56 protein-coding genes and 2 tRNA genes are annotated in these 57,312 nt (G+C 42.2%); 47 read left to right on the top strand and 11 right to left on the bottom strand.

Annotation, left to right across the window (positions count from 1 at the left end; all coding sequences use genetic code 11):
• Position 1 precedes the first annotated feature (1 nt).
• From EKB01_RS07375 to EKB01_RS07430, 12 genes are all read left to right on the top strand, one after another.
• Positions 2 to 75 (top strand) — tRNA-Pro (locus tag EKB01_RS07375).
• A gap of 175 nt (positions 76 to 250) precedes the next feature.
• Positions 251 to 4,642, top strand: coding sequence for a PolC-type DNA polymerase III (locus EKB01_RS07380; protein WP_084850998.1), 4,392 nt, complete (start codon positions 251 to 253; stop codon positions 4,640 to 4,642).
• Between the two features lie 206 nt (positions 4,643 to 4,848).
• Positions 4,849 to 5,220 carry a DnaA/Hda family protein gene (locus tag EKB01_RS07385; RefSeq protein ID WP_230453984.1) on the top strand — a complete coding sequence of 124 codons (372 nt, stop codon included), beginning with the start codon at positions 4,849 to 4,851 and terminating at the stop codon, positions 5,218 to 5,220.
• A gap of 15 nt (positions 5,221 to 5,235) precedes the next feature.
• A complete protein-coding gene (locus EKB01_RS07390; protein WP_000999607.1) occupies positions 5,236 to 6,186 on the top strand; it encodes a WYL domain-containing protein in 951 nt (316 codons plus the stop codon).
• 7 nt (positions 6,187 to 6,193) lie between these two features.
• Complete coding sequence (locus tag EKB01_RS07395) at positions 6,194 to 7,507, top strand: DUF262 domain-containing protein (RefSeq protein WP_000027040.1); 1,314 nt, start codon at positions 6,194 to 6,196, stop codon at positions 7,505 to 7,507.
• Positions 7,501 to 9,351: a DUF262 domain-containing protein gene (locus EKB01_RS07400; RefSeq protein ID WP_084936780.1), complete on the top strand. Its 1,851-nt coding sequence runs from the start codon at positions 7,501 to 7,503 to the stop codon at positions 9,349 to 9,351. The genes EKB01_RS07395 and EKB01_RS07400 overlap by 7 nt, the downstream gene beginning before the upstream one ends.
• A gap of 74 nt (positions 9,352 to 9,425) precedes the next feature.
• The gene (locus EKB01_RS07405; protein WP_000776615.1) at positions 9,426 to 9,578 is read left to right on the top strand and encodes a hypothetical protein; all 153 of its coding nucleotides are present in this window, start codon (positions 9,426 to 9,428) and stop codon (positions 9,576 to 9,578) included.
• A gap of 21 nt (positions 9,579 to 9,599) precedes the next feature.
• On the top strand, positions 9,600 to 10,841 hold the full coding sequence (locus EKB01_RS07410) for an aminopeptidase (RefSeq protein ID WP_000243904.1): 1,242 nt from the start codon (positions 9,600 to 9,602) through the stop codon (positions 10,839 to 10,841).
• Positions 10,842 to 10,850: 9 nt separating this feature from the next.
• Complete coding sequence (locus tag EKB01_RS07415; RefSeq protein ID WP_000901578.1) at positions 10,851 to 11,081, top strand: GlsB/YeaQ/YmgE family stress response membrane protein; 231 nt, start codon at positions 10,851 to 10,853, stop codon at positions 11,079 to 11,081.
• Positions 11,082 to 11,313: 232 nt separating this feature from the next.
• Positions 11,314 to 12,036 carry a pseudouridine synthase gene (locus EKB01_RS07420; protein WP_070800482.1) on the top strand — a complete coding sequence of 241 codons (723 nt, stop codon included), beginning with the start codon at positions 11,314 to 11,316 and terminating at the stop codon, positions 12,034 to 12,036.
• A 109-nt stretch (positions 12,037 to 12,145) separates the two neighbouring features.
• Positions 12,146 to 13,480, top strand: a complete 1,335-nt coding sequence (gene pepC, locus EKB01_RS07425) for an aminopeptidase C (protein WP_167266355.1) — start codon at positions 12,146 to 12,148, stop codon at positions 13,478 to 13,480.
• Positions 13,481 to 13,645: 165 nt separating this feature from the next.
• Entirely contained in the window at positions 13,646 to 15,874 is a 2,229-nt protein-coding gene (locus tag EKB01_RS07430; RefSeq protein WP_167266358.1) for an HAD-IC family P-type ATPase, read from the top strand.
• Between the two features lie 57 nt (positions 15,875 to 15,931).
• Here EKB01_RS07430 and EKB01_RS07435 read toward each other — a convergent pair whose 3' ends face one another.
• The 4 genes from EKB01_RS07435 to EKB01_RS07450 all read right to left on the bottom strand — a co-directional run bounded on the left by EKB01_RS07435 (position 15,932) and on the right by EKB01_RS07450 (position 19,827).
• Complete coding sequence (locus EKB01_RS07435; RefSeq protein WP_167266360.1) at positions 15,932 to 16,843, bottom strand: PTS system mannose/fructose/sorbose family transporter subunit IID; 912 nt, start codon at positions 16,841 to 16,843, stop codon at positions 15,932 to 15,934.
• Between the two features lie 14 nt (positions 16,844 to 16,857).
• Positions 16,858 to 17,670 carry a PTS mannose/fructose/sorbose transporter subunit IIC gene (locus EKB01_RS07440; RefSeq protein WP_001280325.1) on the bottom strand — a complete coding sequence of 271 codons (813 nt, stop codon included), beginning with the start codon at positions 17,668 to 17,670 and terminating at the stop codon, positions 16,858 to 16,860.
• Positions 17,671 to 17,744: 74 nt separating this feature from the next.
• Positions 17,745 to 18,734 (bottom strand): PTS sugar transporter subunit IIB, encoded by a 990-nt coding sequence (locus EKB01_RS07445; RefSeq protein WP_007522453.1) that lies wholly within the window; start codon positions 18,732 to 18,734, stop codon positions 17,745 to 17,747.
• A gap of 280 nt (positions 18,735 to 19,014) precedes the next feature.
• Positions 19,015 to 19,827: a Cof-type HAD-IIB family hydrolase gene (locus EKB01_RS07450; RefSeq protein ID WP_007522452.1), complete on the bottom strand. Its 813-nt coding sequence runs from the start codon at positions 19,825 to 19,827 to the stop codon at positions 19,015 to 19,017.
• A gap of 186 nt (positions 19,828 to 20,013) precedes the next feature.
• On the opposite strand from EKB01_RS07450, the gene EKB01_RS07455 reads away from it, so the two are divergent.
• The 7 genes from EKB01_RS07455 to EKB01_RS07485 all read left to right on the top strand — a co-directional run bounded on the left by EKB01_RS07455 (position 20,014) and on the right by EKB01_RS07485 (position 27,245).
• The gene (locus EKB01_RS07455) at positions 20,014 to 21,432 is read left to right on the top strand and encodes an NCS2 family permease (RefSeq protein WP_007522449.1); all 1,419 of its coding nucleotides are present in this window, start codon (positions 20,014 to 20,016) and stop codon (positions 21,430 to 21,432) included.
• A 54-nt stretch (positions 21,433 to 21,486) separates the two neighbouring features.
• Positions 21,487 to 22,194, top strand: coding sequence for a type II CAAX endopeptidase family protein (locus tag EKB01_RS07460; protein ID WP_007522447.1), 708 nt, complete (start codon positions 21,487 to 21,489; stop codon positions 22,192 to 22,194).
• Between the two features lie 75 nt (positions 22,195 to 22,269).
• Complete coding sequence (folP, locus tag EKB01_RS07465; RefSeq protein ID WP_033585464.1) at positions 22,270 to 23,244, top strand: dihydropteroate synthase; 975 nt, start codon at positions 22,270 to 22,272, stop codon at positions 23,242 to 23,244.
• Between the two features lies 1 nt (position 23,245).
• Positions 23,246 to 24,547, top strand: a complete 1,302-nt coding sequence (locus tag EKB01_RS07470) for a folylpolyglutamate synthase/dihydrofolate synthase family protein (RefSeq protein WP_084938921.1) — start codon at positions 23,246 to 23,248, stop codon at positions 24,545 to 24,547.
• Positions 24,548 to 24,550: 3 nt separating this feature from the next.
• On the top strand, positions 24,551 to 25,105 hold the full coding sequence (folE, locus tag EKB01_RS07475) for a GTP cyclohydrolase I FolE (RefSeq protein WP_000380916.1): 555 nt from the start codon (positions 24,551 to 24,553) through the stop codon (positions 25,103 to 25,105).
• 42 nt (positions 25,106 to 25,147) lie between these two features.
• Positions 25,148 to 25,969: a 2-amino-4-hydroxy-6-hydroxymethyldihydropteridine diphosphokinase gene (gene folK / locus EKB01_RS07480; protein ID WP_084938920.1), complete on the top strand. Its 822-nt coding sequence runs from the start codon at positions 25,148 to 25,150 to the stop codon at positions 25,967 to 25,969.
• The gene (locus EKB01_RS07485) at positions 25,962 to 27,245 is read left to right on the top strand and encodes a hypothetical protein (protein ID WP_084938919.1); all 1,284 of its coding nucleotides are present in this window, start codon (positions 25,962 to 25,964) and stop codon (positions 27,243 to 27,245) included. The genes folK and EKB01_RS07485 overlap by 8 nt, the downstream gene beginning before the upstream one ends.
• Before the next feature lie 50 nt (positions 27,246 to 27,295).
• On the opposite strand, the gene EKB01_RS07490 is transcribed toward EKB01_RS07485, so the two are convergent.
• Positions 27,296 to 27,613, bottom strand: a complete 318-nt coding sequence (locus tag EKB01_RS07490) for a DUF960 domain-containing protein (protein ID WP_167266363.1) — start codon at positions 27,611 to 27,613, stop codon at positions 27,296 to 27,298.
• Between the two features lie 204 nt (positions 27,614 to 27,817).
• Between EKB01_RS07490 and ccpA the strand changes: the two genes are divergently transcribed.
• On the top strand, positions 27,818 to 28,828 hold the full coding sequence (ccpA, locus tag EKB01_RS07495; protein WP_001090635.1) for a catabolite control protein A: 1,011 nt from the start codon (positions 27,818 to 27,820) through the stop codon (positions 28,826 to 28,828).
• A gap of 52 nt (positions 28,829 to 28,880) precedes the next feature.
• Here ccpA and EKB01_RS07500 read toward each other — a convergent pair whose 3' ends face one another.
• Positions 28,881 to 29,843, bottom strand: coding sequence for an asparaginase (locus tag EKB01_RS07500; RefSeq protein ID WP_007519608.1), 963 nt, complete (start codon positions 29,841 to 29,843; stop codon positions 28,881 to 28,883).
• Between the two features lie 65 nt (positions 29,844 to 29,908).
• On the opposite strand from EKB01_RS07500, the gene EKB01_RS07505 reads away from it, so the two are divergent.
• Positions 29,909 to 31,303 (top strand): Cof-type HAD-IIB family hydrolase, encoded by a 1,395-nt coding sequence (locus EKB01_RS07505; RefSeq protein WP_167266365.1) that lies wholly within the window; start codon positions 29,909 to 29,911, stop codon positions 31,301 to 31,303.
• A gap of 32 nt (positions 31,304 to 31,335) precedes the next feature.
• Here EKB01_RS07505 and EKB01_RS07510 read toward each other — a convergent pair whose 3' ends face one another.
• Positions 31,336 to 31,788, bottom strand: coding sequence for a universal stress protein (locus tag EKB01_RS07510; RefSeq protein ID WP_167266368.1), 453 nt, complete (start codon positions 31,786 to 31,788; stop codon positions 31,336 to 31,338).
• Positions 31,789 to 32,034: 246 nt separating this feature from the next.
• Here EKB01_RS07510 and EKB01_RS07515 point away from each other — a divergent pair, with 246 nt between their 5' ends.
• Positions 32,035 to 33,249: a pyridoxal phosphate-dependent aminotransferase gene (locus EKB01_RS07515; RefSeq protein ID WP_000657746.1), complete on the top strand. Its 1,215-nt coding sequence runs from the start codon at positions 32,035 to 32,037 to the stop codon at positions 33,247 to 33,249.
• A gap of 144 nt (positions 33,250 to 33,393) precedes the next feature.
• Positions 33,394 to 33,528, top strand: a complete 135-nt coding sequence (rpmH, locus tag EKB01_RS07520) for a 50S ribosomal protein L34 (RefSeq protein ID WP_000831902.1) — start codon at positions 33,394 to 33,396, stop codon at positions 33,526 to 33,528.
• A 181-nt stretch (positions 33,529 to 33,709) separates the two neighbouring features.
• Here the strand turns inward: rpmH and EKB01_RS07525 are convergent, their stop codons facing one another.
• The gene (locus EKB01_RS07525) at positions 33,710 to 35,554 is read right to left on the bottom strand and encodes an APC family permease (protein ID WP_167266370.1); all 1,845 of its coding nucleotides are present in this window, start codon (positions 35,552 to 35,554) and stop codon (positions 33,710 to 33,712) included.
• A 149-nt stretch (positions 35,555 to 35,703) separates the two neighbouring features.
• Here EKB01_RS07525 and EKB01_RS07530 point away from each other — a divergent pair, with 149 nt between their 5' ends.
• From EKB01_RS07530 to pflA, 13 genes are all read left to right on the top strand, one after another.
• Entirely contained in the window at positions 35,704 to 36,477 is a 774-nt protein-coding gene (locus EKB01_RS07530) for a TatD family hydrolase (RefSeq protein WP_167266495.1), read from the top strand.
• Entirely contained in the window at positions 36,477 to 37,043 is a 567-nt protein-coding gene (gene rnmV, locus EKB01_RS07535) for a ribonuclease M5 (protein ID WP_167266373.1), read from the top strand. Before EKB01_RS07530 ends, rnmV begins: the two co-directional genes overlap by 1 nt.
• Before the next feature lie 93 nt (positions 37,044 to 37,136).
• Positions 37,137 to 37,472: a hypothetical protein gene (locus tag EKB01_RS07540; RefSeq protein WP_167266375.1), complete on the top strand. Its 336-nt coding sequence runs from the start codon at positions 37,137 to 37,139 to the stop codon at positions 37,470 to 37,472.
• A 191-nt stretch (positions 37,473 to 37,663) separates the two neighbouring features.
• On the top strand, positions 37,664 to 38,377 hold the full coding sequence (locus EKB01_RS07545; protein ID WP_167266378.1) for a dimethyladenosine transferase: 714 nt from the start codon (positions 37,664 to 37,666) through the stop codon (positions 38,375 to 38,377).
• A 19-nt stretch (positions 38,378 to 38,396) separates the two neighbouring features.
• Positions 38,397 to 39,269, top strand: coding sequence for a 16S rRNA (adenine(1518)-N(6)/adenine(1519)-N(6))-dimethyltransferase RsmA (gene rsmA / locus EKB01_RS07550; protein ID WP_084948418.1), 873 nt, complete (start codon positions 38,397 to 38,399; stop codon positions 39,267 to 39,269).
• A gap of 1 nt (position 39,270) precedes the next feature.
• Entirely contained in the window at positions 39,271 to 40,149 is an 879-nt protein-coding gene (rsgA, locus tag EKB01_RS07555) for a ribosome small subunit-dependent GTPase A (RefSeq protein ID WP_167266499.1), read from the top strand.
• 10 nt (positions 40,150 to 40,159) lie between these two features.
• Positions 40,160 to 40,816, top strand: a complete 657-nt coding sequence (rpe, locus tag EKB01_RS07560; protein WP_167266380.1) for a ribulose-phosphate 3-epimerase — start codon at positions 40,160 to 40,162, stop codon at positions 40,814 to 40,816.
• Positions 40,779 to 41,441 (top strand): thiamine diphosphokinase, encoded by a 663-nt coding sequence (locus tag EKB01_RS07565; RefSeq protein ID WP_167266382.1) that lies wholly within the window; start codon positions 40,779 to 40,781, stop codon positions 41,439 to 41,441. Before rpe ends, EKB01_RS07565 begins: the two co-directional genes overlap by 38 nt.
• 1 nt (position 41,442) lies before the next feature.
• Entirely contained in the window at positions 41,443 to 42,699 is a 1,257-nt protein-coding gene (locus EKB01_RS07570) for a DNA recombination protein RmuC (RefSeq protein ID WP_167266385.1), read from the top strand.
• Entirely contained in the window at positions 42,689 to 43,630 is a 942-nt protein-coding gene (locus EKB01_RS07575; protein ID WP_109289891.1) for a 3'-5' exoribonuclease YhaM family protein, read from the top strand. The genes EKB01_RS07570 and EKB01_RS07575 overlap by 11 nt, the downstream gene beginning before the upstream one ends.
• Before the next feature lie 104 nt (positions 43,631 to 43,734).
• Complete coding sequence (purR, locus tag EKB01_RS07580) at positions 43,735 to 44,562, top strand: pur operon repressor (RefSeq protein WP_002874197.1); 828 nt, start codon at positions 43,735 to 43,737, stop codon at positions 44,560 to 44,562.
• A 66-nt stretch (positions 44,563 to 44,628) separates the two neighbouring features.
• Positions 44,629 to 45,885, top strand: coding sequence for a diaminopimelate decarboxylase (locus EKB01_RS07585; RefSeq protein ID WP_167266388.1), 1,257 nt, complete (start codon positions 44,629 to 44,631; stop codon positions 45,883 to 45,885).
• Positions 45,886 to 46,005: 120 nt separating this feature from the next.
• On the top strand, positions 46,006 to 46,800 hold the full coding sequence (gene pflA, locus EKB01_RS07590) for a pyruvate formate-lyase-activating protein (RefSeq protein WP_007522398.1): 795 nt from the start codon (positions 46,006 to 46,008) through the stop codon (positions 46,798 to 46,800).
• Positions 46,801 to 46,871: 71 nt separating this feature from the next.
• Here the strand turns inward: pflA and yidC are convergent, their stop codons facing one another.
• Positions 46,872 to 47,801 carry a membrane protein insertase YidC gene (gene yidC / locus EKB01_RS07595; protein ID WP_167266501.1) on the bottom strand — a complete coding sequence of 310 codons (930 nt, stop codon included), beginning with the start codon at positions 47,799 to 47,801 and terminating at the stop codon, positions 46,872 to 46,874.
• Between the two features lie 77 nt (positions 47,802 to 47,878).
• Complete coding sequence (locus tag EKB01_RS07600) at positions 47,879 to 48,157, bottom strand: acylphosphatase (RefSeq protein WP_001174619.1); 279 nt, start codon at positions 48,155 to 48,157, stop codon at positions 47,879 to 47,881.
• A 33-nt stretch (positions 48,158 to 48,190) separates the two neighbouring features.
• Here EKB01_RS07600 and EKB01_RS07605 point away from each other — a divergent pair, with 33 nt between their 5' ends.
• The 11 genes from EKB01_RS07605 (at position 48,191) to EKB01_RS07655 (ending at position 56,980) form a co-directional block, all read left to right on the top strand.
• Positions 48,191 to 48,931, top strand: coding sequence for an RNA methyltransferase (locus EKB01_RS07605; protein WP_167266392.1), 741 nt, complete (start codon positions 48,191 to 48,193; stop codon positions 48,929 to 48,931).
• Between the two features lie 54 nt (positions 48,932 to 48,985).
• A complete protein-coding gene (locus EKB01_RS07610) occupies positions 48,986 to 49,669 on the top strand; it encodes a Bax inhibitor-1/YccA family protein (RefSeq protein WP_167266394.1) in 684 nt (227 codons plus the stop codon).
• 109 nt (positions 49,670 to 49,778) lie between these two features.
• On the top strand, positions 49,779 to 50,771 hold the full coding sequence (asnA, locus tag EKB01_RS07615; RefSeq protein WP_000747987.1) for an aspartate--ammonia ligase: 993 nt from the start codon (positions 49,779 to 49,781) through the stop codon (positions 50,769 to 50,771).
• Between the two features lie 64 nt (positions 50,772 to 50,835).
• Entirely contained in the window at positions 50,836 to 51,375 is a 540-nt protein-coding gene (gene rsmD, locus EKB01_RS07620) for a 16S rRNA (guanine(966)-N(2))-methyltransferase RsmD (RefSeq protein WP_000706949.1), read from the top strand.
• Complete coding sequence (gene coaD, locus EKB01_RS07625) at positions 51,365 to 51,853, top strand: pantetheine-phosphate adenylyltransferase (protein WP_109289886.1); 489 nt, start codon at positions 51,365 to 51,367, stop codon at positions 51,851 to 51,853. Before rsmD ends, coaD begins: the two co-directional genes overlap by 11 nt.
• The gene (locus tag EKB01_RS07630; RefSeq protein ID WP_096753361.1) at positions 51,837 to 52,874 is read left to right on the top strand and encodes a SepM family pheromone-processing serine protease; all 1,038 of its coding nucleotides are present in this window, start codon (positions 51,837 to 51,839) and stop codon (positions 52,872 to 52,874) included. The genes coaD and EKB01_RS07630 overlap by 17 nt, the downstream gene beginning before the upstream one ends.
• A 55-nt stretch (positions 52,875 to 52,929) precedes the next feature.
• Positions 52,930 to 53,160 (top strand): DUF1146 family protein, encoded by a 231-nt coding sequence (locus EKB01_RS07635; RefSeq protein WP_080619411.1) that lies wholly within the window; start codon positions 52,930 to 52,932, stop codon positions 53,158 to 53,160.
• 23 nt (positions 53,161 to 53,183) lie between these two features.
• Positions 53,184 to 54,467 carry a UDP-N-acetylglucosamine 1-carboxyvinyltransferase gene (gene murA / locus EKB01_RS07640; protein ID WP_084852082.1) on the top strand — a complete coding sequence of 428 codons (1,284 nt, stop codon included), beginning with the start codon at positions 53,184 to 53,186 and terminating at the stop codon, positions 54,465 to 54,467.
• Positions 54,454 to 54,648 (top strand): DNA-directed RNA polymerase subunit beta, encoded by a 195-nt coding sequence (locus EKB01_RS07645; protein WP_000739701.1) that lies wholly within the window; start codon positions 54,454 to 54,456, stop codon positions 54,646 to 54,648. Before murA ends, EKB01_RS07645 begins: the two co-directional genes overlap by 14 nt.
• Positions 54,649 to 54,688: 40 nt before the next feature.
• Entirely contained in the window at positions 54,689 to 55,513 is an 825-nt protein-coding gene (locus EKB01_RS07650; RefSeq protein ID WP_045616474.1) for a DNA/RNA non-specific endonuclease, read from the top strand.
• Between the two features lie 135 nt (positions 55,514 to 55,648).
• The gene (locus tag EKB01_RS07655) at positions 55,649 to 56,980 is read left to right on the top strand and encodes a hemolysin family protein (RefSeq protein ID WP_000390009.1); all 1,332 of its coding nucleotides are present in this window, start codon (positions 55,649 to 55,651) and stop codon (positions 56,978 to 56,980) included.
• Positions 56,981 to 57,114: 134 nt separating this feature from the next.
• Here the strand turns inward: EKB01_RS07655 and EKB01_RS07660 are convergent.
• Positions 57,115 to 57,185: transfer RNA gene (locus EKB01_RS07660), tRNA-Cys, on the bottom strand.
• Between the last annotated feature and the right edge of the window lie 127 nt (positions 57,186 to 57,312).

Below are 57,312 nucleotides of genomic sequence, written 5' to 3' on the forward strand. Positions count from 1 at the left end.
GCGGGAAGTAGCTCAGCTTGGTAGAGTACTTGGTTTGGGACCAAGGTGTCGCAGGTTCGAATCCTGTCTTCCCGATTAATTACGAGGATACTTTAGGGTATCTTTTTTTTTTTACTAATGAGATTCTGAGAGTCTTTTTTTTTATTTACAGAACAAATTTGTGTAAACTAGCAGTGCTTAAGGAATGGCTGTGGATATATATTTTCTTTAATTATGGTAAAATAGTAAGAGAATAATGTGAGGGAAATGAATGTCAAGTAAGTTTGAAATTTTAATGAATCAACTAGGAATCTCTGATCAATTGAGACAGGATCCTGCTCTTGTTGATGCAAGAATTGAACGAGTTGTAGTTCATAAAATTAGTAAGATTTGGGAATTTCATTTTGTTTTTTCTAAAATTTTACCGATTGAAATCTTTCTAAAATTAAAGAAAGGATTGAGTGAAGAATTTTCTAAGACAGGGAATCAAGCTGTTTTCGAAATCAAAGTTCTTTCTCAAGAATTTTCTAATGAACTCTTACAGGCTTACTACAAGGAGGCTTTTTCTGAAGGTCCATGTGCCAGCCAAGGATTTAAATCTCTTTATCAGAATTTGCAAGTTCGTGCGGAGGGAAATCAGCTCTTTATTGAAGGTTCCGAGGCGATTGATAAGGAACACTTTAAGAAGAATCATCTTCCTAATTTAGCGAAACAACTTGAAAAGTTTGGTTTCCCAGCTTTTATCTGTCAAATAGAAAAGAACGATGCCCTTACACAAGAGGAGCAGGAAGCCTTTCATGTGGAGAATAAACAAATTGTTCAGGCTGCTAATGAGGAAGCACTCCGTGCTATGGAACAACTGGAACAAATGGCTCCTCCGCCAGTAGAAGAGAAACCAGCTTTTGATTTTCAGGTTAAAAAAGCTGCAGCCAAGCCAAAATTAGATAAGGCTGAAGTGACCCAGATGATCGATGTGACGACTGAGGAAAATCGTTTGGTCTTTGAAGGGGTAGTCTTTGATGTAGAGCATAAAGTGACTAGAACAGGCCGTGTCTTGATTAACTTTAAGATGACAGACTACACTTCAAGTTTTTCTATGCAAAAGTGGGTTAAGAACGAGGAAGAGGCTCAGAAGTTTGACATCATTAAGAAGAATTCATGGCTCCGAGTTCGTGGGAATGTGGAGATGAATAACTTCACACGCGATTTGACAATGAACGTGCAGGATGTGCAGGAAGTTGTTCACTATGAGCGGAAGGATTTTATGCCAGAAGGTGAGCGTCGGGTTGAGTTTCATGCTCATACTAACATGTCGACTATGGATGCTTTGCCAGAGGTCGAAGAAATTGTTGCGACAGCTGCAAAGTGGGGACACAAGGCGGTTGCCATCACGGACCATGGGAATGTTCAGTCCTTTCCACATGGCTACAAGGCAGCTAAGAAAGCAGGAATTCAGCTGATCTATGGAATGGAAGCCAATATCGTTGAAGACCGTGTTCCTATCGTTTACAACGAAGTAGAGATGGAATTGTCAGAAGCGACCTACGTGGTTTTTGACGTGGAAACGACGGGACTTTCAGCTATCTATAATGACTTGATTCAAGTTGCGGCTTCTAAGATGTACAAGGGAAATGTTATTGCCGAATTTGATGAATTTATCAATCCTGGATATCCCTTGTCAGCCTTTACTACCGAGTTGACTGGAATTACAGATGACCATGTCAAAAATGCCAAACCACTGGAACAAGTTTTACAAGAATTCCAAGAATTTTGCAAGGATACAGTCTTAGTTGCCCACAATGCTACCTTTGACGTTGGCTTTATGAATGCTAACTATGAGCGTCATGGTCTGCCTAAGATTAGCCAGCCAGTTATTGATACGCTGGAGTTTGCTAGAAACCTCTATCCTGAGTATAAACGTCATGGTTTGGGACCTTTGACCAAGCGTTTTGGTGTGGCACTGGACCACCACCACATGGCCAACTACGATGCGGAAGCTACTGGTCGTTTGCTCTTTATCTTTATCAAGGATGTAGCAGAAAAACATGGTGTGACTGATCTGGCTAGACTGAATATTGATTTGATTAGTCCAGACTCTTATAAAAAAGCTCGGATCAAGCATGCGACCATCTATGTCAAGAATCAAGTGGGTCTAAAAAACATCTTTAAGCTGGTTTCTTTGTCCAATACCAAGTACTTTGAAGGGGTGCCACGGATTCCGAGAACGGTTCTAGATGCTCATCGGGAGGGCTTGATTTTGGGAACAGCTTGCTCTGAAGGTGAAGTTTTTGATGCGGTTGTTTCCCAAGGTGTAGATGCGGCGGTTGAGGTGGCTAAGTATTATGACTTTATCGAGGTTATGCCACCAGCTATCTATGCACCATTGATTGCTAAAGAGCAGGTTAAGGATATGGAGGAACTCCAGACTATTATCAAGAGTTTGATAGAGGTCGGGGACCGTCTTGGCAAGCCCGTTTTAGCTACGGGAAATGTCCATTATATCGAACCGGAAGAAGAGATTTACCGTGAAATTATCGTCCGTAGTTTGGGACAGGGGGCTATGATTAACCGAACCATCGGTCACGGCGAACATGCCCAACCAGCACCGCTACCGAAGGCTCATTTTAGAACGACCAATGAAATGTTGGATGAATTTGCTTTCTTGGGAGAAGATTTAGCACGCAAATTAGTCATTGAAAACACCAATGCCTTGGCAGATATCTTTGAACCTGTTGAGGTTGTTAAGGGTGACTTGTACACTCCTTTCATCGATAAGGCTGAAGAAACGGTCGCTGAGCTGACCTATAAGAAAGCTTTTGAGATTTATGGAAATCCGCTGCCAGATATTGTTGATTTGCGGATTGAAAAAGAATTAACATCCATACTGGGGAATGGATTTGCCGTGATTTATCTAGCATCGCAGATGCTGGTGCAACGTTCCAATGAACGGGGCTACTTGGTTGGTTCTCGTGGGTCTGTTGGGTCCAGTTTTGTTGCGACCATGATTGGGATTACGGAGGTTAATCCACTCTCTCCTCATTATGTTTGTGGTCAGTGTCAGTATAGTGAGTTTATCACGGATGGTTCTTACGGTTCAGGTTTTGATATGCCTAATAAGGACTGTCCAAACTGTGGTCATAAACTTAGCAAAAATGGACAGGATATTCCGTTCGAGACCTTCCTTGGTTTTGATGGAGATAAGGTTCCCGATATTGACTTGAACTTTTCGGGAGAAGACCAGCCTAGCGCTCACTTGGATGTGCGTGATATCTTTGGTGAAGAATATGCCTTCCGTGCAGGAACGGTTGGTACGGTGGCTGCTAAGACCGCTTATGGCTTTGTAAAGGGCTATGAGCGGGACTATGGGAAGTTTTATCGTGATGCAGAGGTGGAACGCCTCGCTCAGGGTGCGGCTGGTGTCAAGCGGACAACAGGACAACACCCGGGGGGAATCGTTGTTATTCCTAACTACATGGATGTTTACGATTTTACGCCTGTTCAGTATCCAGCAGATGACATGACGGCTGAATGGCAGACGACTCACTTTAACTTCCACGATATCGATGAGAATGTCCTCAAACTTGATGTACTGGGGCATGATGATCCGACCATGATTCGGAAATTGCAGGACTTGTCTGGTATTGACCCTAATGAAATTCCCATGGATGATGAAAGCGTTATGGCTCTCTTTTCTGGAACGGAAGTTTTAGGGGTGACGCCTGAGCAAATTGGAACTCCAACAGGGATGCTGGGAATTCCAGAGTTTGGAACCAACTTTGTACGTGGAATGGTAGATGAGACACATCCGACGACTTTTGCGGAGTTGCTTCAGCTGTCTGGTCTATCCCACGGTACCGATGTGTGGCTGGGGAACGCCCAGGATCTGATCAAGCAAGGGATTGCGGACCTATCGACTGTTATCGGTTGTCGGGACGATATCATGGTTTATCTCATGCATGCTGGTCTTGAACCTAAGATGGCTTTTACTATCATGGAACGGGTACGTAAGGGCATGTGGCTAAAGATTTCCGAAGAGGAGCGAAATGGCTACATCGAGGCTATGAAGGCCAATAAGGTGCCAGAGTGGTATATCGAGTCCTGTGGGAAAATCAAGTACATGTTCCCTAAGGCCCATGCGGCCGCCTACGTTATGATGGCCTTGCGTGTGGCCTACTTCAAGGTTCACCATCCGATTTATTACTACTGTGCTTATTTCTCAATCCGAGCCAAGGCTTTTGATATCAAGACCATGGGGGCGGGTTTGGATGCCATCAAGCGCAAGATGCAAGAAATTGCTGAAAAACGGAAGAATAATGAAGCCTCTAATGTGGAAATTGACCTCTATACAACTCTTGAGATTGTCAATGAAATGTGGGAACGTGGTTTCAAGTTTGGCAAACTCGATCTCTACCGTAGTCAGGCAACAGAGTTCCTCATCGATGGGGATACCCTCATTCCGCCATTTGTAGCAATGGATGGTCTGGGAGAGAACGTTGCTAAGCAGTTGGTGCGTGCGCGTGAAGAGGGTGAGTTCCTCTCTAAGACAGAACTGCGCAAGCGTGGCGGACTGTCATCGACCTTGGTTGAAAAGATGGATGAAATGGGGATTCTTGGCAATATGCCAGAGGATAACCAGTTGAGTTTGTTTGATGATTTATTTTAAAAAAAAATTAACAGACGGACAAAAATTGTCCATCTGTTTTGTTATACTTATAGCATAACAAAGAAAGAGGTTTAAATGATGAACAATACAGGATTAGATAACAAATATCAATTTGAAAATTTTATAGAAAAAGACGGTAATGCTTTAGCAAAAAAGAAGCTTTAGAAGTAGTAAAGAACTTAGGATTAAAATACAATCCCCTTTATATTTATGGGCAATCAGGTTCAGGAAAAACACATCTCCTGCAAGCAATTGGAAATAAGGTTCTTGAGAACAATCCAGAAAAGCGAGTAAAATATATTTCTGCTAAAGATTTGTTAGAAAATGAGCTAGAAATACAAAAAGTTAGAAGTGAGAAGTTTGATCTCCTAATAGTAGATGATATTCAGATATTGGGAGAAAAGGATGATATGATTCAAGAAAAATTTTTTAATCTTTTTAATTCTCAACATGATATGAATAAACAAATGGTTTTCTCTGGTGACTCTGAACCAGATCAATTGGAAAATCTAAATTTTCATTTGATTGTGCGTTTTAAGTGGGGAATGACAGCTTGTCTAACATTGCTTGAAGATTAACAAAAAGGACATTAGATGAATGATCAAGAGAGATTACTAACAATCTTTTTACGCTTACAGTTTGGGACTCCGTTAGGAAAAAAGCAATTAGCCCAGGAATTTGAGGTTAGTGAAAAGACGATACAGAGAGATTTTTCGCTCCTTCGTGATATTTTATCCAGTCATCTCGATTTTAATGGAGACCTGCTTTATAGTCGTAAAACAAATAAGTATAGCCTATCAAGTAAGTCAGTTTTTAATAAAAAGGATATACTTGTTATTTCAAAGATTTTATTGGAAAATCGAGCATTGAATCGGCCAGAAATTGATAGCTTACTAAAAAATTTACTGATTTTAGTTCCTCGTGATGACCAGAAAGAAATTGAGCAAATCATTGGTAGTGAAAAGCTTAATTATGCTCCCTTAACGGATCAGCAAAATAGAATAGAGAAAATATGGAATTTATCAGAAGCTATTTTGCATGAACAGGTTCTAGATATTGTCTATCAAAAACCTTATTCTGAGTCTTCTAAGAAGCAGACGGTTTTACCTGTATCTCTTTACTATGATAGTCATTATTTTTATCTGGTTGTTTATCAGTTAAAACACGCTACTTATATTACTTTAAGAGTAGACCGTATCCAATCATGGTCTCTTAGTGGTATAGAGAAACCCTCTATTTCTTATAGAGATAAATTTAGAGATGGTGATATTCGTAACGAGAGAGTTGATGCTTTTATCGGGAAGAAAATCAGTATTGAGATTGGGTATTTGTATGATCCTACTATTGTGATGGATCAATTTCCAAATGCAAAAATAGTTGGGAAAAATGGTGACTGGACTCATTTTAAGTTTAAAAGTCAGTATACACCGGGTCTTAAACGCTGGTTACTGGGACAAGGGGAAGCAGTTACTGTTTTGTCTCCTCGGATTTTAGTAGAGGATATGAAGCGAACAGTTCAAGAAATGATAGATAAATATAAATGAGGATAAAATGAGTATTCAATTTACTTCTAAAAAGGTTGGAGAACTATTGAAAAAAGGGAATTTGCGGATTCCTTCTTATCAAAGACCATATAAATGGAACAGAAAACATATCCGTAATCTTTTTTATGATTTACGAGATGCTATGGGGAAAAAGGAATATCAGATTGGTTCCGTTATCCTGCATAAGAATGATGGACACTTAGATATTGTCGATGGACAGCAACGGCTAATTTCAATTTCTTTGTTTCTTCATTCGTTAGATGACTTAGAGAATTATAAGGGTGCGAATCAACTGTTGAGTGCTGAAGAATTTGGAGAGCTATCTTGCTATCATGCGAGTGAAAATTATAATGAGTGGAAAAATTTAACTCAATTAGTTGGCGAAAATGAGGCAAAAGATATTTGCAACTTTTTATTAGAGAATTGTGCTGTCTCTGTGATTACTATGCCCCAAGAACGATTATCTGAAGCCTTTCAGTTATTTGATTCTCAGAATAATCGTGGTAAATCTTTAGAACCTCATGATTTGCTCAAAGCCTATCATCTTCGCAAGCAAGATTCAGAAGATGAAAAGATTGTTGAAAAGTGGGAGCAATTTGTAGAGGATAAAGAGTTAAGTCTCAAAGAGTTGTTTGATAATCATCTTTTTCGTATGAGACGTTGGTCGCGAGGAGAGACAGGATTAACAAACAAGCGTTATGGATCTTATCTCCGCTTTACAGAGGATTTTATTGACGACTTTAAAGGCGTTGATTTGAATCAGAACTTTCCATATCTAGAATTGTATCGTCATATTGAAAATCTCCCTATGTCCATTACTATGCCAATCATTGATGGAAGTAAATTTTTTGAGTATATTGAATCTTCTCATGAAACTATTAAAAATCATAAAGATTTTTTAAATGAACAGTTAGGAATCTCTAATGAGTCAGAGGAGGAAGAACAAAATTTAGCTTACCCAGAAGGTATGTTAAACATTTACAACAGCTCAAAGGGTCGCTATCTCAAGTGTCACAATATATTCCTAAATATTTGCTCGCTTTTCGCAGATAGATTTGGAAAAGAGGAGCTATCAAAAGAGATAGTAGAGACCTTGTTTATTTGGTCTTATTACCCTCGAGTTAAGTCTAAAGCCATATATGATGCAACTGTTGGAAACTATGTTGCTGGTGGAAGGTTTAGACAAAAAGAGGTTCAAAAGCTATTTCAACTTTTATCTCATGCTGTCACTCCAAATGATTTCATGGTCAAGATAGATAGAGAGTTATTTGAAAATTATACTGTGGAACAAATTATAGAAGAGGAAAAAGATAAATGGTAGAAACACATATATGCTTATCAGTTAATCGTTTGCTAAATGAAGAGACCTATGCTATTCCTCTTTATCAGAGAAATTTTTCCTGGACTTATGATGAGATCGAACAATTATTGAACGATGTAGCAGATGCTTTTAAAGAAAAGAGAGACAATTACTATATTGGAACATTAGTCGTCAATGAAGAGAATGGTATTTTCAAAATTATAGATGGTCAACAACGAACCACAGCCTTTAATTTAATTGCTTTGGTTTTGAAAAATGAGTTTGATTGTGACAGATTAGAGGCGGTTCGTTTAACTTTCCCAGCTCGGAGGAAATCAAATGAAAATATTCAAAAACTATTTACTAAGCAAAAAATTTCTGAGGACGATGAAAATGAATTAACTAGAGGGTACATACATGCTAAAGATGCCTTAAAAAAAGTGCTAGGAGAGCGCCAACTTGAACTTCAGTCCTTCGTTGATTATCTTTTTGAGAATGTCATCATTTTTCGAAGTATACTTCCTAAAGATTTAGATTTGAATCTTTATTTCGAACGTTTTAACTCTCGGGGAGAACAACTAGAAGCTCATGAAATTCTTAAGGCACAAATGATGGCTAAGTTTGATGAAGATCAAGAAATGGCACAAAAATTTGCAAGAATTTGGGATGCCTGTGTGGAATTTGATAAGCCGGTAATAAAAACTTTTCAAATCCGAAGTAGACCAAACAATACTGATGAAGAGGGGGAGAAAATTTTTGGTAAAGAATTTACTAACTTCAAATTGGAAAGTGTATTTGAGAAAATAAGAGTAAAAAAAATTGAGCAACGAAGTTTACTAGATGCAATTACTCAGACAAAATATGAAAGTAGTAGCTTAGTAAATAATGGAGCAGACATTTCAAATTATACGACTATAATTGATTTTCCAACATTTTTACTTCAAGTTTTTTTCATCATGGAAGGAAATGACGAAACTACATTTGATGATAAAAAATTATTGACAATATTTCAAATTGAACGTCGAGATAGAAAATGGGTTCAACAATTTGGGAATTTACTTCTGACTATGAAGCATATATTTGATACGTTTATCGTAAAAAATGTCCAATTAGAAAATGAAACCGAATGGCAAATCAAACGAGGTCAGTATGAGACATATCAACGAAATGAAAATGGAGGATGGAAATATGTCCGAATTAATTATCAAAAAAATACATTTGACAATTTAAACAAAAACATTATCCTCCTTCAATCTATGTTTGCTGTGACCTTTACTGCTAATCGTGATAGTCGTTGGTTATATGAGATTTTACAATTTCTCTTCAGACATATTGAAGAACTAAATGATCAAGAATTTGGTGCTCATTTTAAAGAATTTCTAGAAAAAATGGCAGTAACGTATGCAGAAGAAAGATTTTTTACTGAGGATAGAAGAATTAAGAAATATGGTGCAATTCCTGTTTATGCTTTTAACTTTGTGGATTATGTTTTATGGAAAAATCGTGAAGAATTAAAGAAAGCATACGATGTTAAGTTTGAAGATTTCAAATTTACATATCGTCGTTCTATAGAGCATTGGTTTCCACAACATCCAAATAGTGATGAAAGAGTTGAAAAAATTGATGATAAATTTTTGCATTCCTTTGGGAATCTCTGTATCATTACAGATAGTCAAAATTCGAAGTTTGGAAATTTAGTTCCAAGTGCAAAATATAAACAGTGGGAAGGAATTTTCAATCGCCAGAGTTTAAAATTACAGATGATGGCAGATGTAACGGTAAAGAATGATAAATGGGGTATTTGTGAGATTCAATTTATGGAAAAAGAAGTGGAAAGATATGTACACGACTTTTGTGATAGTTAAATAAAAACAAGCTTTAATGAGCTTGTTTTTTAAAATGCTAATATATGTGATATACTAGTAATGGGGGACATTTGATGAAACTAAGGATTTTTGCGGAAGATAAACCTGCTGAAAAGATTTTTGACTATCAGCTAGAGCTGGCAGATGAAACAATTCTTCTATCGACAGCACTCTTGTCAGGTGCTATTGCTTTGGCAGGATTATTTTCTGCTTTGAAAGAAAAATAACAAAAGAAAAGGACAAATAAAATGGTTTTACCAAATTTTAAAGAAAATCTAGAAAAATATGCGAAATTGTTGGTTGCGAATGGAATTAACGTGCAGCCTGGTCATACTTTGGCTCTTTCTATCGATGTGGAGCAACGCGAGTTGGCGCATTTAATTGTTAAAGAAGCTTATGCACTTGGTGCACACGAAGTTATCGTTCAATGGGCAGACGACTTTGTAAATCGTGAGAAATTCCTTCACGCGCCGATGGAGCGTTTAGACAATGTACCAGAATACAAGATTGCTGAGATGAACTATCTCTTGGAGAATAAGGCTAGCCGTCTCGGTGTCCGTTCTTCTGATCCAGGTGCCTTGAACGGAGTGGATGCGGACAAGCTTTCAGCTTCTGCTAAAGCTATGGGACTTGCGATGAAGCCAATGCGTATCGCAACACAATCCAACAAGGTTAGCTGGACTGTAGCAGCCGCTGCTGGACTTGAGTGGGCTAAGAAAGTCTTTCCAAATGCTGCGAGCGATGAAGAAGCAGTCGATCTCCTCTGGGACCAAATCTTTAAGACTTGTCGTGTCTATGAGGAAGATCCTGTTAAGGCTTGGGAAGAACATGCAGCCATCCTCAAGAGCAAGGCAGATATGCTTAATAAAGAACAATTTTCAGCACTTCACTACACAGCGCCAGGAACAGATTTGACACTTGGTTTGCCAAAGAACCACGTTTGGGAATCAGCTGGTGCTATCAATGCACAGGGCGAAGGATTCTTGCCAAATATGCCAACAGAAGAAGTCTTTACAGCGCCTGACTTCCGTCGTGCAGATGGCTATGTAACCTCTACAAAACCACTTAGCTACAACGGAAATATCATTGAAGGCATTAAAGTAACCTTCAAGGATGGTCAAATCGTAGATATCACTGCTGAAAAGGGTGAACAGGTCATGAAAGACCTTGTCTTTGAAAATGCGGGCGCGCGTGCCTTGGGCGAATGTGCCTTGGTACCAGATCCAAGCCCAATTTCTCAGTCAGGCATTACCTTCTTTAACACACTTTTCGATGAGAATGCTTCAAACCACTTGGCTATCGGTGCAGCCTATGCGACTAGCGTTGTTGGTGGAGCGGAGATGCGCGAAGAGGAGCTTGAAGCTGCAGGGCTTAACCGTTCAGATGTTCACGTGGACTTTATGATTGGTTCGAATCAAATGGATATCGATGGTATCCGTGAGGATGGAACACGCGTACCACTCTTCCGCAATGGAGATTGGGCAATTTAAGGAGAAGCTATGCTTGGAAGTATGTTTGTTGGTCTCCTAGTGGGACTCTTGGCAGGTGCTTTAACCAATCGCGGAGAAAGCATGGGATGCTTTGGGAAAATGTTTCTCGGCTGGATTGGTGCTTCTTTGGGGCACCTGCTCTTTGGAACTTGGGGTCCAAACCTAGCGGGGATAGCTATTGTTCCAGCTGTTTTAGGTGCTATGGTTGTCTTAGCTATTTTCTGGAGACGAGGAAGTTAATTTCTTAAATCTGATACTCAATGAAAATCAAAGAGCAAACTAGGAAACTAGCCGCAGGCTGCTCAAAGCACTGCTTTGCGGTTGTAGATAGAACTGACGAAGTCAGCTCAAAACACTGTTTTGAGGTTGCAGATGGACGTTGACGCGGTTTGAAGAGATTTTTGAAGAGTATGAAACGAAAAGGAGGTTGGTCATTGTACCAGCCTCCTTTTGAGTATGATATAATAGTTCTATGAGATTAGATAAATTTTTAGTTGCCTGCGCTGTAGGGAGTCGGACGGAGGTAAAAAACTTGCTCAAGGCTGGACGCGTGACGGTCAATGGCAAGAAAGAAAAATCAGCAAAATTGCAAATAAATGAAGAAAAAGACGAAATTCGCTTTGATGGTCAAGTGCTAGAGTACGAGGAGTTTGTCTACTACATGATGAACAAGCCCCAAGGAGTCATTTCAGCGACTGAGGATTCTAAACACAGAACAGTGTTGGACTTGTTGGATGATATTGCTCGGACCAAGGAAGTTTTTCCAGTAGGGCGCTTGGATATTGATACGCATGGTCTTCTGCTCTTGACCAATGACGGCCAGCTTGCCCATTCTCTTCTTTCGCCTAAACGTCATGTGGATAAGACTTATCTAGCTCAAGTCAAAGGTATTATGACCCAAGAAGATGTGGAGACATTTGCCAAGGGCATTCCGCTCAAAGACTTTACCTGTCAGCCTGCTAGACTGGAGCTTGTATCGGTAGATCCAGAAAAAAATCAAAGTCTGGTTCGTGTGACCATTGCTGAAGGGAAGTTTCATCAGGTCAAACGCATGGTGGCATACTGTGGCAAGGAAGTGGTGGACCTACAACGTTTGACGATGGGGACTCTAGTTTTGGATGAGAACTTAGAACGAGGAGAATGGCGTCGCCTGACCAGGGAGGAGTTAGAGAATCTCCTTGCTAGTATTGCTTAGTTTGGATTATGTTAGAAAAGGTGAGGAGAATGTCCTTGCCTTTTTCGTTTTTCAGTTGCTTCCTTTGTGAAAAGAGTTATAATAGACAGTAGAATAAAAGGAGGAATCTATGAACGCGATTCAAGAATCATTTACAGATAAACTATTTGCTAACTATGAAGCAAATGTCAAATACCAAGCGATTGAAAATGCTGCCAGCCACAACGGAATTTTTGCAGCCCTAGAACGTCGCCAAAGCCATGTAGACAATACACCTGTTTTCTCATTGGATTTGACCAAGGACAAGGTTACTAACCAGAAAGCCTCTGGTCGTTGCTGGATGTTTGCAGCTCTCAACACCTTCCGCCACAAACTCATCTCTCAATACAAACTGGAAAACTTTGAGTTGTCACAAGCCCACACATTCTTCTGGGACAAGTACGAGAAATCCAACTGGTTCTTGGAGCAAGTCATTGCGACTGCAGACCAAGAATTGACGAGTCGCAAGGTTAGCTTCCTACTCCAAACTCCACAACAAGATGGTGGTCAATGGGATATGGTCGTTGCCCTCTTTGAGAAATACGGTGTCGTTCCCAAGTCTGTTTATCCTGAGTCTGTTTCATCTAGCAGTAGCCGTGAGCTCAATGCCATCCTCAACAAATTGCTTCGTCAAGATGCTCAAATCTTGCGTGACTTGCTCGCTTCTGGTGCAGACCAAGCGACTGTTCAAGCTAAGAAAGAAGACCTCTTGCAAGAAATCTTTAACTTCCTTGCTATGTCACTAGGACTTCCACCACGTAAATTTGACTTTGCTTATCGCGATAAGGATGATAACTACCAAAGCGAAAAGGGTATCACGCCACAAGAGTTTTACAAGAAATATGTCAATCTTCCTCTAGAAGACTATGTTTCTGTTATCAATGCTCCAACTGCTGACAAGCCTTACGGCAAATCTTACACAGTTGAGATGTTGGGAAATGTGGTTGGTAGCCGTGCAGTTCGCTACATCAACGTTCCTATGGAGCGCTTGAAAGAATTGGCGATTGCCCAAATGCAGACAGGAGAAACTGTTTGGTTTGGTTCAGATGTCGGCCAGCTCAGCAACCGCAAAGCCGGGATCCTTGCGACAGATGTTTATGACTTTGAATCAAGTATGGATATTCAACTGACTCAAGACAAGGCTGGACGTTTGGACTACAGCGAAAGCTTGATGACCCACGCTATGGTCTTGACAGGTGTTGATTTGGATGAAAATGGCAAGTCAACTAAGTGGAAGGTTGAAAACTCATGGGGAGACAAGGTCGGTACAGATGGTTACTTCGTCGCCTCAGACGCTTGGATGGATGAATACACCTATCAAATCGTTGTCCGTAAGGAATTGCTGACAGCAGAAGAACAAGCTGCTTATGAAGCAGAACCAATCGTACTTGCACCATGGGATCCAATGGGAGCCTTGGCAGAATAAAGCATAAAGAAAAGAGGTTAGGGAAATCCTAGCTTCTTTTTTAAGTCCTTCTTAAAGTGGGGATAGATGATGCTTGCCAAGGGAGTTCTTCTTATTTTGAGTATTTAAGTGACAGAGAAAAAGATATGTGTTACTATAGTAGTACAAAAGGATATCGGAGTAGAAATGAAGTATTTAAGCAGTCAAGACATCAAGGATCGTCAACGAAATATCAGCGACATTAAACCCTATAAAACAACCAAGGAAATCGTCGTTTCAAATATCTTTACCTTTTTTAATGCTATGAACTTGGCTCTGGCAGTTCTGGTAGCCACAACCTTGCGATTTGAAAATATGCTCTTTTTAGGTGTGATTGCTATCAATACAGCCATTGGGATTTTCCAAGAAGTGCGTTCAAAAAATGCCTTAGAAAAGCTGAGTTTGCTTGGTAAAAGTAAGTACAGAGTCAACCGAGATGGTCAAACGATTGAGATTGATCCAGAGGACATCGTACTGGGCGAGTATCTGCATCTCAATCTGGGAGATCAGGTACCTGTAGATGCAGAAGTGTTGGAAGGGAATATTGAAGTAGATGAGTCCTTGCTGACGGGTGAGAGTGATTCGGTCTTTAAAACAGTTGGTGACAAGCTGATGAGCGGAAGCAATGTTGTCAGCGGTACTTGTCTGGTCCTTGCTACAGCTGTGGGTCCCGATAGTTATATCAACAAACTTGCAAAATCCAGCAAGGAATTCAAAAAATACCCTTCTCAACTGTGCGATTATATGGATAAGATTTTAAAAATCGTCTCTATCCTGCTGGTGCCAGTTGCCATTCTGCTCTATGTCAGAGGTTTTAGTCTAGGGCGAACTTATGTTGAGATTGTCTTGGGAAGTTCTGGTGCCTTGGTTGGCATGATTCCAGAGGGTTTGATTCTCTTGGTTAGCGTCTCCCTAGCGGTAGCAGCCATGAAGTTGGCTAAAAAGAAGGTTCTAGTGCAGGAGCTATACTGTGTAGAGACCTTGGCGCGAGTAGATGTTCTTTGTTTTGATAAGACTGGAACCATCACGACTGGTAGTATGAAGGTCCAAGAAATGGATGCTAATGTAGCAGAGAAACTGTCTTCTTATTTGGCTTATTTCGAAGATGAAAATGCAACTTCCCGAGCTCTGAAGACTTACTTAACCTGTGAGAAAAAGTGGGAAGTTCAAGAAGTCGGTGCCTTTTCAAGTAAAAACAAGTATTCCTTTGTCCAAGTAAAAGACAGTGGGACCTATTTCTTCGGAGCCTATGAGTTTTTAGGCTTTACCCAGCCGATGGATGCCTACTATGAGCATCTGAAACAGCAAGGTTTTCGAATCTTGACACTTGCCCATAGTAAGGACCACATTACAAGCCCATCCGAAATGGAACTATTAGGGCACGTCGTTTTGTCAGATGAGATTAAGGACAATACCAAGGAAACCTTTGACTATTTCGAATCTCAAGGTGTTGAAGTGAAGATTATCAGTGGTGATAATCATGTGGCTGTATATGGGGTGGCTCGTAAGGCAGGTTTTAAGGAAGAAGCCCGTGCGATTGATATGACCAAGGTGAGCGATGATGACTTTGAAAGAGTGGTCTTGGAACACGAAATATTTGGTCGTGTGACACCTGAACAGAAGCAAAAGATGGTATCTATTTTGCAAAATGCTGGTAAAACAGTTGCAATGAGCGGTGACGGGGTCAATGATGTTCTGGCTCTCAAGAAAGCAGATATCAGCTTTGCCATGAAGGGGGCTACCAGTGCAGCCAAAAGTGTATCCAATATTGTTTTTCTCACTGATGATTTTGCGGTATTTTATGATATCTTGATGGAAGGTCGCCGGGTCATCAATAACATCCAAAAGGTAGCCTCTCTCTTTCTAACAAAGACCTTCTTCTCCATCGTTTTTGCCATTTTGAGTGTGGTATTTGGTTTGGAATTCGCTTTTATCCCCATTCAGTTTACAATCATTTCAGCTATTACGATTGGGATTCCATCTTTCTTCCTAACTTTTGAGTCCAATAAAGAAAAGGTCAGCACACATTTTATGCGAGATATTTTGACCAATGCTACGATTGGTGGTGGCATTCTGGTTACTAGTGTTCTCCTGACGAACTTCTTTATCACTGTCCCAGGTCAGGTCAAATTTATTTGCTTCCTCCTTGCCCTGATCAATGGTCTGTGTCTAGTAGCCAAGGTCAGTCTGCCATTTAATCGATACAAACTAGTCTTGCTCATACTTTTGAGCCTTGCAGCCCTTGTTGGAGTGCTTGTCAATACCTTTATCCTGCGAGGAGCGTATGTGCCTTTAGAAACCACCCAAGTCGTCTATGTAGCCATCCTAGCAGTGGTGATTGGAGGCTTGCATTATCTGACTAGAAGAAAAAGTTGATACACAAAAAGAATCAGGTTTATTACCTGATTCTTTTTTATTTATATTCTCGATGGTTTACATGATACCGAAGAAACGAGCTGCGATACCAACTGCAAAGAGGGCAAGGATGATTGTGATTGGAGATACTTTTTTCTTAAGCAACCACATGCAAAGGAAAGTAAGGAGAAGTCCCATCAATCCTGGAATCAATGCGTTCAACTGACCTTGAAGTGTTTGTGGTTGAACGCTATCCAAGCTCAAACCACTAAGAGCCTGACCAAGAATTCCCTTCAATTCAGCACCTGATACAGGACCTTCTGGGAAGTTGATGTAGGCACCTTCTGCCAATTGTTTACCTGGAAGGTTTACAGTAAAGTTGATCGATACCCAACGTTGTACAAGAACGGCAAGGATGAACATACCAAGGATAGAAGCACCTTTAGTGATGTCTTTCAAGATACCACCTGACATATCTTTAGTGATTTCAGATCCAGCTTTGTAACCGAATTCTTGTGTGTACCATAGGAAGGCCATACGGATAGCATTCCATCCGAAGAAGAAGAGAAGAGGACCAACGATGTTACCAGTTGTAGCAAGTGATGCACCAAGAGCTCCAAGGATCGGACGAACTGTAAACCAGAAGACTGGGTCACCGATACCAGCAAGAGGTCCCATCATACCGATTTTAACCCCTTGGATAGCTGCGTCATCGATTTCAACACCGTTAGCACGTTCTTCTTCAAGTGCAAGAGTAACCCCCATGATTGGAGCAGCTACGTATGGGTGAGTGTTGAAGAACTCAAGGTGACGCTCAAGAGCAGCCGCTTGGTCTTCTTTTTTAGTGTACAATTTTTTGATAGCTGGGATCAATGAGTAAGCCCAACCCAAGTTTTGCATACGCTCGTAGTTCCAAGAACCTTGAAGGAATTGTGAACGCCACCAAACTTTTTGACGATCTGATTTTGATAATTGAATTTTTTCAGCCATGATTGTTCCCCTTTCTAGTAGTCTTCTAGGATATCACCGATTGGGTCGTTAGAAGTCGCAGCTCCGCCGCCACCGTTACCACCTTGTTTTGAAAGGTTAAGGTAGATGAAGGCAAGGGCAACACCGATGACACCAAGGGCAATCAAAGTCAATTGAGAGATTGCTGCAAGAGCAAAACCGATAGCGAAGAATGGCCATACTTCACGAGTTGCCATCATATTGATAACCATAGCGTAACCAACGGCAACGACCATAGCACCACCGACAGCCATACCACCATTCAACCATTCTGGCATTAGGCCAAGAGCGTCTTGAACAGCAGAAGCAGGGATAGCGATAAGGAAGGCTGCAGGGATAGCGATACGAAGACCTTGAAGAACAAGGGCAAAGTAGTGAGCGCGTTCAACAGCCGCAATGTTTCCTTCTTTTGCAGCTGCGTCAGCTGAGTGAACTAAGGCAACTGAGATTGTACGAACAATCATTGTCAAGAAAAGTCCGGCTACGGCAAGAGGGATAGCTGTAGCTGTTGCGACGGCGATACCTTCGGTAGTAAAGTTACCACCTTTGATCAAGATGATCGCTGCGGCAACAGATGCAAGAGCAGCGTCAGGAGCTACGGCAGCTCCGATGTTAGCCCAACCAAGGGCGATCATTTGAAGAGATCCACCAAGCATAACACCTGCTTCGAGGTTACCTGTTACAAGTCCGATAAGGGTACATGCGACGATTGGTTGATGGAATTGGAATTGGTCGAGGATACCTTCAAGACCTGCAAGGAAGGCAACAACTACAACCAAGATAGCAGAAATGATTGAAATATCTGACATGGTTTTATTCCTTTTCTATTTAATTATATAAAGTGTAAAATCTTTCTTCTAAGAGTTCGAGAGAAGATTCTAAATTATTGAACGTTCGCTTTGTTAATCAAGTCAAACAAATCTTTTTTCGTGTCATTTGGTACTTTACGTACGTCAAATTCAACACCGAGGTCACGCATTTTTTCAAATGTTGCAACATCATCTTTGTCCATAGACAAGACGTTATTGATCATTGTTTTACCTGTTGAGTGGGCCATAGAACCAACGTTAAGGGTCTTGATTGGCACGCCACCTTCGATGGCACGAAGGGCATCTTGAGGTGTTTCAAACAAGATAAGAGCATGTGTGTTACCAAAACGAGGGTCTTTTGCAACCTCAATCAATTTTTTGATTGGGACAACGTTGGCTTTTACTCCGTTAGGAGCTGCTTGTTTGATCAATTCTTTACGCAATTCGTCGTTTGCAACGTTATCTGATGCAACGATGATACGGTCTGCTTTTGAATCTGGTGTCCAAGCAGTTGCGACTTGTCCGTGAAGAAGACGTGTGTCAAGACGGGCAAGATTGATTTTCAATTTACCGTCTCCGATAACAGTTCCTTCTGGGATAGCAGCTTGGGTAACTGGAGCAGCTGCAGCAGTTGCAACTTCCTCAACTGGGTTAAGCTCTTCTGGAAGAGCCTTGATGCCATCTTTGGCTTCTGTAATGATATTCGCAGCGACTTTATCCACACCTGCATTCGCGTCCATAAGGCGCTCTGTGTAGGCTTGGATCAACATCGGCAAGTTAAGCCCTGTGATGATGGCAAATTTACGCTCAGGGTTTTCTCCCATCACGCGGCTAGCTTGGTTGAACGGAGATCCACTCCAAAGGTCAGCCAATACTAGAACCTCATCTTCTGCGTCAAATGCAGCCACAGCGTTGTTGAATTTAGCGTAAAGATCATCTGGACCTTCATTTGGCATAAAGGTTACAACTTGAACCTTTTCTTGTTCACCAAAGATCATAGATCCTGACTGATGAATACCCGCAGCAAATTCGCCGTGGCTCGCAATAATGATTCCGATACTCATTATTGTCATTCCTCCTTTTAAAATGTTTGACTTATAGGTTTCCTAAAAACCTCAGACGTACCTAGTATAAATCGTTTTCATATAAAAATCAACTACTTTTTCGAAAATTGTAAAAGTTTTCAATGAAAACAGGCTTACAAAATGTTAATATATAAATAAGTTCAAGAAATATATGAAAATAGCAATAGAAAATTTAATATAAAAATACTGAAAATGAGTGACCTTTATGAAAATAGAATGAAAATAAAAAGGAAAGATTGCAGGATAGCAATCTTCCTTTTTATAGGAATAAATTTTGTAAAGCGTGGGCTACCCCGTCTTCTTCATTGGTTAGAGGAAGTTGTTCGTCTGCATATGGAATGAGAGAAGGATTGGCGTTTTTCATAGCATATCCCTTGCCTGCAAATGCCAACATTTCCGTATCATTATGTTCATCACCAAAGGCGATTAAGTCTTTTTTATCACGATTCATAACATTGAGCAAGTACTCTAGAGCAAAGGCTTTGTTTACACCCTTGGGAGTACACTCGAGGATGTTGAGTGGCCCACCCCAGGTGTTGATAGCTAGTTGGTGCTGATAAAAACGATTCATCTCGTCCGCTAGAGCGTATTTGTCCTCAACCCTTGTTTGCAAGAGAATGCAGTTAGGATTCTTGGTTACTCGTTCGGGTTTGAATTGATTTTCTGGTTGGAAGTTCTCTACGCCAAATAGTTTAGGGTCCGCAATTTCTTCATTCGGAGCTGTAATGTAAAATTTCTTACGGTATTCTCCTGCAATAAAGTCGGCCTGGATATCCTCTTTACGTTTGACCATATCTAGGAGATATTTTTTGTCCAAGGTTAAGCATCTTTCGTGCTCCCAAGCCTGTCCTGGTAGATGGGTAAGGGAACCATTAAAGTTAATCATAGGAGTATGTAGCTCTAGTTCGCGGTAGAAGTCTTTTGCCATGCGATACGGACGCCCCGTCGTGATGATAACATGGTGCCCTTTTTCTGAAATTTTTTTGATTGTCTCTTTGGTAAAATCGGAGAGCTTGCTTTCGCTATTGAGCAAGGTTCCGTCCAAATCGACTGCAATAATTTTTTTTGTCATATAAACCTTCCTAGTAGATTCCAGATAAGATGTCTACTATTATATCAAAAAGAAAGAAGAAAAACAGACTCAAAACAAAAAATAAAAATTTCATTTTGTTAAATAATTCAAACAAACATATTGAAAAGGTGAATGATAAATGATATAATACTCATATTGTTCGTAAAAAACAAAAGGAGATTTATGATGGACAAACTATTTAAACTAAAAGAGAACGGAACAGACGTTCGTACGGAGGTTCTCGCTGGTTTAACAACTTTCTTTGCAATGAGTTACATTCTCTTTGTAAACCCACAAATGCTTGCGCAGACAGGGATGCCTGCTCAAGGTGTCTTCCTAGCAACGATTATTGGTGCGGTAGCTGGTACTCTGATGATGGCTTTCTATGCGAACCTGCCATACGCTCAAGCACCAGGTATGGGACTCAATGCCTTCTTTACCTTTACAGTCGTATTTGGACTTGGTTATTCATGGCAAGAGGCCTTGGCTATGGTCTTTATCTGTGGGATTATTTCACTAATCATTACCTTAACAAATGTTCGGAAAATGATCATTGAGTCAATTCCAAACGCTCTTCGTTCTGCGATTTCAGCAGGTATCGGTGTCTTTCTTGCTTATGTAGGGATTAAGAATGCTGGCCTTTTGAAATTCTCTATCGATCCAGGAAATTATACAGTTGCCGGTGAAGGTGCTGATAAGGCGCAAGCAGCCATTACAGCAAATTCTTCAGCAGTTCCAGGCTTGGTTAGCTTTAATAATCCGGCTGTTTTAGTGGCTATTGCAGGTTTGGCGATTACGATTTTCTTTGTTATTAAGGGTATCAAGGGAGGAATCATCCTTTCTATTCTAACAACGACAGTTCTTGCTATCGCTGTTGGTTTGGTTGATGTATCAAGCATTGATTTTTCTAATAACCATGTAGGTGCAGCCTTTGAAGATTTGAAGACAATCTTTGGTGCAGCACTTGGCTCACAAGGATTGGGTGCTTTAATCTCAGACACTGCTCGTCTACCGGAAACACTTATGGCTATTCTGGCCTTCTCGTTGACAGATATTTTTGACACAATTGGTACTTTGATCGGTACAGGTGAAAAAGTCGGTATCGTAGCAACAAATGGTGAAAATCACCAATCAGATAAGTTAGATAAGGCTCTTTACTCTGACTTGATTGGTACTTCAATTGGTGCCATCGCAGGTACTTCAAACGTAACGACTTATGTCGAGTCTGCTGCTGGTATTGGTGCAGGTGGACGTACTGGATTAACTGCCTTAGTGGTTGCGATTTGTTTTGCAATTTCAAGTTTCTTTAGTCCACTTTTGGCAATTGTTCCATCAGCTGCGACGGCTCCAATTTTGATTATCGTTGGGATTATGATGCTTGGTAGTTTGAAAAACATCCATTGGGATGATATGGCTGAAGCTGTCCCTGCCTTCTTTACATCTATCTTCATGGGATTCAGCTACTCTATCACACAAGGGATTGCAGTTGGTTTCTTGACTTATACGTTAACAAAAGTTGTCAAAGGTCAAGCAAAGGACGTGCACGCGATGATTTGGATTTTGGATGCCTTGTTTATCCTTAACTATATCAGTATGGCGCTATAAATGATATAATAGAAAAAGGGGAGTCTCCCCTTTTTAATTATAAGGAGGTACATCATGGAAGATAAGACGATTTGGCAAGAGGTTTTAAACAGAGGGAAATGGGTGATCATCCTTTTGGTAGCTTTTGTTCTATCTCAATTTCCCATAGGACTTGCTTTGTTTTTAGCAAACAAACAGTTTCCGATTTTACAGTCAGGGCTCTTAGTAGGTGCTCTATCCATAGTCGTTTTGATTGTATTCATTATTGGTGCACGAAAAACACAACTTGCTACTTTTAATCTATCCTTTTTTAAGGCAAAAGACTTGGCTCGCTTGGTACTGAGTTATCTGGTGATTTTTGCGACAAATCTCTTGGGTTCACTCCTGCTTCGACTAACAAATGAGGCAACAACCAATAACCAATCAATACTGAATGGTTTGGTTCAGAATAGTTCCTTGATTTCAACTTTCTTCCTACTAGTCTTGATTGCGCCGATTTGTGAAGAAATTTTGTGTCGTGGAATTATTCCAAAAAAGATCTTCCGTGGAAAAGAAAAACTTGGCTTTGTTGTTGGTGCAATCGTCTTTGCCTTACTCCATATGCCAACCAATTTACCTTCTGTGATTATTTATGGAGGAATGTCAACGGTTTTGACTTGGACAGCCTATAAGACTGAGCGCTTGGAGATGTCCATTTTGCTTCATATGATTCTCAATGGTATTGCATTTTGTTTGTTGGCCTTATTGGTATTGATTAGTAGAAATCTAGGTCTATCATTCTAAACCATTGACCTACTTGGAAAAGATGAATACTAGCGTGTCCATCTTTTTCTTTTTATGGTAAAATAGAGAGATAATATGGTAAAGAACCTTAAGGAAGTGACCGTTATGTCCAATAAAGTCAACCACGTAAAAACAGCCATTTGCGGCATTATCAATGTAACCCCAGATTCCTTTTCGGATGGTGGGCAGTTTTTTGCTCTTGAGCAGGCGCTCCAGCAAGCCCGTAAATTGATAGCAGAAGGAGCGTGCATGCTCGATATCGGTGGAGAATCGACTCGGCCGGGCAGTAGCTATGTTGAGATAGAAGAGGAAATCCAGCGTGTTGTTCCAGTGATTAAAGCTATCCGTGAGGAAAGTGATGTCCTCATTTCTATCGATACATGGAAAAGTCAGGTGGCAGAGGCTGCTTTGGCTGCTGGTGCCAATCTGGTAAATGACATCACGGGTCTTATGGGTGATGAAAAAATGGCGGATGTGGTTGCTAAGGCTGGAGCAAAAGTGGTTATCATGTTTAATCCAGTTATGGCTCGACCTCAGCACCCTAGTTCACTCATATTTCCTCATTTTGGTTTTGGGCAAGCTTTTACAGAAGAAGAGTTAGCTGACTTTGAAAAAGTGCCAATCGAAGACTTGATGGAGGCTTTCTTTGAACGTGCTCTAGCGAGAGCGGAGGAAGCTGGAATTGCAAGAGAAAACATTTTGCTGGATCCAGGGATTGGCTTTGGTCTCACCAAGAAGGAAAATCTACTCCTTCTACGGGACCTTGATAAATTACACCAGCAAGGATATCCGATCTTTCTTGGAGTTTCGCGTAAGCGGTTTGTCATTAATATCCTGGAGGAAAATGGCTTTGAAGTTAATCCTGAAACGGAAGTCGGTTTCCGCAATCGGGACACAGCTTCGGCTCATGTAACCAGTATCGCTGCGAGACAGGGTGTGGAAGTGGTGCGCGTGCACGATGTAGCCAGTCATAGGATGGCGGTTGAAATTGCGTCAGCTATTCGATTGGCAGATGATGCAGAAAATCTAGATTTAAAACAATATAAATAAGATGAACGAAATTCAAAACAATCAATGGATTGCCCACTACCGGACGGACCAACCGCATTTTGGCTTGGAACGCATGGTAGAACTCCTAGCTCTGCGAGGCAATCCCCATCTCAAACTCAAGGTCATCCATATCGGAGGGACCAACGGCAAGGGGTCTACCATTGCTTTTTTGAAAAAGATGCTGGAAAAGCTAGGACTGAGAGTTGGGGTGTTCAGCTCGCCCTATCTCATTCATTACACAGACCAGATTAGCATCAATGGGGAATCCATCCCCAAAGCGAAACTAGAAGCTCTCATGGCAGACTATCAGTCTTTGCTTGAGAGAGAATCTGCTGACAATTTGCAGGGAACAACCGAGTTTGAGATTATCACTGCCCTAGCTTATGATTATTTTGCCACTGAAAAAGTTGATGTGGCCATCATGGAAGTCGGCATGGGTGGACTTCTGGATAGCACCAATGTCTGTCAGCCCATTCTGACAGGAATTACGACTATTGGCTTGGACCATGTAGCCCTGCTTGGTGATACTGTAGAGGCCATAGCAGAACAGAAGGCTGGTATTATCAAACAAGGCATTCCTTTGGTGACAGGTCGCATTGCTCCAGAAGCCTTGGCTGTTATTGGCCGCATTGCGGAAGGGAAAGATGCGCCGAGAATTGCCTATGGGACAGATTATCAGGTTGGTTATCAAGAAAGTGTGGTGACGGGCGAGGTCTTTGACTATACAAGTCCTGTCAGACAAGGTCGCTTTCAAACAGGTCTGCTTGGTTTGCATCAGATCGAGAATGCAGGGATGGCACTTGCTCTTCTAGACATTTATTGCCAAGAGATTGGGCAAGAATTAGCTAGCAATGACTTGCTTGCTCAAGCCTTGGAAGAAACAAGATGGCCAGGGCGTTTGGAGGTTCTGTTTAGCGAACCTATGATGATTTTGGATGGGGCTCATAATCCCCATGCTATCAAGGCTTTGTTAACTACTTTACAAGAACGCTTTGCGGATTATCATAAGGAAATCCTCTTTACTTGTATCAAAACCAAGGCTTTGGAGGATATGTTGGATTTGCTAGAGACGGTGCCGGATAGTCAACTGACTCTGACTTATTTTGATGATAGTCGGGCGACGGATGAGAAAGTGATGCAAGAAGTTGCAGCTTCTCGAAAACTCAATTACCAAAGTTGGCAGGATTTTCTAGAGCAAAAATTGACAGATAAAAATGAAGAGAAACAAACAGTTAGGATTGTCACGGGTTCCTTGTATTTTTTGAGCCAAGTGAGAGCCTACCTAATGGAGAGGAATAACTAGAGAATGGATACACAAAAGATTGAAGCAGCTGTAAAAATGATTATCGAGGCTGTTGGTGAGGACGCTAACCGCGAGGGCTTGCAGGAGACACCTGCTCGTGTAGCCCGTATGTACCAAGAAATTTTTTCAGGTCTTGGCCAAACTGCTGAGGAACACTTGTCAAAATCCTTTGAGATTATCGACGATAATATGGTGGTGGAGAAGGATATCTTTTTCCACACCATGTGTGAGCACCACTTCTTGCCCTTTTATGGGAGAGCGCACATTGCCTATATTCCAGATGGTCGTGTGGCAGGTTTGTCCAAGCTAGCTCGTACGGTTGAAGTCTACTCTAAGAAACCACAGATTCAAGAACGTTTGAATATCGAAGTGGCTGATGCCTTGATGGACTATCTAGGGGCTAAGGGAGCCTTTGTTGTTATTGAGGCGGAACATATGTGTATGAGCATGCGTGGTGTCAGAAAACCAGGCACTGCGACTTTGACAACAGTCGCTCGTGGTCTATTTGAAACAGATAAGGACCTCCGAGACCAGGCTTATCGTTTAATGGGACTATAAAAAGAATCCGCTTCATGCGGATTTTTCTAGAAAGGACTAGTTATGGATCAACTGCAGATTAAAGATTTGGAAATTTTTGCCTATCATGGTCTCTTTCCAAGTGAGAAAGAATTGGGGCAGAAGTTTGTTATTTCCGCAAGCTTATCCTATGATATGACCAAGGCTGCTACAGAATTGGATTTAACAGCATCTGTCCATTACGGAGAACTGTGTCAGCAGTGGACGACTTGGTTTCAGGAAACCACTGAGGACTTGATTGAAACGGTAGCCTACAAACTAGTTGAGCGTACCTTTGAGACCTATCCTCTTGTCCAAGAGATTGAGTTGGAACTAAAAAAACCTTGGGCTCCAGTGCATTTACCGTTGGATACCTGCTCGGTGACCATTCGCCGTCGCAAACAACGGGCCTTTATCGCCCTAGGAAGCAATATGGGAGATAAGCAAGCAAACTTGGAAAAAGCCATTGACAACCTGCGAGCTCGTGGCATCCATATTCTCAAAGAGTCCAGTGTCTTGGCGACGGAACCTTGGGGTGGTGTGGAGCAGGATAGCTTTGCCAATCAGGTGATTGAAGTAGAAACCTGGCTACCAGCACCAGTCTTGTTAGAAACATTATTAGCTATTGAGTCAGAAATGGGACGGGTTCGAGAGGTGCATTGGGGGCCTCGTTTGATTGATTTGGACCTGCTTTTTGTGGAAGACCAAGTAATCTACACAGACGACCTCATCTTGCCTCATCCTTATATAGTAGAACGCCTCTTTGTTCTTGAGCCGTTAGTGGAAATAGCTCCCCATTTTATCCATCCGATCCTAAAGCAACCAATTCGATACTTGGTTGACCAGTTGGAGCAAGGAAATGCCTAAACTTTCCGAGACCTATAGCAAGTGGAAGAGTATCGGGGAGGGACTACTTGCTATTGTTTTAGGGCTTCTCTTGATTCGATTTGGACAAGTTATTCCGCGAATGGGGTACCAGTTGCTGATGGGCTACTTTTCCTTGTCAGCAGTTTGGCACTTGTTGACTCGCTGGTTTCAGGATAAAAAACGTCGGGAAAATATCTTTGTAACCTTGGCCAAGCTGGTGGTCGCGGCTCTGGTGTTTGACTCTATCATCTTGCAAGACCTTACCCTCTATCTCCTAGTCTTTGTCATTGCGAGCTACCAGCTGTTTACGGGTGGCATTAGTCTTGTGACCTGGTCTCTCTATCGAAAAAATGCTATTCATCCTCGGCTCCATCATCTCTTCGATGCTGTATGGATGATAGGATTCGGGCTTTATAGCATCTCTCCTTTTCACGATGCAGCAAATTTTGAATTGCTCTTGCTTGGGTTTTACTTGCTCATGCTAGGGGCTAGTAGCCTTCGGGACGGTTTCTTTTTTGAAAAGATAGAAAACAATCCCAAGCTGAAGCGGCATATGCGAATGACCCTGCCTATCTTTGTGACGGCTCTGATTCCTATCAGCACCTTGCGAAAACTAAATGAGTGGCTGGCAAATCATGAAAGCCAAGAAGGGGAAGTTCATTCGGAAAGAAAAAACGACCAGACGGTTGATCTGGAAATTTTTATCCATACCTCAGAAACCTCTTTCTTCCTCGCCATGGGACATGTGGATATTTGTTATCAAGGGCAGGTTATTTCCTATGGTTCGTATGATCCTCACTCGGAGCGTTTATTCGGCATGGTTGGAGACGGTGTTTTGTTTAAGGCCAATCGGGAAAAATACATCGAGCTCTGTAAGAGAGAAAGTCAGAAGACCTTGTTTGCTTATGGTCTGAGTTTGACGGACCAACAGAAAACAGCTATCCAAGCTCGCCTAGCGGAGATAGAAGACCTGTTAATTCCTTGGGAACCAAGTTCGCAGTTGATGAAAAGAAGAGAGGGAGAGGTCAAGCATACCTACTCCTACCAACTAAAAGAGGAAGCAGATGCGACCCTCTATAAATTCAGCTCATCCGAGTTTAAGACCTACTTCGTTCTCAGTACCAATTGTGTCTTGCTGGCAGACTCTATCGTAGGAAAAGCTGGGACTGATATATTGAGTCCCCAAGGTTTCATTGTACCAGGGACTTATCAGGATTATCTTGACTTAGAGTATACAAAACCCAACGGTCTAGTTGTCAGTCGATCCATTTATTAGAAAAAGAAAACTCTAGTTCCTCAGCAATTTACGCCGAGAAGCTAGAGTTTTTAAAATAGGTCATTTTCTTCTGGAAGGAGGATGGTTTCTCTACCGTCCATGTCTACAACAAGGACCCTAGGAGGGTAAAGCGGATCAAAAGGATGATTGAAATCAAAATCAATGCTAGTCGGAAGGTTCTGACTAGAGAAATGGAAGGTAATTGTCCCCTCGTTGTTGAGAAGCTGAAATTCAAGTTCTTCTTCTAATTCAAAGATGTTTTTCAAAAAATGATCGATAATGAACCATAAAGAGTCAATAACATCATCAGGTAAGCTGGTCACAACACCAAAACTGGCCGAACGTCTCTGGGTATTTGTAAAAGCCATGTTTCCTTCCTCCTTTTATTTTTCTTATCATACAGTAAAAAAGCTGAAAAATCAAGGAAACCTACTCGCTTTTTCAAAATGAGAATGAAGAATGAAATTTTTTCAAAGTTTCTCCTAAAAATACTTGAAAGTGTTTACAATAAGTGATAAAATGGAGTAAGTAGATGCGTGAAAGCGAAATTTTCATTATAGAAAGGAAACGGAATGAACACAGATGATACAGTAACGATTTATGACGTCGCCCGTGAAGCAGGAGTTTCGATGGCAACAGTTAGCCGTGTCGTTAATGGCAACAAGAATGTTAAAGAGAACACTCGAAAAAAAGTCCTAGAAGTGATTGATCGCTTGGACTATCGACCAAATGCGGTAGCCCGTGGTTTAGCTAGCAAGAAAACAACGACAGTCGGAGTTGTGATTCCGAACATTACCAATGGTTATTTCTCAACACTTGCTAAGGGGATTGACGACATTGCTGAAATGTACAAGTATAACATTGTCCTAGCAAATAGTGATGAGGATGATGAAAAGGAAGTTTCAGTGGTCAACACTCTCTTTTCAAAACAAGTCGATGGGATTATCTTTATGGGCTATCACTTGACTGAAAAGATTCGTTCAGAGTTTTCTCGTTCACGGACACCGGTTGTTCTTGCTGGTACTGTGGATGTAGAACACCAACTTCCAAGTGTCAATATCGACTACAAACAAGCAACGATTGATGCTGTAAGCTACCTTCTCAAAGAAAACGAAAAGATTGCTTTTGTGAGTGGACCACTTGTTGATGATATCAATGGCAAGGTTCGTTTGATCGGTTACAAGGAAGCCTTGAAAAAAGCTGGACATTCTTATAGCGAGGGCTTGGTCTTCGAATCAAAATACAGCTATGACGATGGCTATGCCTTGGCAGAACGCTTGATTTCATCACAAGCTACAGCCGCAGTTGTAACAGGTGATGAATTGGCTGCGGGTGTGTTGAATGGTTTGGCTGACCACGGTGTGTCTGTGCCAGAAGAGTTTGAAATCATTACGACAGATGACTCTCAGATTGCACGATTCACTCGTCCAAACTTGACAACTATTGCCCAACCTCTTTATGACTTAGGTGCTATCAGCATGCGTATGTTGACGAAGATTATGCATAAGGAAGAGTTGGAAGAACGTGAAGTTCTCTTGCCTCATGGTTTGACAGAACGTCGCTCTACACGAAAACGTAAATAGAAAAAATCAGGGAATCGTGAGATTTCCTGATTTTGTGTTCTAGAGAAGAGGATTAGCCTTCCATATAGTCTTTCAAAGCTTGTCCTTTTAGTCCAGCATTAAGGGCAATTAATAATTTGAGGCGCGCTTTTTGAGCGTTGAGTTCTTTGACAAAGAAAACACCAGCTCGTTGCAACTGCACTCCTCCACCTTGGTAGGCGTAGACAGGTTCAGCAATACCATTAAAACATCGTGAGACCAAGGCGACTGGAATTCCTTTTTGGAGGAGATTTTCCAACTTTTGAGCTGTTTCTTTGGGAACATTGCCTGCTCCAAAGGCCTGAATGACTAGGCCATCCAGTTGTTCCAAGTCTAACATATCGATCAGCTCGTCTGTCATACCTGCATAGGCTGAGATGATGGGAACCAGACCTTGAATATGCTCGAGATCAAAACGGACACGAGGTTCGGCCGTTTTGAAGTAGAGGATTTCTTGCTTCATGATGAGGCCAAGTGGTCCATGTGTTGGGGTTTGAAAGGTGCTGACGTTGGTCGTATGAGTTTTGGTAACATACTTGGCTGCGTGGATCTCATCGTTCATGACGACCAAAACGCCCTTGTCGGCTGCTTTATCATCGCTGGCAACTCGCAAAGCGCTCAGATAGTTGTAAACACCATCGCTACCAAGTTCGTTTGAACTACGCATGGCCCCTGTTAGAACGATGGGGATGGGAGGAATTTTCATGGTATCAAGGAAGTAAGCAGTTTCTTCTAAGGTATCTGTACCATGTGTGATGACAACTCCATCGTAGTTATCAGCTTCCTCTTTAATCTTATGATAGAGTGCAAGCATATGCTTGGGTTTGATATGAGGGCTTGGCAGATTAAAAAAGTCTAGGGCATGAACCTCAATCCCTTCAAGTGGATTGGAAACATGGTTCATGGGATTGTCCTGACTAGTTACAACGGCACCAGTGGCGTCTGCTTGCATGGAAATAGTCCCACCTGTATGTAAAACAAGGATTTTCTTAGGCATGATTTAGTCACTCTTTCTGAAATGTGGTATAATCATTGTAACACAAAAGGGGAGAATGGAATAGGATGGAAGTCAAAGCTGTTTTTTTTGATATCGATGGAACGCTAGTCAACGATCGTAAGAGTGTTTTGAAATCCACTAAGGACGCGATTAAGATTGTCAAAGAGCAAGGGGTACTTGTTGGAGTAGCGACAGGACGAGGGCCGTTTTTTGTCAAGGAATTGATGGAAGACTTGGACTTGGATTTTGCGGTTACCTACAATGGCCAATACATTTTTAATAAAGAAAAGGTACTCTTTGCAAGTCCGATTGCTAAGTCAAGCCTGCGTCAACTGATTGCTTATGCTAAAAAGGAGCGTAAAGAAATCGCTCTTGGAACCGAGCATGCCGTTGTTGGTTCGAAAATTATGTCATTTGGTCTCGGATCCTTTTCTCAACTGGTTAGTCGTTTTATTCCGACTGTTCTGACAAGAACCGTTAGCCGTTCCTTTAATCGAATGGTCAGCAAGGCAGTTCCTCAAAAGGAAGACGACCTGCTTAACTTGATTAATCAACCCATTTATCAAGTTTTGATGCTGATGACGCCAGAGGAATCTGAGAAGGCAGCAGCTGATTTTGAAGATTTGAAATTAACTCGAAGCAATCCTTTTGCAGCAGATATCATTAACCAAGGAAATTCCAAATTAGAAGGCATTCGCCGAGTCGGGAAAGAATATGGCTTTGATCTCAACCAAGTCATGGCCTTTGGTGATTCAGACAACGATCTGGAAATGTTGGCGGGTGTTGGTATGTCGGTCGCTATGGGGAATGGCAGTAGCAGTGTCAAAGAAGTTGCCAAGCATATTACGGCAAGTAATCAACAAGATGGTATCCACAAGGCGCTCGAGCACTTTGGTGTTTTGGCTTCAGAAAAAGTGTTTGTCAGTCGAGACTACCACTTTAATAAGGTCAAGACCTTCCACCACATGATGGATGAGCGAACTCAAGAAGAACCACAGGCATGGGATGCTGAAGGTGCAACCCACCGCGCAGACTTTAAAATTGAAGAATTAGTGGAGTTTGTTCGTGCAGCAAGTTCTTCGGAGGAAGAATTCCAAGACTCCCTTGCAAGCATGCATGAGGCACTTGATAAGGCGGCAGAGAAAGTGGCGAAAAAGACACCTGTTAAGCAAAATCTGGTCGGTCAAGTGGATGCTTTGATCGACACACTGTATTTCACGTACGGTAGTTTTGTTTTGATGGGAGTGGATCCAGAACGCATTTTTGATATTGTCCATGAAGCAAATATGGGGAAGGTTTTCCCTGATGGAAAAGCTCATTTTGACCCAGTTACGCACAAGATTTTAAAACCGGATGACTGGGAAGAAAAATATGCTCCAGAACCTGCCATTAAACAGGAGCTACAACGTCAGCTTAAGGCTTATGAGCGACATAAAGAAAGAAATAGAAATAATAAGTAACAAAAAGGAGCTCTAAGCTCCTTTTTTAATAATTATAATGTTTTTTCACTTTCTCTTACGACCAGCAAATCGACTTTTGCATGGCGGAGAATATATTCAGATGAAGAACCGACTAAGAGGCGTTCAAAGGCATTGAGACCTGTAGCACCAACTAAAATCAAGTCAACATTTTCTGCGTCCGGAATCGTCCGAGCGAGGAGAGTTTTGGGATTTCCCATTTCGATGACGATGTGGATATTCGTTAAACCAGCGTCTTTTGCACGCTTTTCATACTCTTTCATCATGCTTTCAGCATCGGCTTGGAGTTCTTCGTAAACTTCAGCATCAAAGGTAGATACGCTTTGAAGAGCGCGTGTGTCAATAACATGGACAATGGTGAGCTTGGATTCATTGCGTAGAGCAGTGTAAACACCTTTGACGAAAGCCAAGTCCGCTTCTTTAGAACCATCAATTGCGACCATAACATTTTGGTAACGTTGTGCCATAATGAAACCTCCTGAAATTTTCTTACTTTTATTGTAACCCTTTTCACTAAAGAAGTAAAGTAAAAATCATATTTTAAACCATATTGTTGGTCATAGACTTAGTGCGTATATAGAAATAAAAGAAAAGAGAATTGGTGAGGATTCTCTTTGTCAATGTTTTTTCTTTTACTTCCTTGTTTATGGAAGCTTGTCGCAGCGACTTTCTAGTGGTATAATGTTACTATCCTGACGAATTGAGGAAAAAAGATGAAAGAATTTAACAAATCTAGCAAGCTAGAGCATGTTGCTTATGATATCCGTGGTCCTGTTTTAGAAGAAGCCATGCGTATGCGAGCAAACGGAGAAAAGATTTTACGCCTGAATACAGGGAATCCAGCAGAATTTGGCTTTACAGCGCCAGATGAGGTCATTCATGATTTGATTATGAATGCGCGTGATAGCGAAGGTTACTCTGATTCTAAAGGGATTTTCTCAGCCCGTAAGGCTATCATGCAGTATTGCCAACTGAAGAAATTCCCAAATGTGGATATTGATGATATCTACCTTGGAAATGGTGTCAGTGAACTGATTGTCATGTCCATGCAGGGACTTTTGGACAATGGAGATGAGGTCTTGGTGCCCATGCCGGACTATCCTCTCTGGACAGCGGCTGTCAGCCTAGCTGGGGGAAATGCCGTCCACTATATCTGTGATGAGGCTGCAGAATGGTACCCTGATATTGATGATATCAAGTCAAAAATCACTTCAAATACCAAGGCTATTATTCTCATCAATCCAAATAATCCTACAGGAGCCCTCTATCCCAAGGAACTTTTGTTAGAGATTATCGAGATTGCTCGTCAAAACGATTTGATCATCTTTGCAGATGAGATTTATGACCGCATGGTCATGGACGGTCATGAGCATGTCTCAGTAGCTAGTCTGGCTCCAGATGTCTTCTGTGTCAGCATGAATGGTCTTTCAAAATCTCACCGTATCGCTGGTTTCCGTATAGGATGGATGGTCTTATCTGGACCTAAGACACATGTCAAGGGCTATATTGAAGGTCTTAATATGCTATCTAACATGCGTCTTTGCTCTAACGTTTTGGCCCAGCAAGTCGTACAAACCTCGTTAGGTGGGCACCAGTCGGTGGATGAATTGCTCCTTCCTGGTGGACGGATCTACGAGCAAAGAAATTTCATTTACAATGCTATTCAAGATATTCCAGGTTTGTCTGCGGTCAAGCCGAAGGCGGGTCTTTATATCTTCCCTAAAATCGACCGCAATATGTATCGCATCGATGATGATGAACAGTTTGTCCTCAATTTCTTGAAGCAAGAGAAGGTTCTCTTGGTTCATGGTCGCGGTTTTAACTGGCAAGAACCAGACCATTTCCGTATCGTTTACCTCCCTCGTGTAGATGAATTAGCACAAATCCAAGAAAAGATGACTCGTTTCTTGAAACAGTATCGTAGATAGGGCTTACATGAGAAAAAGCTGGAAACATTTGCCTAGAGCTATTGACAAAAGTATCAGAATCAGATAGAATAGTAAAGTATGTTTAGTAACTGATCACTTTATAGCCGGCTAAACGAATACAAAATCTATGAGGAGGTATTCATCGTGAAACGTACTTATCAACCAAGTAAAATTCGTCGTGCGCGCAAACACGGATTCCGTAACCGTATGTCAACTAAAAACGGTCGTCGCGTATTGGCAGCTCGTCGTCGTAAAGGACGCAAAGTTTTGGCTGCATAATCCAAACAAATTCAGCAAAGAAGTCAGTAGGAACTCGAGTCTACTGGCTTTTCTTTTTATCCTACATAGTGAACTGTCTACGAAATCTTCAATTTCAAATGGAACTCATAGAGGGCTCATTTAAAAGGTCACATACAAAAAACTCAAAACCAGATATAAGTTACTGATTTTGAGTTTTTGTTTATTCTTTTAAGTGATAAGAGTAGCTAGCGACAACGACGTCTTCGTGCCATCTGAGAGCGTATTTTAGTTTAAGGCTCATTTGATTGTGCAGGATATTTTGCCAAGGCTTGTTAGGGATAAACTGCGGTACAAGAACTGTAACGGTGTAGTTTTTTTGCTTAGCTTCTTGGGCGATTCGTTTGACATACTTGACGCTAGGGGTGATGATATCGCGGTAGCTGGTATTGATATTCTTCAGAGTGATACTTGGGAAGTAATCGGCAAATTCCTGAAGAATTTCTTGGTCTTTTTCTGCCGTTTCTTTAGTAGAAATGTGCATGGCCAACACTTCATCACCGATACTTTGAGCGTAGTTAATGGCTCCGATACTTACTCGAGTAACATTTCCTACTAGGACAAGGACAAGGTTGCCGTCATAAGTGCGCTTTTCAATTCCTTCGTAGAGTCGTAGTTGTTTAGCCACCTTTTGGTAATGGTTGTGGATGGACAAAAAGAGGAAGGTTAAGACTAGGATAATTGGGAAGAATGGCCAGATATCACCCAGTCTGAAGAGGAGTAAAATGAGGACAATAGCATAACAAATGATGGCCCCAAGGATATTAGCGAAGGCAGATTTTAAGAAGTTTGCTCCTTTTTCCTTTTTCCAATGGCGAATCATCCCAGTCTGAGAAAGGGCAAAGGGAACGAAGACCCCGATAGTATAAAGAGGAATCAAGCGTTCAGTATTCCCATTAAAAATGAGAAGAAGGATCATAGCTCCAAAAGCCAGAGTTAAGATACCGTTGGAGTAGCCAAGGCGATCCCCTTTTTCCATAAAGAGATGGGGCATGTATTTGTTTTTGGCCATATTGTAGGACAGCATAGGGAAGGCTGAAAAGCCAGTATTTGCAGCTACAGCTAGAATTAAGGCTGTCGAGAACTGGAAGAGATAGTAGCTAGCATGACCAAAGAATGAATCACCAAGAATACCCTTGGCCATTTGCGAGAGGATGGTTTCTCCGTGTTGAGGAGTGATACCCATCCAGTAGTTTAGGAAGGTAATGCCTGCAAAAAGAAATCCTAAAATCAGCGACATGATGGTCAAAGTTTGAGCAGCATTCTTTTCTTTCGGAGTTTTGAAAAATGGTACCGCATTTGAAATAGCTTCAACCCCTGTCAGAGAGGCAGAGCCACTGGTAAAGGCTCTTAGTAGGAGAACGATGGAAAGGCTCGGAACAGTTTGTCCAATGGTTGAAGTCGCCTGATAGTTTAGGGACCCTGTAAATAGTTGAAAGAATCCATAAAGCAAGAGAAAGACGGTACTGAAGATAAAGAGGTAGACGGGAATCATCAGAGAGCTGGCAGATTCTTTCAAGCCTCTTAAATTCAAGAGCATGAGCAGGCAGACTAGGAAAATAGAGATATGAAGATTGTAGGGATGGAGGGCAGGGATGGCTGCTGTAATAGCATCAGCTCCAGAAGCAACGGATACGGCTACTGTCAGCATATAGTCAACAAGGAGGCTGCCCCCTGCAATCAAGCCTAGTTCAGGGGAGAGGTTTTCCCGAGTGACCATATAAGCCCCTCCTCCTTGAGGATAGGCGTGAATAATTTGACGATAGGAAATGGTCAAACTAGCGAGCAGTAAGAGGACAAAAATACCGATAGGGAGGCTCCACCAAATGGCGAGAGGAGAGAGGCTAACTAAAACGAGAATGACTTGTTCGGGTCCATAGGCAATAGAAGACAGGGCATCACTGGATAACATTGCAAGTGCCTGCATTTTTCCAAGTAATCCCCCTTCGCCGTCTGTGAGAGACTTGAGTGGTCGACCGATAAAGGTATATTTTAATTTTCTAAACATTTTCTTTTCCTTTGATGAAAATTTCAATAAGTGTTATTATACTGCTTTGAAAAAGGGCAGTCAAGGGAGAATGACTGGTTTTTGGATATTTTTCCAAGCCGAGGGATGCTATTTTTGGTATAATAGATGGAAGAATGAGGTTAGAAGAGATGATTTTTGATACGCACACACATTTAAATGTAGAAGAATTTGCAGGACGCGAGGCAGAAGAACTCGCCCTGGCTGCTGAGATGGGTGTGACACAGATGAATATTGTTGGTTTTGATAAACCGACCATTGAGCGAGCCCTAGAGTTAGCAGATGAGTATGAGCAGCTCTACGCAACTATTGGCTGGCATCCGACGGAGGCAGGGACTTACACAGATGAGGTCGAAGCTTACTTGCTTGAAAAACTAAAACATCACAAGGTTGTCGCTTTAGGTGAGATTGGTCTGGACTACCATTGGATGACAGCACCTAAGGAAGTGCAGGAGCAGGTTTTTCGTCGTCAGATTCAGCTGTCTAAGGATTTGAATTTGCCTTTTGTGGTCCATACCCGTGATGCGCTGGAAGATACTTATGAGATTATCAAGAGCGAGGGCGTTGGTCCTCGTGGTGGGATTATGCATTCATTTTCAGGCTCTCTCGAGTGGGCTGAGAAGTTTGTCGAGCTTGGTATGACCATTTCTTTCTCAGGAGTGGTGACCTTTAAAAAAGCTACGGATGTCCAAGAAGCTGCTAGAGAGCTTCCTTTAGATAAGATTCTGGTAGAGACGGATGCGCCTTACCTGGCTCCTGTTCCTAAACGTGGCCGTGAAAACAAAACAGCCTATACTCGTTATGTGGTGGACTTTATCGCCGACTTGCGTGGGATGACGACCGAGGAATTAGCAGCAGCAACGACTGCAAATGCAGAGCGTATCTTTGGATTGGACAGCAAGTGATGAAAGAAAAAATTTCCCAAGTCATTGTGGTCGAAGGTCGCGATGATACGGTCAATCTCAAACGTTACTTTGATGTAGAGACCTATGAAACACGAGGTTCCGCAATAAATGACCAGGATATAGAGCGGATTCGTCGCCTGCAGGAATTGCATGGAGTCATTGTCTTTACAGATCCAGATTTTAATGGGGAGCGCATTCGGCGCATGATTATGACGGCCATTCCAACGGTGCAGCATGCCTTTCTCAAGCGAGATGAGGCCGTTCCCAAATCTAAGTCCAAGGGACGTTCTCTGGGAATCGAACACGCCAGCTATGAAGATCTAAAAGCAGCGCTGGCTCAGGTGACAGAGCAATTTGAAAACGAGAACGAGTTTGACATCAGCCGTGGTGACTTGATTCGCCTAGGTTTCCTAGCGGGAGCAGACAGTCGTAGACGCCGAGAGTATCTAGGTGAACAGCTCCGCATTGGCTATTCCAACGGCAAGCAACTCCTCAAGCGCTTAGAGTTGTTTGGTGTAACCTTGGCAGAAGTGGAAGAGACAATGGAAAGTTATGATAATAGCTAGATAACCCAAAAATACAAAGGGAATGTGTTACAATAGAGGTACTTAGATTTATTTTGATAGCGTTCAAATAGAAACTTATAAGGACAGATCGAAATGAAAATCCGAGTTGATAGAGATTCTGTCTGTATGGGGGACGATGTACTGCCTCATGAGGTGGAATTTGAAGTTCCTGATGACATGACGGTGAAAGATTTTTTTGGTTTTCTAGAAAAGGAAGGTTATTTGCCGTCTGTTCAAGGAAATAATGTGGCCTGGGAACTCCGCAATCGAAATGGGGAACAAGGTGTTTATTTCACCAAAACAGGAGAGATTATCAATCTAGATGGAGTATTAAAAGAGATGCTGGAAGGAATTACTGAGACCCCCTTATTTGTTTTGCTCTATCATTATACCCCGGAAGCATACTACATTAGTAAAGATAATAAATGAGAATTGCAGATGATGTCCTGACCGAGGTTGAACTGGTCATGTATTGTTATCGTCCCTTGGTGCTTTTATGAAACATCTTTTTAAATGAAGTCTAGGTTTTCGATTGGGCATGAAAAATTGGAAACTTTATAGTTTTATCTACATCCTACTTGAACCACTAACCTTTTTCAAAGATTGTGAAAGGAAATGATATGGCAAATAGAAGTTATATTTACTTAAAAAACGGAGATGAAGCCCGTATTCTAACAGCGGGAATTTACACAATACCCTATTTTTGGCAATTGTTTTGGGATGAAGAAGATTTAAAAGCTTCGATTGCTCTCTGGGAAACAGCAGAAAAACTGGAAGAAGATGAAGAGCAAGCAGAAAGATTTTACCAAGAGCAGAATGTAGATATCTTGCTTTCTATTGAAAAATTCCAGCAGAATGCCCTCAAAAACCGATCTTTTTTAGAAGAGAATGCCCCGCAATCCGTGCAACTATATGATGACTTTGTCCGCTATATTCTTGCAAATGTCAAAGACGGTGATGTGCTCGGATTTGATCTTTTAGATGTTGTTTTTATGGACCAAGTGTCTGTTGTTTCTGATAAACTGTTAAAAAATATACGAGCTATTCGGGAAAATCAACCCAAAGATTTAGATTTTTCTGTGACAGAAAAGAACTTAATTGGTCTTGCTATGGGCTTTCCTGATTATTATGCTTCAGAATTATTACCAGAAGACAATATTCTAGATTCGGTTGCCTATCAGGATGAACTGAAGAAAATGAACCCCCAAGAAGATAAAAAAGTGCTAGATACGACTGGAGCTGATTCAAAAGGGACCAAGTCTCGTGTTCTTTTAGTGTTTTGGATTTTGTTGGCACTAGTAATTATATGGGTTTTATATATTATTTTTAGCTAATAAATAGAAAAGAGAATAAATGAGAATTGCAGATTATAGCGTGACTAAGGCAGTGCTGGAGCGTCACGGTTTTACCTTTAAAAAGTCCTTCGGGCAAAATTTCCTGACGGATACCAATATCCTTCAAAAAATCGTGGATACGGCTGAAATTGATGATCAGGTTAATGTCATCGAAATCGGGCCAGGGATTGGTGCTTTGACGGAGTTTTTGGCTGAGCGTGCGGCTCAAGTCATGGCATTTGAGATCGATCACCGTTTGGTGCCAATTTTAGCAGATACTTTACGTGATTTTGACAATGTAACAGTAGTCAACGAGGACATTCTCAAGGTCGATTTGGCGCAACATATCCAGAATTTTAAAAATCCTGATCTGCCAATCAAGGTAGTAGCCAACTTGCCCTACTATATCACAACGCCTATTCTCATGCATTTAATCGAGAGTGGCATTCCTTTTAGTGAGTTTGTCGTCATGATGCAAAAAGAAGTGGCGGATCGCATCTCAGCACAGCCCAATACCAAGGCTTACGGTAGCTTGTCGATTGCTGTACAGTATTATATGACAGCTAAGGTTGCCTTCATCGTGCCTCGTACGGTCTTTGTGCCAGCCCCAAACGTGGACTCAGCCATTTTAAAAATGGTGCGCCGTCCAGAGCCTGCTGTAGCAGTAAAAGATGAGAACTTTTTCTTTAAGGTTTCCAAGGCTAGCTTCACTCATCGTCGCAAGACCTTATGGAATAACTTAACAGGCTACTTTGGGAAAACTGATGAAGTCAAGGATAAGCTGACCAAGGCTTTGGACCAGGCAGGCTTATCTCCATCTGTACGTGGTGAAGCTCTCAGCTTAGAAGAATTTGCCAGTCTAGCAGATGCGCTTAAAGGACAAGGACTCTAAGATGCAGGGACAAATCATTAAAGCCTTGGCAGGATTCTATTATGTCGAGAGTGATGGCCAAGTCTATCAGACACGTGCGCGTGGAAATTTCCGCAAAAAAGGCCACACGCCCTATGTTGGGGATTGGGTAGATTTTTCTGCAGAGGAACATTCAGAAGGTTATATCCTCAAGATTCATGAACGGAAAAACAGTCTCGTCCGTCCGCCTATTGTCAATATTGACCAAGCCGTGGTTATCATGTCGGTCAAGGAGCCGGACTTCAACAGCAATTTGCTGGATCGTTTCTTGGTTCTTCTGGAGCACAAGGGTATCCACCCCATCGTTTATATTTCTAAAATGGATTTGCTGGAAGATAGGGGAGAATTAGATTTTTATCAACAAACCTATCGTGACATTGGTTATGACTTTGTGACCAGTAAGGAGGAACTCCTGCCCTTATTGACAGGAAAAGTGACGGTCTTTATGGGGCAGACAGGTGTGGGAAAATCAACCCTCCTCAATAAAATCGCCCCAGACCTCAATCTTGAAACAGGAGAAATCTCAGACAGTCTAGGTCGCGGTCGTCATACCACTCGAGCTGTTAGTTTTTACAACCTCAATGGGGGTAAAATCGCGGACACACCAGGCTTTTCATCACTGGATTATGAAGTGTCAACGGCTGAAGAGCTGAACCAGGCCTTTCCAGAGATTGCTAGTGTCAGTCGAGACTGCAAGTTTCGTACTTGTACTCATACCCATGAGCCATCCTGTGCGGTTAAGCCGGCTGTAGAAGAAGGCGCTATTGCGATCTTCCGTTTTGACAACTACCTGCAATTCCTCAGTGAAATTGAAAATCGCAGAGAAACCTATAAAAAAGTCAGCAAAAAAATTCCAAAATAAGGAGAAACCTATGTCTCAATACAAGATTGCTCCGTCAATTCTGGCAGCAGATTATGCCAACTTTGAACGTGAAATCAAACGCCTAGAAGCAACTGGAGCAGAGTATGCCCATATCGATATCATGGATGGTCACTTTGTACCACAAATCAGTTTTGGTGCAGGTGTGGTTGAAGCTCTTCGCCCCCATAGCAAGATGGTCTTTGACTGCCACTTGATGGTGGCGAATCCTGAGCATCATCTAGAAGATTTTGTGCGTGCAGGTGCAGATATCATCAGTATCCATGTGGAAGCAACGCCTCATATCCATGGCGCCCTCCAAAAAATTCGCTCTCTCGGTGTTAAACCTTCGGTTGTTATCAATCCTGGGACACCTGTCGAGGCGATCAAGCACGTCCTTCACCTAGTTGACCAAGTCTTGGTCATGACAGTGAACCCTGGATTTGGCGGTCAAGCCTTTCTGCCTGAAACCATGGACAAGGTTCGTGAGTTGGTTGCCCTTCGTGAGGAAAAAGGCTTGGACTTTGAGATTGAAGTCGATGGTGGTATTGATGATCAGACCATTGCTCAAGCCAAAGAAGCTGGTGCTACCGTTTTTGTAGCAGGGTCTTATGTCTTTAAGGGAGATGTCAATGAACGAGTGCAAACTCTCAGAAAACAATTGGACTAGGGTTGCCGTTTTTGCCGGCGGAGATCGCGGTCATTATCGGACGGATTTTGATTGCTTTGTCGGTGTGGATCGAGGCTCGCTCTGGGTCTTGGAAGAAGACTTGCCTCTCACTCTAGCAGTTGGAGATTTTGATTCGGTGACTGCAGACGAACGTCAGTTGATTCAAAAACGTGCCCAACATTTTGTTCAAGCCCAGCCAGAAAAGGATGATACAGATCTGGAATTGGCTCTCTTAACCATCTTTGAGCAAAATTCTCAGGCTCAGGTAACTATTTTTGGGGCTTTTGGTGGTCGTATTGACCATATGCTGGCTAATGTTTTTCTGCCTAGCAATCCCAAGTTGGCACCCTATATGCGCCAGATAGCGATTGAGGATGGGCAAAATGTGATTGCCTATTGTCCAGAAGGGACCAGTCAACTAGAGACCCGCTCGGACTACGATTATCTAGCCTTTATGCCGGTTCGGGATAGCCAGCTGACCATTCTTGGTGCCAAGTATGAGTTGACAGAGGAAAATTTTTTCTTTAAAAAAGTGTACGCTTCTAACGAATATATAGATAGGGAAGTTTCGATAACTTGCCCAGATGGCTATGTCGTCGTGCTGCATAGCAAGGACAGGAGGTAGGATGGAGACTGTATTATTACTATTATTAATTGCCAACCTAGCTGGACTCTTTCTCATTTGGCAAAGGCAGGATAAGCAAGACAAGTACCTAGCCAAGAGCTTGGAGGATCAAGCAGACAATCTTTCAGATCAACTGGATTATCGCTTTGAACAAGCCAGACAAGCCAGTCAGCTGGATCAAAAAGACTTGGAAGTGGCTGTCAGCGACCGTTTGCAAGAAGTGCGAATGGAGTTGCACCAAGGTCTGACTCAGGTTCGGCAGGAGATGAATGAGAACCTCCTCCAAACCAGAGATAAGACTGACCAACGCCTCCAAGCCTTGCAGGAATCAAATGACCAACGCTTAGAACAAATGCGCCAAACGGTCGAGGAAAAACTGGAAAAGACCTTGCAGACGCGCTTGCAGGCCTCTTTTGAGACAGTTTCCAAGCAACTAGAATCTGTCAATCGTGGCCTAGGTGAAATGCAGACTGTTGCGCGAGATGTCGGTACGCTTAATAAGGTCTTATCTGGAACCAAGACGCGAGGGATTCTAGGTGAATTGCAACTGGGGCAAATCATCGAAGACATCATGACACCAGCCCAGTACGAACGAGAATACGCAACGGTTGAAAACTCTAGCGAGCGAGTAGAGTACGCCATCAAGTTACCTGGCCAAGGCGACCAGGAATATGTCTATTTGCCGATTGACTCCAAGTTTCCACTGGCGGATTATTACCGCCTAGAAGAAGCCTATGAAGCAGGTGACAAGGACGAAATCGAACGTTGTCGCAAGTCACTCCTAGCTAGCGTCAAGCGATTTGCCAAGGATATCAAGAGCAAGTATCTGGCGCCACCTCGGACGACCAATTTTGGAGTCTTGTTTGTTCCGACAGAAGGTCTTTATTCAGAAATCGTTCGCAATCCGGTCTTCTTTGATGATTTGAGACGGGAGGAGCAGATTATTGTCGCAGGTCCAAGTACCTTATCAGCCCTGCTTAACTCTCTATCAGTTGGCTTCAAGACTCTCAATATCCAAAAGAGTGCTGACCATATCAGCAAGACTCTTGCCAGCGTCAAGACCGAGTTTGGCAAGTTCGGAGGCATTCTGGTCAAGGCACAAAAACATCTCCAACATGCCTCTGGTAATATTGATGAATTATTAAACCGTCGTACCACAGCTATCGAGCGGACGCTCCGTCACATTGAATTATCAGAAGGTGAGCCTGCGCTTGATCTACTCCATTTCCAAGAAGATGAGGAAGAATATGAAGATTAGTCACATGAAAAAAGATGAGCTGTTTGAAGGTTTTTACCTGATTAGGTCAGCTGACCTGAGACAGACGCGTGCTGGGAAAAACTACCTAGCCTTTACCTTCCAAGACGATAGTGGCGAGATTGAAGGGAAACTCTGGGATGCCCAACCTCATAACGTTGAGGCCTTTACCGCTGGGAAAGTAGTCCACATGCAGGGACGCAGAGAAGTCTATAATAATACTCCTCAAGTCAATCAAATTACTCTTCGATTGCCTCAGCCTGGGGAACCCAACGATCCAGCTGACTTCAAGGTCAAATCGCCGGTTGATGTCAAGGAGATTCGTGACTACATGTCACAAATGATTTTCAAGATTGAAAATCCTGTCTGGCAGCGTATCGTTCGTAGTCTCTACACCAAGTATGATAAGGAATTCTACTCCTATCCAGCTGCCAAGACCAACCACCATGCCTTTGAGACGGGTTTGGCCTATCATACAGCAACCATGGTGCGCTTGGCAGATGCCATTAGTGACATCTATCCTCAGCTCAATAAGAGCCTGCTCTATGCTGGGATTATGCTGCATGATTTGGCCAAAGTCATTGAGTTGACGGGACCAGACCAGACGGAGTACACAGTTCGAGGCAATCTCCTTGGGCATATCGCCCTGATCGATAGTGAAATTACCAAGACAGTCATGGAACTCGGCATCGATGATACTAGGGAAGAAGTGGTGCTACTGCGCCATGTCATCCTCAGTCATCATGGCTTACTGGAGTATGGAAGCCCGGTTCGTCCACGTATCATGGAGGCAGAGATTATCCATATGATTGACAATCTAGATGCCAGCATGATGATGATGTCAACAGCTCTAGCTTTGGTGGACAAAGGAGAGATGACCAATAAAATCTTCGCTATGGACAATCGTTCCTTCTATAAACCAGATTTAGATTAATAATTTAAGAAAAACGAGCATTTTTTACGCAATAATGTTCGTTTTTTTATGTGAATATGGTATAATGGATAAAATATCAAAATTAAATGGAATGGTAAATAAAAATGAAATTAAGAAGAAGTGATCGGATGGTTGTCATTTCCAACTATTTGATTAATAATCCATACAAACTAACAAGTCTCAACACCTTTGCAGAAAAGTACGAATCTGCTAAATCATCGATTTCGGAGGATATCGTGATTATCAAGCGTGCCTTTGAGGAAATTGAAATCGGCCATATTCAGACTGTGACTGGAGCAGGTGGTGGCGTTATCTTTACACCATCAATTTCGAGTCATGAAGCCAAAGAAATGATCGCAGACTTGCGTGACAAACTTTCAGAAAGCGATCGTATCTTGCCAGGCGGCTATATCTACCTGTCTGATCTGCTTAGTACGCCTGCCATTTTGAAAAATATTGGTCGTATCATTGCCAAGAGCTTTATGGACCAAAAAATCGATGCCGTTATGACAGTAGCAACTAAAGGGGTTCCGCTTGCAAATGCAGTTGCCAATGTCCTCAATGTTCCATTTGTCATTGTGCGCCGTGACTTGAAAATTACCGAAGGTTCAACGGTCAGCGTCAACTATGTTTCAGGTTCAAGCGGTGACCGCATAGAGAAAATGTTCCTTTCAAAACGTAGCCTCAAGGCAGGCAGTCGTGTCTTGATCGTGGATGACTTCTTGAAAGGTGGGGGAACTGTCAATGGGATGATCAGTCTCTTGCGTGAGTTTGATTCGGAACTAGCTGGTGTCGCAGTTTTTGCAGACAATGCCCAAGAAGAACGTGAAAAGCAGTTCGATTACAAGTCACTCTTGAAAGTAACCAATATTGATGTTAAGAACCAATCCATCGATGTTGAGATTGGAAATATCTTTGACGAAGACAAATAAGAGATAGAACTAAAGGTTGGAACGATTGTCCCAGCCTTTCTTTGCAAACAGAATAGAAGGATGCTTATGAAAACACCATTTATCAGCCGTGAAGATTTAGAAACAATTGTTGCAGAGTTCCCGACTCCCTTCCACTTGTATGATGAGAAGGGGATTCGTGAAAAAGCAAGAGCCGTCAACCAGGCCTTTTCCTGGAACAAGGGCTTTAAGGAATATTTTGCAGTCAAGGCCACTCCAACCCCAGCCATCTTGAAAATCCTCCAAGAGGAAGGTTGCGGTGTGGACTGTTCTAGTTACGTGGAGCTTTTGATGAGCCATAAACTGGATTTCCCCGGTTCTGAGATCATGTTCTCTTCAAACAACACCCCAGACCAAGAGTACGCTTATGCGCGTGAATTGGGCGCAACCATTAACTTGGATGCTTTTGAAGATATTGAACATTTAGAGCGTGCAGCAGGCATTCCAGAAATCATCTCCTGTCGTTACAATCCTGGTGGCGTTTTTGAGCTAGGAACAGATATCATGGACAATCCTGGAGAAGCCAAGTTTGGCATGACCAAGGACCAGCTTTTTGAAGCCTTTGCGATTTTGAAGGAAAAAGGAGCCAAGACTTTTGGGATTCACTCTTTCCTAGCATCCAATACCGTCACCCATCTCTACTACCCAGAGTTGGCGCGTCAGCTCTTTGAATTGGCTGTTGAAACCAAGGAAAAGTTGGGTATTTCGCTAGACTTTATCAATCTTTCCGGCGGAATCGGAGTCAATTATCGTCCTGAGCAGGAGCCAAATGACATTGCTGTGATTGGTGAAGGGGTGCGTAAGGTTTATGAAGAAGTTCTTACACCAGCAGGATTTGGTCAGGTTAAGATTTTCACCGAATTGGGTCGCTTTATGTTAGCCCCTCACGGAGCTCTCGTCACAAGAGTCACTCATAAGAAAAAAACCTATCGTACCTATCTGGGCGTGGATGCCTCAGCAGTCAACCTCATGCGCCCAGCCATGTATGGGGCCTACCACCATATTACCAATCTGACCCATCCAGACGGACCAGTTGAGATGGTAGACGTGGTCGGTTCACTCTGTGAAAACAATGATAAATTTGCAGTGAACCGCGAACTACCTTATACAGAAATCGGTGATTTGCTAGTGATTCATGATACAGGTGCACATGGATTCTCCATGGGTTACCAGTACAATGCCAAACTACGCTCGGCAGAAATCCTCTATACCGAAGAAGGGAAAGCCCGTCAAATCCGCCGTGCAGAGCGCCCTGAGGACTATTTCGCAACCTTGTATGGTTTTGATTTTGAATCGGATCATTAAAAGAAATTGAAAATGAAAGTGAAAAACAGATTGCTTTCTAAAAAATAGACAAAAAACCTTGTTTTTCACCTTACTCGTGATATAATAAAACTATAAAACGGTTTCAAGGAAGGTGACGATATGTCTGAAGAAACAATTGACTATGGACAAGTGACAGGAATGGTGCATTCGACAGAGAGTTTTGGGGCGGTAGATGGCCCTGGGATTCGGTTTATTGTCTTTTTGCAAGGCTGTCAGATGCGTTGCCAGTACTGCCATAACCCCGATACATGGGCTATGGAGACCAATAAATCACGAAGACGGACAGTAGACGATGTTTTGTCAGAAGCCCTTCGCTACCGTGGATTCTGGGGAGACAAGGGAGGAATCACTGTCAGTGGAGGAGAAGCCCTCTTACAGATTGATTTCTTGATTGCCCTCTTTACCAAGGCTAAGGAACAAGGAATCCACTGTACCTTGGATACCTGTGCCCTTCCATTCCGTAATAAACCACGTTATCTCGAAAAGTTTAATAAACTCATGGCAGTGACAGATTTGGTTCTCTTGGATATCAAGGAAATCAACGATGAACAACACAGGATCGTTACCAGTCAAACCAATAAAAACATCTTGGCCTGTGCAAAATATCTATCAGATATTGGGAAGCCTGTGTGGATTCGCCATGTGCTGGTTCCAGGCTTGACAGACAGAGATGAGGACTTGATTGAACTCGGTAAATTCGTCAAAACCCTCAAAAACGTTGATAAGTTTGAAATCCTACCTTATCACACTATGGGAGAATTCAAGTGGCGTGAACTTGGAATTCCATACTCACTTGAAGGGGTAAAACCACCAACAGCAGATCGTGTCAAGAATGCCAAAAAACTCATGGACACAGAAAGCTATCAAGACTATATGAAGCGTGTACATGGATAAAAAGAAGCCTGATGGGAACATCAGGCTTTTGTAATGCAAAAAAGGCTTAGCCTTTCAGCTAAGCCGTTACCTTATTTTCTAGAATGTTGTTTACCAGCATTACGTTTTTTATGTTTCTTAGTAGTCGTAATTGCAGTTGCTTGGTTAGGAGTGATATCTTTTCGCCCGCCTGTAGTTGATGCTGAACTTGCTTTTGGTGGATTTTTGGCAAATTCTTCACGAACTTTTTTGCGAAGTTTTGGACGAACAACATAGTTAACGATGAACTGTTGGAGAATCATCATGAAACCACCGACAACCCAGTAAAGTGTCACACTGGCTGGTGCGAAGAGGGAGAAGACGACAATCATGAGTGGGCTCATGTAAATCATTTTCTTGAGTTGATCTCTTTGCATCTCATCTTCTACTCCGTGAAGTGAAAGGAGTGATTGGAGATAGTAGAGGATACCAGCGAAGGCGACAAGGATCATACTTGGGGAACCGAGATTGATACCCAAGAAGGTAGAGCTAGATACTCCATCAGTATACTGGGCTGCAAAGTAGATAGCAGAGAAGAAAGGCATCTGAATGAGGATAGGGAAGCATCCTACACCACCGAACATGCTGATGCCGTTTTCTTTTTGTGCAGCAAAGAGAGCCTGTTGTGCTTCTAGTTTTTCTTCCTGAGTTGTTGCCTCTTTAAGGCGTGTTTGATGTGGTTCAAGGACATGTTTGAGGGCATTCATCTTTTCAGAGTGAAGCGTTGCCTTCCATGATTGGTAGATACCAAGTGGCAAGATAATCAAGCGCACGATAATGGTTACGATAATGATAGCCACACCAAAGCCTAGACCTTTATCAGTAGCGAAGTACTTGATAGCCTCTGCCATAGGCGATCCGATAGTGTTCCAGATAAAACCAGTAGGTTGTCCTGTTGCTTTGTCTACTTGGACACAGCCTGACAAGACGAGTAGCATAGCCACTCCCATAGCAGAGAGGGCAAAACGTTTAATAGATTTCAATGTTTTCATTCCTTCTTTAAAAATTATACCTTTCTATTCTACTGTTTTTTTGTAAAATATACAATAGTTCTAGAGACCTAATTTGCGACTTTGAAGTCTGGATAGGATGAAAAGTTGCTCATTTGTACATCTAGATAGGTAACTTTTGAAAAAGGTGTCGGACCTTTTCGGATTTCTTGGATAAATTTTGCCATAGTGGCAGAGGAGTCTGCCTGAGCAAGAATTTCCACTGTGCCATCGTCGTTATTCCAGACACGACCAGTGATGCCACCGATTTCAAGAGCTAAAGTATAAACACCCCAGCGAAAACCAACACCCTGCACCCTACCTTGGGCAATCATTCTAACCTTTTGCATACCAAACCCCTTTGATTGTGTTATAATACTTCTATGACTATTATAACCTCAAAAGCCAATTCTGTGGTAAAAAATGCCAAGAAATTGCATCAAAAAAAATATCGAAAGTCTACCTATTTGATTGAAGGCTGGCACTTGTTTGAAGAAGCTGTTCAAGCAGGAGTGACGATTGAGAAGATTTTTGCCTTAGAAAGTTACCGAGATCAGCTAGCCACTTTTCCTCAAACTGTCTGGGTCTCTGAAGAAGTTTTGCTAGATTTAGCAGATACGCAAACTCCTCAAGGGATTGTTGCAGTGATTCAAAAAGAGGAAGTAGGACTGCCTGATTTCCGTCAGGGTAAGTTTCTATTTTTAGAGGATGTCCAAGATCCTGGTAATGTGGGCACCATGATTCGAACTGCGGATGCGGCAGGTTTTACAGGGGTTATTGTTTCTGATAAGTCAGCAGATATCTACAGTCTCAAAACTCTGCGTTCCATGCAAGGAAGTCATTTTCACTTGCCCATCTATCGGATATCTCTTGCTTCCTTTGTAGAAGAGGCAAAGAAGAGCAACTTGCCCATTCTGGCAACGACCTTATCTAAAGATTCCAAGGATTATCATGAGCTTTCTCCCTTAGAAAACTTTGCTTTAGTCATGGGAAATGAAGGACAGGGGATTAGTTCTATCATGGCTGAGAGTGCTGATCAGCTGGTTCATATTGGCATGAAAGGTCGAGCAGAAAGTCTCAACGTGGCAGTTGCAGCAGGTATATTGATGTTTTATTTTAGCTAATTTATAAAATCTTTGTTATAATCAAGACATATTTATAGAAAAAGGAGAATCAGAATGAATCAAACAATTATTCAAGAACGTTCAGGTCTCAATCAATTTTACGCCAAAGTTTATGCTTTTGTGGGACTTGGGATTGGTCTATCAGCTCTCGTGTCAGCTTTGATGTTGACAGTTTTTCAGTCTCAATTGATCTACTTTTTAATGCATGGCCGTCTCTGGTTGATGATTGCAACTTTTGCAGAACTTGCTCTGGTCTTTGTTGCAAGTAGCATGGCTGCCAAAAACAGCCCAGCAGCTCTGCCAGTATTTTTAGTTTATTCTGTTTTAAATGGATTTACGCTTAGTTTTGTCGTAGCCTTCTATACACCTGGGACCGTCTTATCAGCCTTTGTATCTAGTGCCCTTCTCTTCTTTGTCATGGCGGTAATCGGAATTTTCACCAAGAAAGATTTGAGTGGCATGGGACGAGCTTTGATGGCGGCGCTTGTTGGCCTCATCATTGCCATGGTTGTGAATCTATTTTTAGCTAATAGCTTTTTTGACTACATGATTAGTATTGCTATGGTTTTGGTTTTCTCAGGTTTGATTGCTTGGGACAACCAAAAGATTCGCTATGTTTATGAGCAGTCACGAGGACAAGTAGCGACAGGTTGGATCATCTCAATGGCACTCAGCATCTACCTAGACTTTATCAACCTCTTCCTTAGCATCTTACGAATCTTTGGTCGAAACGATTAATGAATGACAGAGTCAGTGTTCGAAAGAGCACTGACTTTTTCTCATTTACTCTTTTCTTTTCTTGGAAATAGGTGTATAATGCTTTTAACTAATTTTTGAGGAGCCGTTTATGAAGAAAAGTTTTATTCATCAGCAAGAAGAGATTTCCTTTGTCAAAAACACCTTTACCCAGTATTTGAAAGATAAGTTAGAAGTTGTTGAAGTTCAAGGTCCTATCTTGAGCAAGGTTGGTGATGGGATGCAGGACAACCTGTCCGGTGTCGAACATCCAGTATCCGTAAAGGTCTTGCAGATTCCAGATGAAACTTATGAAGTCGTTCACTCACTAGCCAAATGGAAGCGCCACACCTTGGCTCGGTTTGGTTTCGGTGAGGGTGAAGGTCTTTTTGTCCACATGAAGGCCCTTCGTCCAGACGAAGATTCGCTTGATGCGACTCACTCTGTATATGTAGACCAGTGGGACTGGGAGAAGGTTATTCCAAATGGTCAACGCAATATTGCTTATCTCAAAGAAACCGTAGAGAAGATTTACAAGGCTATTCGTCTGACAGAGCTAGCCGTAGAAGCACGCTACGATATTGAATCCATCTTGCCAAAACAAATCACCTTTATCCATACAGAAGAGTTGGTGGAACGTTATCCAGACCTAACACCGAAAGAGCGTGAAAATGCGATCTGTAAAGAGTTCGGGGCAGTCTTCTTGATTGGTATCGGTGGCGAGTTGCCTGACGGGAAACCTCATGACGGCCGTGCACCTGACTACGATGACTGGACAACAGAGTCTGAAAATGGCTACAAAGGGTTGAATGGCGATATTCTCGTTTGGAACGAATCTCTTGGTTGTGCCTTTGAACTTTCTTCTATGGGGATTCGGGTAGATGAGGATACACTTCGTCGCCAAGTGGCTCTTACAGGAGACGAAGATCGGCTTGAGCTGGAGTGGCATAAAGCCCTGCTTAACGGCCTTTTCCCATTGACAATCGGTGGAGGTATCGGACAGTCTCGGATGGCCATGTTCCTTCTTCGTAAGAAACACATTGGAGAAGTTCAGACCAGTGTTTGGCCTCAGGAAGTCCGCGATACGTATGAAAATATCTTGTAGAGAATCGAACCGCAAGGTTCGGTTTTCTTTCTCTTTTTGCCTATAATTTGGTATAATAAACGGTATGAAAATCGTATCAGGAATCTACGGAGGGCGTCCCCTCAAGACGCTAGAAGGCAAGACGACGAGGCCGACATCAGATAAGGTGCGTGGAGCTATCTTTAACATGATAGGTCCCTATTTTGAGGGCGGTCGTGTCTTGGATCTCTATGCTGGCAGTGGTGGTCTGTCTATTGAAGCTGTGTCAAGAGGGATGTCCCATGCTGTCTTAGTGGAACGGGATAGAAGGGCACAAGCTATCGTCGCTGCAAATATCCAAATGACCAAGGAAGTTTCCAAATTTCAGCTCTTAAAGATGGAGGCTGAACGGGCCTTGGAGCAGGTGACAGGTCCCTTTGACCTGGTCTTTTTAGACCCTCCCTATGCCAAGGAACAAATCGTTGCAGATATCGAAAAAATGGCAGAAAGAAACCTATTTTCCGAAGAAATCATGGTTGTCTGCGAAACCGATAAGTCTGTAGAACTTCCAGAAGAAATCGCCTGCTTAGGCATCTGGAAGGAAAAAATATATGGGATTAGTAAGGTGACTGTCTATGTCAGATAAAATTGGATTATTTACCGGTTCATTTGATCCAATGACAAATGGACATCTGGATATCATTGAACGTGCCAGCAAACTCTTTGATAAGCTTTATGTCGGGGTGTTCTACAATCCCCACAAACAAGGCTTTCTCCCTGTTGAAAATCGCAAACGGGCAGTCGAAAAAGCGGTAGCGCATTTAGATAATGTAGAGGTGCTGGCTTCTCATGACCAACTAGTCGTAGATGTTGCAAGAAGATTGGGTGCTAAGACCCTTGTCCGTGGCTTGCGGAATGCCACCGACTTGCAATACGAGTCTAGTTTTGATTACTACAATCATCAACTGGCTCCAGAAATCGAAACCATTTACCTATATAGTCGCTCAGAGCATCTTTATATTAGCTCTTCAGCCATGAGAGAACTTCTGAAGTTTGGTCAGGAGATTCAGCAATATGTACCAAACAGTGTTGTGGAGGAATTAGAACATGAAGAAAAAAACTAGATGGCCCTTATATGTCATCCTAGCACTAGTAGTGACTTTTTTAGCCTTTGTAGTACCTTTACCCTACTACATAGAAGTTCCAGGTGGAGCGGAAGATATTCGTCAAGTTTTAAAAGTCAATGAAACAGAAGATACAGAAGCAGGAGCTTACCAGTTTGTAACAGTCGGTATTCGGCATGCAACTCTATCGCATCTTGTCTATGCTTGGTTAACACCTTTCACGGATATTAGAAGTGCCAAGGAGACTACGGGTGGCTCTACTGATGCGGAGTTTATGCGGATCAATCAGTTCTACATGCAAACATCCCAAAACATGGCCAAGTATCAAGGACTGAAGACGGCTGGAAAGGATATCGAACTCAAGTACCTGGGTGTCTATGTCTTGACCGTGACGGACAATTCAACTTTTAAGGGCATTCTGAACATTGCAGATACCGTGACGGCTGTTAATGACAAAACGTTTGACAGTTCAAAAGACTTGGTCGACTATGTCAATTCTCAACAATTAGGGGATACGGTCAAGGTAACCTATGAAGAAGACGGAAAAGTAAAGTCTGCTGAAGGTAAAATTATCACTCTCGAAAACGGAAAAAACGGGATTGGGATTGGTTTGATTGACCGTACGGAAGTAACCAGTGATGTTCCAATTCGCTTCTCCACAGCTGGTATCGGTGGGCCAAGTGCAGGTCTCATGTTTAGCCTCGCTATCTACACCCAGATAGCAGATCCAGGACTTCGTAATGGCCGCATCGTTGCGGGAACGGGAACTATTGATCGTGATGGGAATGTTGGTGACATTGGTGGAATTGACAAAAAAGTAGTTGCAGCCTCTCGCCAGGGAGCCAACATCTTTTTTGCTCCTGACAATCCAGTCACTGAGGAAGCAAAAAAAGCAGATCCCAATGCGAAAAGCAACTATGAAACAGCCCTAGAAGCTGCTAAAACGATCAAAACAGAGATGAAAATCGTTCCGGTTAAAACCTTGCAGGATGCGATTGATTACCTTAAAAACAATCCCTAATTCGTAGAAAAATAGAAAACTAGCGCGCAAGCGGATAAGATGGTATAATAGTCAAATGGTTCAATTATTATTCACTCTAAGTAGTCATATACTCTTTATTTATTTGAGTTTTTACCTTTTGAAGGATCTTGTTAGATGGGAGAAGGTTTTAAAAGTGAACGCTACTAACACAAAAAAGGTTCGTTTGTTGGTCGGCTTCTTTAGTATTGTGATGGGCTACATCTTGAGTTCATTCTTTATCAGTTTGTACCAACTGTGGCAAGAAGCACTTAGAGGACTATTATAAAATCAAAAGTAAAGGAAATAACTATGGAAAAAATTGTGGTTCAAGGCGGAGATAATCGTCTGGTTGGGAGTGTGACAATCGAGGGAGCAAAGAACGCAGTCTTGCCCTTGTTGGCAGCGACTATTCTAGCAAGCAAGGGTAAGACCGTCTTACAAAATGTCCCAATCTTGTCAGATGTGTTCACCATGAATCAAGTAGTTCGTGGTCTGAATGCCAAGGTGGACTTTGATGAGGAAGCTCATGTTGTCGAGGTTGATGCGACTGGTGATATCACGGAGGAAGCTCCTTATAAATATGTCAGCAAGATGCGAGCATCCATCGTTGTCTTGGGACCAATCCTTGCTCGTGTAGGTCATGCCAAGGTATCCATGCCAGGGGGATGCACTATCGGGAGTCGTCCGATCGACCTCCACCTCAAAGGTTTGGAAGCTATGGGGGCTAAAATCACTCAGACAGCTGGTTACATCGAAGCCAAGGCAGACCACTTGCATGGCGCTCATATCTACATGGACTTCCCTAGTGTCGGCGCAACACAAAACTTGATGATGGCAGCAACTTTAGCTGATGGTGTGACAGTCATTGAAAATGCTGCGCGTGAGCCAGAAATTGTTGACCTCGCTATCTTCCTTAATGAAATGGGAGCCAAGGTCAAGGGAGCTGGTACCGAAACAATCACAGTGACTGGTGTCGAGAACCTCCATGGTACGACTCATACTGTAGTACAGGACCGTATTGAAGCTGGAACCTTTATGGTAGCAGCAGCTATGACTGGTGGGGATGTTCTCGTTCGTGATGCAGTATGGGAGCACAATCGTCCCTTGATTTCAAAACTACTTGAGATGGGTGTTGAAGTGACAGAGGAGTCAGAAGGTATCCGTGTTCGTTCTCAACTTGAAAATCTCAAGGCTGTTCATGTAAAAACCTTACCACATCCAGGATTCCCAACAGATATGCAGGCACAATTTACAGCTCTGATGACAGTCGCAAAAGGGGAATCCACCATGGTGGAAACGGTGTTTGAAAATCGCTTCCAACACTTGGAAGAAATGCGCCGTATGGGCTTGCATTCAGAGATTATCCGTGATACAGCTCGTATTGTTGGGGGACAGGCTTTGCAAGGGGCAGAAGTTCTATCAACGGACCTTCGCGCTAGTGCGGCTTTAATTTTGACAGGTTTGGTGGCGCAAGGAGAAACAGTTGTCGGTAAATTAGTCCACCTTGATAGAGGTTACTACCGCTTCCATGAGAAGTTGGCTCAGCTAGGAGCGAAGATTCAGCGAATCGAGGCAAATGATGAAGAAGAATAAAAACTTACGCTATGTACTCCGTCGTTTACTGTTGATTTTTATCGTACTATTGCTAGGCTTTCTGGCTTTAGGAATCGGCTTGATGGTAGGCTATGGCATCCTAGGAAAGGGACAGGATCCATGGGCTATCTTGTCTCCAGCAAAGTGGCAGGAATTGATTAGCAAATTTACAGGAAATTAGACTGGGAGACCAGTCTTTTTCTAAAGAAATAAGGAGAAAAATGGACAAAAAAACAAGACAAGCTCTGATAGGATTACTTCTATTCTTACTATTGGCTGCTGGAAGCTACTACATCAAGCAGATGCAGACAGCGCCAAACTCCCCTAGAACAAAGGTTAGTCAGAAAAAACAAGCTTCAGAAGCTCCTAGTCAGGAGTTGGCAGAAAGTGTCTTAACCGAGTCAATCAAAAATCAAATTAAGGGGGGGCTCGAGTGGAATGGAGCAGGGGCCTTCATTGTCAATGGCAATAAAACCAATCTAGATGCCAAGGTTTCCAGCAAACCCTATGCGGATAATAAAACAAAGACAGTGGGAAAAGAAACAGTTCCAACTGTTGCCAATGCCATCTTATCCAAAGCGACTCGGCAGTATAAGAATCGTGAAGAGACTGGAAATGGCTCAACCTCTTGGACGCCACCAGGATGGCATCAGGTCAAGAATCTAAAGGGAGCCTATACACATGCAGTTGATAGAGGACACCTGCTGGGCTATGCCTTGATAGGAGGTCTGGATGGTTTTGATGCCTCTACTAGCAATCCCAAGAACATTGCAGTCCAGACAGCTTGGGCAAACCAAGCACAGGCTGAAGATTCGACAGGTCAGAACTACTATGAGAGTTTGGTCAGAAAAGCCTTGGACCAAAACAAGAGGATCCGTTATCGGGTGACGCTCCACTATGCGACAAATGAGGACCTAGTTCCATCGGCTTCACAAATCGAAGCCAAGTCTTCAGATGGCGAATTGGAATTCAATGTCCTAATCCCCAATGTTCAAAAGGGAATCCAGCTTGATTACCAAACGGGTCAAGTAACAGTGACAGATTAGAAACAATAGATATAATAAAAACAGCTCCTTTGTCTTCTAGAGGCAGGGGAGTTGTTCTTTAAATGAAAAATAATGTGAATCCTGATCGATTTTATGATATAATGGAACACAAGATACTATTTTAGGAGAAGGACTATGGAAGACCCGAGCAGTCAGCATTTGTTGCTACAGTTTGTATTATTATTTATCTTGACCTTGTTAAATGCTTTTTTCTCAGCCACTGAGATGGCAATGGTGTCACTAAACCGTTCCCGAGTAGAACAAAAGGCAGAAGAGGGAGACAAACGTTACATCCGTTTGTTAAAGGTACTTGAAAATCCTAACCACTTTTTATCAACGATTCAAGTTGGTATCACGTTAATTACCATTTTGTCTGGGGCCAGTTTAGCGGAGACTCTAGGACGCGAAATTGCATCTTGGATAGGGAACAGTGAAACAGCTTCCGCTATTGCAAGTTTTCTATCTTTAGCGTTTTTGACCTATATTTCCATTGTTTTTGGGGAACTCTATCCCAAGAGAATTGCTCTAAATCTGAAAGATACCTTGGCTATCCGAACAGCACCAGTCATTATTGGTTTGGGGAAAATTGTCAGTCCCTTTGTTTGGCTTTTGTCAGCCTCAACGAATCTATTGAGCCGTGTGACGCCAATGACCTTTGATGATGCTGATGAAAAGATGACACGTGATGAAATTGAGTATATGCTTACCAATAGTGAAGAAACGCTGGATGCAGATGAGATTGAAATGCTACAGGGAGTCTTTTCTTTAGATGAACTAATGGCTCGTGAGGTAATGGTGCCTCGAACAGATGCCTTTATGGTGGATATTCAGGATGACAGTCAAACGATTATCGAGAGTATTTTAAAGCAAAATTTCTCACGTATCCCTGTTTATGATGGGGATAAGGATAATGTTATTGGTTTGATCCACACCAAGCGCTTGTTGAATGCCGCTTTTGTGGATGGCTTTGACAATATTGTCTGGAAACGAATTCTCCAAACGCCACTGTTTGTTCCTGAGACTATCTTTGTGGACGATCTTCTTAAAGAACTTCGAAATACCCAAAATCAAATGGCCATCTTACTAGATGAATATGGTGGAATGGCTGGTTTGGTAACTCTGGAGGACCTCTTAGAAGAAATTGTTGGTGAGATTGATGATGAGACTGACAAGGCTGAAATTGAAGTCCATCAAATAGGAGAAGATACCTATATCGTTCAAGGTACCATGAATCTTAATGATTTTAATGACTACTTTGATGTGGAACTGGAAAGTGATGATGTTGATACCATCGCCGGTTATTATTTGACGGGTGTGGGAATGATTCCAACGACTGAAAAACTCAGTTATGAATTGGTCAGCCAAAACAAACAAATCATCCTAACCAATGACAAGGTGAAAAACGGACGTGTTACCAAGGTAAAAGTCCAAATCACTGAAATAGAGACTGAAGAAGAAACAGAATAAAGCAGTGACTTGAGTCGCTGCTTTTTGTAAATCTATATGGTAGATACAGTTATCCCTATCTATTTGGAATAACAAAAAAGCCCGATTTTACGGGCTTTTTTATTCGGATAATTCCTGTTAATTCAGGTACTGAAAGGCGGTAGACGGATTTGAACCGACGATCAAGCTTTTGCAGAGCCGTGCCTTACCACTTGGCTATACCGCCTCAACGTTTATTATTATACCTTGAAAATCATTTCCCGTCAATAGTTTCTTATTCTAAAATCCAATTTAAGAAGATAGATCATGTCATGTGAAGAAAAAAGGGAAAAGCAACTTGTAAAAATGAAGCT

The organism is Streptococcus sp. CCUG 71758 (assembly GCF_011714815.1).
GTDB classification, from domain to species: domain Bacteria; phylum Bacillota; class Bacilli; order Lactobacillales; family Streptococcaceae; genus Streptococcus; species Streptococcus halitosis.

Excerpts from the sequence above, each read along its gene's own strand:
- EKB01_RS07450 (WP_007522452.1), bottom strand. The coding sequence starts at position 19,827 with ATGACAAAAAAAATTATTGCAGTCGATTTGGACGGAACCTTGCTCAAT.
- EKB01_RS07575 (WP_109289891.1), top strand. The coding sequence starts at position 42,689 with ATGAAGATTAGTCACATGAAAAAAGATGAGCTGTTTGAAGGTTTTTAC.
- EKB01_RS07380 (WP_084850998.1), top strand. The coding sequence starts at position 251 with ATGTCAAGTAAGTTTGAAATTTTAATGAATCAACTAGGAATCTCTGAT.
- EKB01_RS07650 (WP_045616474.1), top strand. The coding sequence starts at position 54,689 with ATGGACAAAAAAACAAGACAAGCTCTGATAGGATTACTTCTATTCTTA.
- EKB01_RS07525 (WP_167266370.1), bottom strand. The coding sequence starts at position 35,554 with ATGTTTAGAAAATTAAAATATACCTTTATCGGTCGACCACTCAAGTCT.
- folP (WP_033585464.1), top strand. The coding sequence starts at position 22,270 with ATGGTAAAGAACCTTAAGGAAGTGACCGTTATGTCCAATAAAGTCAAC.
- EKB01_RS07515 (WP_000657746.1), top strand. The coding sequence starts at position 32,035 with ATGAAAGAATTTAACAAATCTAGCAAGCTAGAGCATGTTGCTTATGAT.
- EKB01_RS07505 (WP_167266365.1), top strand. The coding sequence starts at position 29,909 with ATGGAAGTCAAAGCTGTTTTTTTTGATATCGATGGAACGCTAGTCAAC.
- EKB01_RS07545 (WP_167266378.1), top strand. The coding sequence starts at position 37,664 with ATGGCAAATAGAAGTTATATTTACTTAAAAAACGGAGATGAAGCCCGT.
- rsmD (WP_000706949.1), top strand. The coding sequence starts at position 50,836 with ATGAAAATCGTATCAGGAATCTACGGAGGGCGTCCCCTCAAGACGCTA.
- EKB01_RS07405 (WP_000776615.1), top strand. The coding sequence starts at position 9,426 with ATGAAACTAAGGATTTTTGCGGAAGATAAACCTGCTGAAAAGATTTTT.
- EKB01_RS07420 (WP_070800482.1), top strand. The coding sequence starts at position 11,314 with ATGAGATTAGATAAATTTTTAGTTGCCTGCGCTGTAGGGAGTCGGACG.
- rsgA (WP_167266499.1), top strand. The coding sequence starts at position 39,271 with ATGCAGGGACAAATCATTAAAGCCTTGGCAGGATTCTATTATGTCGAG.
- EKB01_RS07455 (WP_007522449.1), top strand. The coding sequence starts at position 20,014 with ATGGACAAACTATTTAAACTAAAAGAGAACGGAACAGACGTTCGTACG.
- EKB01_RS07490 (WP_167266363.1), bottom strand. The coding sequence starts at position 27,613 with ATGGCTTTTACAAATACCCAGAGACGTTCGGCCAGTTTTGGTGTTGTG.
- EKB01_RS07500 (WP_007519608.1), bottom strand. The coding sequence starts at position 29,843 with ATGCCTAAGAAAATCCTTGTTTTACATACAGGTGGGACTATTTCCATG.
- purR (WP_002874197.1), top strand. The coding sequence starts at position 43,735 with ATGAAATTAAGAAGAAGTGATCGGATGGTTGTCATTTCCAACTATTTG.
- rsmA (WP_084948418.1), top strand. The coding sequence starts at position 38,397 with ATGAGAATTGCAGATTATAGCGTGACTAAGGCAGTGCTGGAGCGTCAC.
- EKB01_RS07395 (WP_000027040.1), top strand. The coding sequence starts at position 6,194 with ATGAGTATTCAATTTACTTCTAAAAAGGTTGGAGAACTATTGAAAAAA.
- EKB01_RS07565 (WP_167266382.1), top strand. The coding sequence starts at position 40,779 with ATGAACGAGTGCAAACTCTCAGAAAACAATTGGACTAGGGTTGCCGTT.
- murA (WP_084852082.1), top strand. The coding sequence starts at position 53,184 with ATGGAAAAAATTGTGGTTCAAGGCGGAGATAATCGTCTGGTTGGGAGT.
- folE (WP_000380916.1), top strand. The coding sequence starts at position 24,551 with ATGGATACACAAAAGATTGAAGCAGCTGTAAAAATGATTATCGAGGCT.
- pflA (WP_007522398.1), top strand. The coding sequence starts at position 46,006 with ATGTCTGAAGAAACAATTGACTATGGACAAGTGACAGGAATGGTGCAT.
- EKB01_RS07570 (WP_167266385.1), top strand. The coding sequence starts at position 41,443 with ATGGAGACTGTATTATTACTATTATTAATTGCCAACCTAGCTGGACTC.
- pepC (WP_167266355.1), top strand. The coding sequence starts at position 12,146 with ATGAACGCGATTCAAGAATCATTTACAGATAAACTATTTGCTAACTAT.
- EKB01_RS07635 (WP_080619411.1), top strand. The coding sequence starts at position 52,930 with ATGGTTCAATTATTATTCACTCTAAGTAGTCATATACTCTTTATTTAT.
- EKB01_RS07510 (WP_167266368.1), bottom strand. The coding sequence starts at position 31,788 with ATGGCACAACGTTACCAAAATGTTATGGTCGCAATTGATGGTTCTAAA.
- EKB01_RS07610 (WP_167266394.1), top strand. The coding sequence starts at position 48,986 with ATGAATCAAACAATTATTCAAGAACGTTCAGGTCTCAATCAATTTTAC.
- EKB01_RS07630 (WP_096753361.1), top strand. The coding sequence starts at position 51,837 with ATGAAGAAAAAAACTAGATGGCCCTTATATGTCATCCTAGCACTAGTA.
- EKB01_RS07485 (WP_084938919.1), top strand. The coding sequence starts at position 25,962 with ATGCCTAAACTTTCCGAGACCTATAGCAAGTGGAAGAGTATCGGGGAG.
- EKB01_RS07415 (WP_000901578.1), top strand. The coding sequence starts at position 10,851 with ATGCTTGGAAGTATGTTTGTTGGTCTCCTAGTGGGACTCTTGGCAGGT.
- EKB01_RS07410 (WP_000243904.1), top strand. The coding sequence starts at position 9,600 with ATGGTTTTACCAAATTTTAAAGAAAATCTAGAAAAATATGCGAAATTG.
- EKB01_RS07430 (WP_167266358.1), top strand. The coding sequence starts at position 13,646 with ATGAAGTATTTAAGCAGTCAAGACATCAAGGATCGTCAACGAAATATC.
- EKB01_RS07390 (WP_000999607.1), top strand. The coding sequence starts at position 5,236 with ATGAATGATCAAGAGAGATTACTAACAATCTTTTTACGCTTACAGTTT.
- EKB01_RS07445 (WP_007522453.1), bottom strand. The coding sequence starts at position 18,734 with ATGAGTATCGGAATCATTATTGCGAGCCACGGCGAATTTGCTGCGGGT.
- rnmV (WP_167266373.1), top strand. The coding sequence starts at position 36,477 with ATGAAAGAAAAAATTTCCCAAGTCATTGTGGTCGAAGGTCGCGATGAT.
- EKB01_RS07530 (WP_167266495.1), top strand. The coding sequence starts at position 35,704 with ATGATTTTTGATACGCACACACATTTAAATGTAGAAGAATTTGCAGGA.
- ccpA (WP_001090635.1), top strand. The coding sequence starts at position 27,818 with ATGAACACAGATGATACAGTAACGATTTATGACGTCGCCCGTGAAGCA.
- EKB01_RS07470 (WP_084938921.1), top strand. The coding sequence starts at position 23,246 with ATGAACGAAATTCAAAACAATCAATGGATTGCCCACTACCGGACGGAC.
- rpe (WP_167266380.1), top strand. The coding sequence starts at position 40,160 with ATGTCTCAATACAAGATTGCTCCGTCAATTCTGGCAGCAGATTATGCC.
- EKB01_RS07585 (WP_167266388.1), top strand. The coding sequence starts at position 44,629 with ATGAAAACACCATTTATCAGCCGTGAAGATTTAGAAACAATTGTTGCA.
- EKB01_RS07605 (WP_167266392.1), top strand. The coding sequence starts at position 48,191 with ATGACTATTATAACCTCAAAAGCCAATTCTGTGGTAAAAAATGCCAAG.
- EKB01_RS07440 (WP_001280325.1), bottom strand. The coding sequence starts at position 17,670 with ATGTCAGATATTTCAATCATTTCTGCTATCTTGGTTGTAGTTGTTGCC.
- folK (WP_084938920.1), top strand. The coding sequence starts at position 25,148 with ATGGATCAACTGCAGATTAAAGATTTGGAAATTTTTGCCTATCATGGT.
- EKB01_RS07645 (WP_000739701.1), top strand. The coding sequence starts at position 54,454 with ATGAAGAAGAATAAAAACTTACGCTATGTACTCCGTCGTTTACTGTTG.
- EKB01_RS07600 (WP_001174619.1), bottom strand. The coding sequence starts at position 48,157 with ATGCAAAAGGTTAGAATGATTGCCCAAGGTAGGGTGCAGGGTGTTGGT.
- EKB01_RS07435 (WP_167266360.1), bottom strand. The coding sequence starts at position 16,843 with ATGGCTGAAAAAATTCAATTATCAAAATCAGATCGTCAAAAAGTTTGG.
- EKB01_RS07400 (WP_084936780.1), top strand. The coding sequence starts at position 7,501 with ATGGTAGAAACACATATATGCTTATCAGTTAATCGTTTGCTAAATGAA.
- EKB01_RS07540 (WP_167266375.1), top strand. The coding sequence starts at position 37,137 with ATGAAAATCCGAGTTGATAGAGATTCTGTCTGTATGGGGGACGATGTA.
- asnA (WP_000747987.1), top strand. The coding sequence starts at position 49,779 with ATGAAGAAAAGTTTTATTCATCAGCAAGAAGAGATTTCCTTTGTCAAA.
- coaD (WP_109289886.1), top strand. The coding sequence starts at position 51,365 with ATGTCAGATAAAATTGGATTATTTACCGGTTCATTTGATCCAATGACA.
- EKB01_RS07655 (WP_000390009.1), top strand. The coding sequence starts at position 55,649 with ATGGAAGACCCGAGCAGTCAGCATTTGTTGCTACAGTTTGTATTATTA.
- EKB01_RS07460 (WP_007522447.1), top strand. The coding sequence starts at position 21,487 with ATGGAAGATAAGACGATTTGGCAAGAGGTTTTAAACAGAGGGAAATGG.